The organism is Pirellulales bacterium (assembly GCA_035533075.1).
Classification (GTDB): domain Bacteria; phylum Planctomycetota; class Planctomycetia; order Pirellulales; family JAICIG01; genus DASSFG01.
The window spans coordinates 1-51,432 of sequence record DATLUO010000219.1 but is presented as its reverse complement, the minus strand read 5'-3'; the positions used below and the strand labels follow the sequence as shown (position 1 = coordinate 51,432).

The 51,432-nt window shown below is 62.9% G+C and carries 43 protein-coding genes and 1 pseudogene; 24 read left to right on the top strand and 20 right to left on the bottom strand.

Features of this window, described 5'->3' with window-relative positions:
* The 3 genes from VNH11_28215 to VNH11_28205 all read left to right on the top strand — a co-directional run.
* Window positions 1-241: DUF1501 domain-containing protein (locus tag VNH11_28215; GenBank protein ID HVA50272.1), on the top strand; the 241-nt coding region annotated here is incomplete at its 5' end.
* Window positions 242-745: 504 nt separating this feature from the next.
* Window positions 746-1,141 (top strand): BlaI/MecI/CopY family transcriptional regulator, encoded by a 396-nt coding sequence (locus VNH11_28210; GenBank protein ID HVA50271.1) that lies wholly within the window; start codon window positions 746-748, stop codon window positions 1,139-1,141.
* Window positions 1,138-4,545: a M56 family metallopeptidase gene (locus VNH11_28205; GenBank protein ID HVA50270.1), complete on the top strand. Its 3,408-nt coding sequence runs from the start codon at window positions 1,138-1,140 to the stop codon at window positions 4,543-4,545. The genes VNH11_28210 and VNH11_28205 overlap by 4 nt, the downstream gene beginning before the upstream one ends.
* 51 nt (window positions 4,546-4,596) lie before the next feature.
* On the opposite strand, the gene VNH11_28200 is transcribed toward VNH11_28205, so the two are convergent.
* From VNH11_28200 to VNH11_28180, 5 genes are all read right to left on the bottom strand, one after another.
* Window positions 4,597-5,250, bottom strand: a complete 654-nt coding sequence (locus VNH11_28200; GenBank protein HVA50269.1) for a Uma2 family endonuclease — start codon at window positions 5,248-5,250, stop codon at window positions 4,597-4,599.
* Window positions 5,251-5,326: 76 nt separating this feature from the next.
* Window positions 5,327-5,968, bottom strand: coding sequence for a Uma2 family endonuclease (locus VNH11_28195; protein HVA50268.1), 642 nt, complete (start codon window positions 5,966-5,968; stop codon window positions 5,327-5,329).
* 113 nt (window positions 5,969-6,081) lie between these two features.
* Window positions 6,082-6,762: a Uma2 family endonuclease gene (locus VNH11_28190; protein HVA50267.1), complete on the bottom strand. Its 681-nt coding sequence runs from the start codon at window positions 6,760-6,762 to the stop codon at window positions 6,082-6,084.
* A gap of 118 nt (window positions 6,763-6,880) precedes the next feature.
* Window positions 6,881-7,615: a hypothetical protein gene (locus VNH11_28185; protein ID HVA50266.1), complete on the bottom strand. Its 735-nt coding sequence runs from the start codon at window positions 7,613-7,615 to the stop codon at window positions 6,881-6,883.
* Between the two features lie 111 nt (window positions 7,616-7,726).
* Window positions 7,727-9,025: a PQQ-binding-like beta-propeller repeat protein gene (locus tag VNH11_28180; protein HVA50265.1), complete on the bottom strand. Its 1,299-nt coding sequence runs from the start codon at window positions 9,023-9,025 to the stop codon at window positions 7,727-7,729.
* A gap of 214 nt (window positions 9,026-9,239) precedes the next feature.
* On the opposite strand from VNH11_28180, the gene VNH11_28175 reads away from it, so the two are divergent.
* Window positions 9,240-9,797, top strand: a complete 558-nt coding sequence (locus VNH11_28175) for a hypothetical protein (GenBank protein HVA50264.1) — start codon at window positions 9,240-9,242, stop codon at window positions 9,795-9,797.
* Between the two features lie 2 nt (window positions 9,798-9,799).
* A complete protein-coding gene (locus VNH11_28170; protein HVA50263.1) occupies window positions 9,800-9,985 on the top strand; it encodes a hypothetical protein in 186 nt (61 codons plus the stop codon).
* A 21-nt stretch (window positions 9,986-10,006) separates the two neighbouring features.
* On the opposite strand, the gene tsaE is transcribed toward VNH11_28170, so the two are convergent.
* Window positions 10,007-10,486: a tRNA (adenosine(37)-N6)-threonylcarbamoyltransferase complex ATPase subunit type 1 TsaE gene (tsaE, locus tag VNH11_28165; protein HVA50262.1), complete on the bottom strand. Its 480-nt coding sequence runs from the start codon at window positions 10,484-10,486 to the stop codon at window positions 10,007-10,009.
* A gap of 31 nt (window positions 10,487-10,517) precedes the next feature.
* Complete coding sequence (locus tag VNH11_28160; protein HVA50261.1) at window positions 10,518-11,870, bottom strand: CCA tRNA nucleotidyltransferase; 1,353 nt, start codon at window positions 11,868-11,870, stop codon at window positions 10,518-10,520.
* A gap of 145 nt (window positions 11,871-12,015) precedes the next feature.
* On the opposite strand from VNH11_28160, the gene VNH11_28155 reads away from it, so the two are divergent.
* On the top strand, window positions 12,016-12,351 hold the full coding sequence (locus VNH11_28155; GenBank protein HVA50260.1) for a rhodanese-like domain-containing protein: 336 nt from the start codon (window positions 12,016-12,018) through the stop codon (window positions 12,349-12,351).
* Window positions 12,352-12,409: 58 nt separating this feature from the next.
* Window positions 12,410-12,772: a hypothetical protein gene (locus VNH11_28150; protein HVA50259.1), complete on the top strand. Its 363-nt coding sequence runs from the start codon at window positions 12,410-12,412 to the stop codon at window positions 12,770-12,772.
* A 122-nt stretch (window positions 12,773-12,894) separates the two neighbouring features.
* On the opposite strand, the gene glk is transcribed toward VNH11_28150, so the two are convergent.
* Together glk and zwf are read right to left on the bottom strand one after the other, a co-directional pair.
* On the bottom strand, window positions 12,895-13,911 hold the full coding sequence (gene glk, locus VNH11_28145; protein ID HVA50258.1) for a glucokinase: 1,017 nt from the start codon (window positions 13,909-13,911) through the stop codon (window positions 12,895-12,897).
* On the bottom strand, window positions 13,908-15,458 hold the full coding sequence (gene zwf / locus VNH11_28140) for a glucose-6-phosphate dehydrogenase (protein ID HVA50257.1): 1,551 nt from the start codon (window positions 15,456-15,458) through the stop codon (window positions 13,908-13,910). The genes glk and zwf overlap by 4 nt, the downstream gene beginning before the upstream one ends.
* Window positions 15,459-15,549: 91 nt before the next feature.
* Here zwf and VNH11_28135 point away from each other — a divergent pair, with 91 nt between their 5' ends.
* Window positions 15,550-17,028, top strand: coding sequence for a HAMP domain-containing sensor histidine kinase (locus VNH11_28135; protein HVA50256.1), 1,479 nt, complete (start codon window positions 15,550-15,552; stop codon window positions 17,026-17,028).
* A complete protein-coding gene (locus VNH11_28130) occupies window positions 17,025-18,395 on the top strand; it encodes a sigma-54 dependent transcriptional regulator (protein ID HVA50255.1) in 1,371 nt (456 codons plus the stop codon). Before VNH11_28135 ends, VNH11_28130 begins: the two co-directional genes overlap by 4 nt.
* A gap of 240 nt (window positions 18,396-18,635) precedes the next feature.
* On the opposite strand, the pseudogene VNH11_28125 reads toward VNH11_28130, so the two are convergent.
* Window positions 18,636-18,836: pseudogene (locus tag VNH11_28125) on the bottom strand (Rdx family protein).
* A gap of 337 nt (window positions 18,837-19,173) precedes the next feature.
* Here VNH11_28125 and VNH11_28120 point away from each other — a divergent pair.
* Entirely contained in the window at window positions 19,174-19,752 is a 579-nt protein-coding gene (locus tag VNH11_28120; protein HVA50254.1) for a family 16 glycoside hydrolase, read from the top strand.
* A 111-nt stretch (window positions 19,753-19,863) separates the two neighbouring features.
* On the opposite strand, the gene VNH11_28115 is transcribed toward VNH11_28120, so the two are convergent.
* A complete protein-coding gene (locus VNH11_28115; GenBank protein ID HVA50253.1) occupies window positions 19,864-20,643 on the bottom strand; it encodes a hypothetical protein in 780 nt (259 codons plus the stop codon).
* Window positions 20,644-20,910: 267 nt separating this feature from the next.
* Here VNH11_28115 and VNH11_28110 point away from each other — a divergent pair, with 267 nt between their 5' ends.
* The 6 genes from VNH11_28110 to VNH11_28085 all read left to right on the top strand — a co-directional run bounded on the left by VNH11_28110 (window position 20,911) and on the right by VNH11_28085 (window position 32,474).
* Window positions 20,911-21,765, top strand: a complete 855-nt coding sequence (locus VNH11_28110) for a deoxyribonuclease IV (GenBank protein ID HVA50252.1) — start codon at window positions 20,911-20,913, stop codon at window positions 21,763-21,765.
* Window positions 21,766-22,084: 319 nt separating this feature from the next.
* Entirely contained in the window at window positions 22,085-23,386 is a 1,302-nt protein-coding gene (locus tag VNH11_28105) for a DUF1501 domain-containing protein (GenBank protein HVA50251.1), read from the top strand.
* Window positions 23,387-23,478: 92 nt separating this feature from the next.
* A complete protein-coding gene (locus VNH11_28100) occupies window positions 23,479-25,968 on the top strand; it encodes a PPC domain-containing protein (GenBank protein ID HVA50250.1) in 2,490 nt (829 codons plus the stop codon).
* A gap of 200 nt (window positions 25,969-26,168) precedes the next feature.
* Window positions 26,169-28,565, top strand: a complete 2,397-nt coding sequence (locus VNH11_28095) for a DUF1549 and DUF1553 domain-containing protein (GenBank protein HVA50249.1) — start codon at window positions 26,169-26,171, stop codon at window positions 28,563-28,565.
* 373 nt (window positions 28,566-28,938) lie between these two features.
* On the top strand, window positions 28,939-31,101 hold the full coding sequence (locus tag VNH11_28090) for a c-type cytochrome domain-containing protein (protein ID HVA50248.1): 2,163 nt from the start codon (window positions 28,939-28,941) through the stop codon (window positions 31,099-31,101).
* A 341-nt stretch (window positions 31,102-31,442) separates the two neighbouring features.
* Entirely contained in the window at window positions 31,443-32,474 is a 1,032-nt protein-coding gene (locus tag VNH11_28085) for an alpha/beta fold hydrolase (protein HVA50247.1), read from the top strand.
* Window positions 32,475-32,537: 63 nt separating this feature from the next.
* Here the strand turns inward: VNH11_28085 and VNH11_28080 are convergent, their stop codons facing one another.
* Window positions 32,538-32,765, bottom strand: coding sequence for a hypothetical protein (locus tag VNH11_28080; protein HVA50246.1), 228 nt, complete (start codon window positions 32,763-32,765; stop codon window positions 32,538-32,540).
* 249 nt (window positions 32,766-33,014) lie between these two features.
* Between VNH11_28080 and VNH11_28075 the strand changes: the two genes are divergently transcribed.
* From VNH11_28075 to VNH11_28055, 5 genes are all read left to right on the top strand, one after another.
* The gene (locus VNH11_28075) at window positions 33,015-33,275 is read left to right on the top strand and encodes a hypothetical protein (GenBank protein HVA50245.1); all 261 of its coding nucleotides are present in this window, start codon (window positions 33,015-33,017) and stop codon (window positions 33,273-33,275) included.
* 8 nt (window positions 33,276-33,283) lie between these two features.
* Complete coding sequence (locus VNH11_28070; protein HVA50244.1) at window positions 33,284-34,246, top strand: deoxyhypusine synthase family protein; 963 nt, start codon at window positions 33,284-33,286, stop codon at window positions 34,244-34,246.
* Between the two features lie 71 nt (window positions 34,247-34,317).
* Window positions 34,318-35,034: a hypothetical protein gene (locus VNH11_28065; protein HVA50243.1), complete on the top strand. Its 717-nt coding sequence runs from the start codon at window positions 34,318-34,320 to the stop codon at window positions 35,032-35,034.
* 270 nt (window positions 35,035-35,304) lie between these two features.
* Window positions 35,305-35,853, top strand: coding sequence for a restriction endonuclease (locus VNH11_28060; GenBank protein HVA50242.1), 549 nt, complete (start codon window positions 35,305-35,307; stop codon window positions 35,851-35,853).
* Window positions 35,850-36,416 carry a hypothetical protein gene (locus VNH11_28055; GenBank protein ID HVA50241.1) on the top strand — a complete coding sequence of 189 codons (567 nt, stop codon included), beginning with the start codon at window positions 35,850-35,852 and terminating at the stop codon, window positions 36,414-36,416. The genes VNH11_28060 and VNH11_28055 overlap by 4 nt, the downstream gene beginning before the upstream one ends.
* Window positions 36,417-36,558: 142 nt before the next feature.
* Here VNH11_28055 and VNH11_28050 read toward each other — a convergent pair whose 3' ends face one another.
* The 5 genes from VNH11_28050 to VNH11_28030 all read right to left on the bottom strand — a co-directional run bounded on the left by VNH11_28050 (window position 36,559) and on the right by VNH11_28030 (window position 45,963).
* On the bottom strand, window positions 36,559-39,084 hold the full coding sequence (locus VNH11_28050) for a family 16 glycoside hydrolase (protein ID HVA50240.1): 2,526 nt from the start codon (window positions 39,082-39,084) through the stop codon (window positions 36,559-36,561).
* A gap of 192 nt (window positions 39,085-39,276) precedes the next feature.
* Entirely contained in the window at window positions 39,277-43,665 is a 4,389-nt protein-coding gene (locus VNH11_28045; GenBank protein HVA50239.1) for a protein kinase, read from the bottom strand.
* A 109-nt stretch (window positions 43,666-43,774) separates the two neighbouring features.
* Window positions 43,775-44,413 (bottom strand): sigma-70 family RNA polymerase sigma factor, encoded by a 639-nt coding sequence (locus VNH11_28040; protein HVA50238.1) that lies wholly within the window; start codon window positions 44,411-44,413, stop codon window positions 43,775-43,777.
* A gap of 88 nt (window positions 44,414-44,501) precedes the next feature.
* Window positions 44,502-45,287, bottom strand: a complete 786-nt coding sequence (locus VNH11_28035; protein ID HVA50237.1) for a spherulation-specific family 4 protein — start codon at window positions 45,285-45,287, stop codon at window positions 44,502-44,504.
* Between the two features lie 85 nt (window positions 45,288-45,372).
* Complete coding sequence (locus VNH11_28030; protein ID HVA50236.1) at window positions 45,373-45,963, bottom strand: thioredoxin family protein; 591 nt, start codon at window positions 45,961-45,963, stop codon at window positions 45,373-45,375.
* 39 nt (window positions 45,964-46,002) lie between these two features.
* Here VNH11_28030 and VNH11_28025 point away from each other — a divergent pair, with 39 nt between their 5' ends.
* The gene (locus VNH11_28025; protein ID HVA50235.1) at window positions 46,003-46,356 is read left to right on the top strand and encodes a hypothetical protein; all 354 of its coding nucleotides are present in this window, start codon (window positions 46,003-46,005) and stop codon (window positions 46,354-46,356) included.
* A gap of 38 nt (window positions 46,357-46,394) precedes the next feature.
* Here the strand turns inward: VNH11_28025 and VNH11_28020 are convergent, their stop codons facing one another.
* Together VNH11_28020 and VNH11_28015 are read right to left on the bottom strand one after the other, a co-directional pair.
* Entirely contained in the window at window positions 46,395-47,432 is a 1,038-nt protein-coding gene (locus VNH11_28020; GenBank protein ID HVA50234.1) for a beta-galactosidase, read from the bottom strand.
* 125 nt (window positions 47,433-47,557) lie between these two features.
* Window positions 47,558-49,150 carry an MmgE/PrpD family protein gene (locus tag VNH11_28015; protein HVA50233.1) on the bottom strand — a complete coding sequence of 531 codons (1,593 nt, stop codon included), beginning with the start codon at window positions 49,148-49,150 and terminating at the stop codon, window positions 47,558-47,560.
* 118 nt (window positions 49,151-49,268) lie between these two features.
* Here VNH11_28015 and deoC point away from each other — a divergent pair, with 118 nt between their 5' ends.
* Window positions 49,269-49,961, top strand: coding sequence for a deoxyribose-phosphate aldolase (gene deoC / locus VNH11_28010; protein HVA50232.1), 693 nt, complete (start codon window positions 49,269-49,271; stop codon window positions 49,959-49,961).
* On the opposite strand, the gene VNH11_28005 is transcribed toward deoC, so the two are convergent.
* A complete protein-coding gene (locus VNH11_28005; GenBank protein ID HVA50231.1) occupies window positions 49,958-50,497 on the bottom strand; it encodes a hypothetical protein in 540 nt (179 codons plus the stop codon). The two genes, deoC and VNH11_28005, sit on opposite strands and share 4 nt — an antisense overlap.
* Before the next feature lie 334 nt (window positions 50,498-50,831).
* Here VNH11_28005 and VNH11_28000 point away from each other — a divergent pair.
* The coding region (locus VNH11_28000) for a DUF1559 domain-containing protein (protein ID HVA50230.1) at window positions 50,832-51,432 on the top strand (601 nt) is incomplete at its 3' end.

Here is a 51,432-nt window from a genome sequence, read left to right as displayed (position 1 = left end):
CCGCCAGCACTGGCCGCAGTGTTTCTCCGCCATCCTGGCCGGAGCGGGCATCGCCGGGGGCCGAGTGTACGGCAAGTCCAACAAGTACGGCGAGTATCCCACCAGTAACCCGGTTCGCCCCGAGGAACTGGCGGCGACCATCTACCACGCCCTCGACATTCCCATCAACAATCCGCAGGACGCCAGCGGCATCTCGCGCACCTTGACCACGGGCCAACCGATCCGGGAATTGTTCGGATAGACGCGCCTTGTCAGCACTCGAACGCCGCTGTTCGCCGCGCACGAAAAACCTCGTGCGCCGGCGAAGACGCGCAACTCGCCGCGAAGACGCGCAACTGGTGCGCAATAAGTTCCACCGTCCTCTTATCCCGCCCACGCGCGCCCCGCGAATCGTCTCCGCCCGTCCGTATCGTCGCCTGCGACTGGCTTGGTCCGTTCCCGCGCAAACCCGTTGAATTGGACGCGCGCGATCACGCACTGTCCCTCGGCCTTTAGGAGTTTGGGTGCAACGTTGCAACGTTGCAACGGATCCCCCCGCTAGCATGGATTTGTTCGGGGCGCGGGACGCGTACTTGAGCGTCTTGGCTTTGCGCACCAGCGTTTTTGGGCCCAAACTCAACCAGCGAAGCATCAGGGGAAATGTTTCGCCTGAACCGACCGGTCGCAGGAAATCTGCCGAGCGCCTATTGACTACATCCATAGTCATCGCTAATATGACTACGTCAGTAGTCACAGGAGCCTGCTCGTGCCACCGCCCAAAGAACCGCTCGGCCGCTTGGAACTCGAGGTCTTGCAGCACATCACCGAACATCATCCGATTACGGTGCGCGAAGTGGCGGCCCATTTCGCCGCGACCACCGGCCAGGCCCGCACCACGGTGCTGACCGTCATGGAACGGTTGCGGGAGAAGGGCTATTTGAAACGCCGCAAGGATTCCGGCGCACATCGCTATACGCCCACGATCTCCAAAGCGGATCTGCTGCACCGATTGGTGAGCGGCTTTGTCGACGAGGTGCTGGGCGGCGAGGTCTCGCCCTTCGTGGCCTATCTGACGCGCTCGTCGTTGCTGAACGACGACGAGGCCCGTAAGTTCAAAGATCTTCTCCAACGCCTTGAATCTCGTGAAAGAGGGGACTCATGAGCCAATTTTTGCAAAACTTCGAGCTCTGGGGCGAAGCGTGGATCACCAGCTTGGCGAGGGCTTCGTGGCAGGGGGCGATTGCCATTGCCCTCGTCTGGGCGATCACCCGCTGGCCGAGGTTCCTTTCGGCTCGGGTCGCTTGCTGGTTGTGGCGCCTCGCTTGCCTCAAGCTGCTGGTTGCCCTGTTCTGGATTCAGCCGCTGTCGTTGCCAGTGCTTCCCGCCGAGCCGGCGGCTCCCGTCGCGCCCGAAACGGTGTCGTCGCACGTCGCGCTGCCCGTTGCCGGCGAGCCACCCGCGCAGGCCGTCGAGCAGTTCGACGCCGCCAGGCCGGTCGTGCCGATGCAAGGCGGCCCGGGGCCTTTTTATGGTGGCCTGCTGCTCGTGCTGTGGGTGGCGGGCGCCGTAGTTTCGCTGGGCGGCATCGCCAGGCAGTGGCTCGCGGCCCGACGCCTGACGGCTTCCGCCACGCCGCAAGTGAGCGGTTCGCTGAGCGAGGCCTGCCGGCAGGAGGCGGACCGGCTCGGGCTACGCCGCCCGCCGCGGCTGCTCTTGTCGCCGCGCGTCGACAGTCCCCTACTCGCCGGCATCTGGCGGCCGGCCATCGTGTTGCCGGCCCGCTTGGAGGCCTTCGATGCGGGCGAGTTGCGGCTGATGCTGGCCCATGAATTGGCACACCACCGGCGGCGCGATCTGGCCTGGAACTGGCTGCCGACGGCCGTCCGGGCACTTTTCTTCTTTCACCCGCTGGTGTGGCTGATGGTGCGCCGCTGGTCCGAGGCCCAAGAAGCGGCCTGCGACGAGTTGCTCATCCAGGGGCGGCTGGCCCAGCCCGTCGAGTATGGCCGCCTGCTGTTGAAGCTGGCCGCGCGAGAGCCACTGCCGACCCGGTCCGCGCTGTCCACCGCCAGCGTATTGGGGGCTTTTCGCAACCTTGAACGGAGGATGATAGTCATGTCTCGCGTCCGACCTTATTCGTTTCGTCGCCTGGCTCTTGCGGCCGGCGTCTTCGCACTGATCGTCGCATTGAGCGTCGTCCCCTGGAGGCTTGCGCCTCAGGCCGCGGCCGCGGCCGTGGCTGCAGATGATAAACCGGACGCGGCCAAGCAGCCCGAGGCATTACCCGGCAAAATCTATGTGTGGGTCATCCTGGACCTGAGCAGCGACGCGCCCTTCCCGCACAACTATCAAGGAGTGATCGAGGTCGATCCCAATACCGGCTCCTGGCGAAAGGTCGGCCCGCTGGGGCAAAGGATGCGGCTCTCGCCCGACAGCAGCCGGGTGGCCTACAGTGAGTTCAAACCTCAGGGGGCGCCGGGCAGCGGCGGCACTTCGGATCTCTTCCTCGCGGACATTCAGAATCCGCAACCGATTAAACTGATGGAAGGTGGTTCGCTGCTGGCCTGGTCGCCGGATGGGCGACGACTGCTGTACCATGTCAACGACGGCAGCGAGGGCTGGTACGGCACGTCATGGTTGCTGGAACTGGCGACCAAAGAGAAGCAAAAACTCCCCATCCCCGAAACCGAACAGGTCGAAGACTGGACGTCGAACGGCAATTGGTTGGTGACGATTTCAGGCCGCCACTCGAAAGAAAAGAACGGTTATCAGCTCTACATGATGCATCCCGACGCCACGGGAGAGCGCCGCATAACACAGGACAGATCAGCGAACTTGTACCCGCGTTTCTCTCCCGACGGCAAACAAATCGCGTACCACCGCTTCACGCTCGCGGAAAAAGGCGGCTTGTGGATCGTCGATGTCGAGGGTTCGAATGCCCGGCAGGTTCTGGCCGAGCAGGAGAACGCGACCATCGGCGGCTTGTGCTGGTCGCCCGATGGCCGCTCGTTGGCAATCAAGGTGGTGGAAAACATCAACGAACCTCGCAAAAAAAAGGCGCGGCTCGAAATCGTTGCCGCCGCCGGCGGCGAACCTCGCGCCTTGCAACTGAAGGACGTCACAGTCATTCATTTCATGCAAATGCCCGAGTGGCGCATCGTCACAGCCGATCCTCCGCACGAACCGACCGTCAGGGCTCAAGACCAGCCGCCACGCCGCGGGCAGCCGGCAATACCTGGCGGCCCGATGGGCGCGCAGATTGATACGCCCCTCCAGCTTCTGAGCACCTCGCAGGTGGGCGACGAAGTGCGCAAAGAGCTTGCCATCAGCGAGGAACAGGAGAAACAGATTCAAGAAGCATTCGCGCCGTTGAAGGAGCTCAACGGCGATCTTCGGGAGGCCCAGAAGCTCGCGCCCGAAGACCACCAAAAACGTTTGGAAGAGATTCTCAAAAAGAGAGTCGAAGAGACCAAGCTGGCTGAGGAAAAAGTGAACCGGATTCTCAAGCCCGAACAGCGCCTGCGGTACAAACAATTGTGGCTACAGTTCCAGGGCATGCGCGCGTTTTTTCAACCCGAGCTGGTCAAGGAGCTCGGCCTGACGCGAGAGCAACAGGACAAAATGCGCGAGATCGCGGCAGCAGCGCGGCGCCCGGAGCCCGGCCAGCCCAGGTTACAGGACCTTTCGCAGCAGGAGCAGCAACAGTTTGTCGCTGACTGGGACGCGAGAAAGGAGAAGGCGAAACGTGAGATGCTGCACGTGTTGGCCGACGAACAGAAGACCAAATTTGCCGAACTAACCGGCAAAGAATTTGCTTTCCCAAGGAATCCTTTTGGAGAATACATCGTTCGGCCGACCGGCGAGCGAAGTCAACAAAAGACCCAGGAGGCGCCGCGCGGCCGTGTGGGCGACCGGCTCCGTCCCGGCCCCAGGTTCGGCACGTCCGTCGAGCTCTTGCGGTCGCCGGAGGTCCGCAAAGAGTTGGCAGTCAGCGATGAACAAACCCAAGAGATTGAGGAAGCCTTCGCGCCGTTGCTCGAGCTAAGCGGCGCTACCCGAGAGGCGCAGAACCTGAGCCCCGAAGAGCGGCAGAAACGCTTCGAGGAAACAAACAAAAAGGGAGTCGCAGCGAGCAAGTTGGTGGCGGAGAAAGTAGATCAAATTCTCAACCCCCAGCAGCGTACCCGACTCAAGCAGTTGTGGTTGCAATGGCTCCGCGCTGGCGCCCTCATTCAACCGGAGGTTGTCGAGGAACTCGGCCTGACGCAAGAGCAGCAGGACAACATCGGTAAGATTCTGAAGGTCGTGCAAAACCACCGACAGAAGGCGGCGAATCCGCCGCCCGGTCAGCCCGGTTTTCAAGACTTCTCCCAAGCGGAGCTCGATCAGTGGCGCAATGAGCTGCTAGCGCTGGAGGATAAGGCCGAGGCCGAGACGCTGGCCGTGTTGACCGACGAACAGGAGGCCAAGCTCGCCGAAATGAAAGGCAAGGAATTCGACTTTCCCGCTCGCACGATCATTGGGGACCGGCCGGGCGGTCAACGCCCGACGAGTCCCAAGCAATAAACGTAACGCGAGGCGCTGAGCCACAGCGGGCCAGTTCAGGCGGCCGCCTGGTCAAGCCTTTTTGTGAAGAAACCGCTCGCGCACCCAGTCGCGAAAGTTGCGGATCCAGGCGGTTTCGTCGGCCGCCAGTTCGAAGTCGAGAAACGGCTCCAGGTCTTTCACCCGCAGCATCGGGAGATTCAAGCTGAACTCGCGTTCGACGTACTTTCCCTCGGCGCCGAGCGAATAGGCGGTGAGTCCGTTTTTACGCCACCGCCAGATTTCCGGAACGCCGAGCGCCGCGTAGATACGCAGCCGCGGGACGACACTCCGGCTGATTGCCGTTTCCACGGCCAGGTCGGGCGGAGGACCGACCGCCAGATCGATGCGGCGGCGGTGGCAAACGTGGTGGTGATTGAGAATGTAAAAGCACCCATCCGGCTCCAGCCCCTTGGCGAGTTCGCCGCTCTTCCATGTCGTGTTTCCCAGACTCCGCCGCGGGATTCCCAATTCCTCAGCGAACGCTTTAATCATATCACAGATTAATTCTTTGATCGCTTCGTGGTCGGCCGAGGGACTCATCAGTTCGAGCCTCCCCTCATCGTAGGCCATGCGGACGTGCCAGTTTTCTTCATTGTCGCGCAACTGCTCATACAGTTCCCAGGATATGCCCGACAGCACGATCCGTTTTTCTCCCCTCAGCCGAACTTTTTCCGCGGTGGCCATGCAAGAACCCTTTGCCGACGTGCCTCACGCCATTCTATCGCCGCCGCGGCGGCCTCGCCACGCCGGTGTCAATGCGTCAGCGTTGAAGCAGAACTTGCCGTACCCAATCGCGGAACTGCGCGATCAGCGCCGCTGTGCCGGTCGGGCCCGGCTGGTTCAGGAAAGCAAGCAGGTCGGCGCCGGCCAGTCGGGGAAACGATACACTGTACGGGCGCACCTCGTAGACGCCGCTTTTGAGATTGTTGAAGGTCAATTCTGCCGAGGTCACGCGCCACACTTCGGGCACGCCCAGGGCGGCATAGATGCTCATCCGATCGAGCGAGCTGTGCTTGACGTCGATCTCGATCGCCAGGTCCGGAGGCGGATCGACGCCCAAGTCGAGGTGCGTCTTTCCCGCAAGCTGTCCCGCGCTGGCGATCCAATAGCAGTTGTCCGGCTCGAGCCCTCGGCTCTTACGTCGCCGCCTCAAGGTGACGGTGCGCCCCGGTTCGTACTGCAGTCGGAGTTCCTGGACGAGGACGTCGATCATTGCTCCCAGGACGTAGGCCGCCTTTTCGTGCTCCCAGAGTGGACTCATGATTTCCAGGGTCCCGCGGTCGTAGGTGAGCCTGAAGCGTCGTCTTCCCTCGAAGGCGCGCAGCAGCCTCGTATAGGTGCCCCAATCAATGTCGTGCAGCAGGGCCGCATCAGGCTTGACAGGTGATTGCGCGATGGACATGGATCGATCGAGCGCGAGAACTGGGGAGGATTTGCCCGGCCGAACGCATTTTACCATGCCGCGCGAACGCAGTGGATAGGCCTCCCGCGATCAGCGGCGATCCGCGTGCTAAGCTATGCTTTGCGTCGCGCGGCAAGTTGGGCCACGAATCGCTCGTGCTCGGCGGACCGCAGACCTTCCTGCAAGCGATCCAGCACCTGCCGCAGGTTTCCCGACAAAAGAGCGTTGCCATCGAGCCAAAGGCCGGGAAAGATTCGCGAGCGATAGAGTCCGTCGGCGTCGGGCGAAAGAAGCTGGTAGCGACCGTCGACCAGCATGTGCCAGCGGATTTCCTGCTCGAAGACCACGACGGCCAGATATTCGGGAATGCCGGCCGACTGATAAAGCCTGAATTTCTGGTGCAGATCGTAGGAGGCGGTAGAAACAGCAACTTCCGCAAGCAACTCGGGCGTGCCGTGCAGGAATTTGTCTTCGACCCACGAGCTGCCGCCATACTCCGGCAGCAACCGCAGATTTAGGTCGGGTTGCGGGGTGTCGTCGAGCAGGAACGACGTTGTGTTTCGGCCGCTGGCGGTGCGCGGCGTGGCAGCTTTGTAGGTGCTTAGCCAACCACCAACGTCTCCATCCATGTCGCCGTGCTCGGCAGAAACCGGGGAAGGCATGTAGACGGTCCCTTCGATCAACTCGGCCAGCTTGATGCTCGGATCGGCTTCCCAACGGCGCAAGAACTCGTCGCGGGTCAATTGATCGCCTGCCATCAGCGGCGCGACGCGCTGTTCGGTTACAATCGCCATAGTGCCACCTCGTGCTTCCATTCTAGGCGTCGGGCCGCGGAGCGCCAACAGTCCCGGCGCGTCCGGCCGTCCACGAAATTCTACTCCGCTTGCCTGCCGGCAAGCGAGTCCGTTGGCCTCACCCCCGCATCCGGCGCGTCTCTGGCGCAGGAGCCGGATCGGCTGGCGGTCTTTGGCGGTTGTCGGATTTGCGCGCGACGGCACGGGTTTGCAGAGAACGAAGAAGGAGAGCCAACGCGCCGGATCCGGTGAAAACGCTGTTCCAGGCGATCAGGTCTCGCATCGGCTCGTGCCGAGGCATCGCGGCGGCCAATGCCCCGCAGATAATGCAAGAGATCACCAATGCAAAGAACGCCCACGGCGGCTGCCACTGCCGTCCCTCGAGCTCCGCTGGCCTTGGCGATTCGAGCGATCCGCAGTAGGGGTTGTCGTCCACAAGACGGCCGGGGTACATGGCAATGACCATCGCCGTGACGTAGATCGAAAGGAGGATGGACCAGACGATCACGTCTTCGGCCGGCATCGGCCCGAGCGCGGGCATGTTGTGGGAAAGGATCATGAAGCAATCGAAGAGGATCAGCGGAAGCATGCCGACCATGAAGACGGCGACCTGCACTCCACGGACCAGCCTCGAGCAACGGTTGGATGCGATGTGCCGCATGCCGGCACGGAAGCGCAGAAACACCGCGGCGATCGGCAGCACGAGGGCCGCGATTTCCATGGCACCGCGACGATTCGGCAAGAGGACCTCGATCACCGATGGCGCGACCCAGATCACGATGGGCAAAAGTGCATCCCAGGTCACGACCCTCCGTAACCAGAAGCCGAAGTCGATACGTGCGATGACGAGCATGAGGACGACCCGTTGCGAGCGGCGGAGCAGAGCAGTGTTTATCTTACATCGCAGATCGCGGATCAGGGCCAAGATGGCCCTGCCACAACCGACCCGCGAGCAATTCTTCCACTACCGCCCGGCGGCCGCCTGGGTCAGCGGCGATTTCTCCGAGGCGACGCAGAACAGATGCTGCTCGCCGCGGAGGAGGATGCAGTTCGAGACCGGAACGGGCGAACCAATGATCGATTCGCCCATGTTGTTCTCAGCCAACAATTTGAATTGGTCGTTGGCGATGCTGGCGACAAACACGGTGCCGTCCTCGCGCGGCGCGTAGAGCTTGTCTGCGGCGATCAGCGGCGAGGCGTAAAAGTTCGCCCGATGCTTGGGAAACGCCCCCTCCCAAATCGTCCGGCCTGTGGCGGGGTCGATGCTCACGACCTGGCCGCGGTCGCGGACGAGAATCACCCGGCCCTGGTAAACGGCCGGACTCGGGACGAAGGTGCCAATATCTTCTCGCTTCCAGACATGGTTGGTTTGCGTGACGTCGCCGCTGCCCGTCAGCCGAATTCCATGAAGTCGCGGAATTCCGCGATCGTTGCGGCCGTAGGCAATCACCGCCATGTCACCCACGATCACGGGCGTCGCGATGGCGGGCCACAAGGCGTTGGCGCCCGGATTGAAATTGCCGCACGACCAGTTAACCTGCCCGTCCGCCGCGGTGTGAATGGTCAGATGTTCGGCGCCCCAAACCAGGACCGACTCCTGCCCCTGATGCTGAATGACCAGCGGCGTTGCGTAGCCGTGATCGCATTCGGTGGGCGTCGAGTAGTTGCGGGCGACCTTCCAGGCCAGTTCGCCGGTGGCTTTGTCGAAGGCGACCAACCACGACTCGCCTTGGTGCATGCGGGCCATGACGACGTACTTGTTCGTCAACACGGGCGAAGTGCCATGGTCCCAGAACAGCGTGTCTTTGCCATAACGCTCCACGAGGTCGGTCTGCCAACGCACTTTCCCGTCGCGTTCGACGGCCGCCAAGGTGCCGCTCTTGAAGAAGACGAACACAGCGTTGCCATCCGTCACCGGGGAGGCGTTGCACCCGGAGCCGTTGCGATGCTTCCCTGGGTTCTCTTTGCCGAAGACCGCCCGCCATTTCTCGGCGCCGTGTGAGTCGTAGCAGACGAGCGCGTCCTTCCCGTCGGCGGGAGAAGTCAGGTAGATCGTCCCGTCGAGCAAAATGGGCGTCGAACAACCCTTGCCCGGCAAGGGGGTGCGCCAGCGATAATGGTCTCCCCCGAACTGAACCGGGTAATTCCCCTGTTCAACGCTGCCATTGGCCATCGGCCCGCGCCACGAGAGCCAGTCCGTGGCATCCGCCGCCATGCCCAATCGGGGCGAAAAGAGAACCAACCACGCGGTAGCAAGCAGCATTCTGTTTGGCACGTTGTCGAAATCCTTTGAGTCTGGGTGAGGCGGTCTCGCGGCGTCATTATACAGGCGTCATTATACAACGGCCCGCCGCCCTGCGAAAAGGTAAAGCTTCGCCGAACGCGTTCCCATTTTCACACTAACCCGAAGCGCAAGCGAGGTTTTGCCGCCTTTTCACGCTCCTCGCTGGCGCTTCGGGTTGGTGTACGGTGCCTGCGTGAGAGCGGGTCCGCTCTCCAACGAAACCATCATCTCCCTGCTCAACAGCAGCTTCGTGGCAGTCCGCGTCGACGGGGTCTATCTCTCGCACAACGAGGCTGCCTCCAGCGAAGAAAAAGCGGCCTATCGGCGCCTGTTCGAAGAGTTCTCTCGCTTCAATCGCGAAGCCGAAGCCAAGGGCGCCGCAAAGGCCTCGATCGGCAGCGTACACGCCTACATCCTCGCCTCCGATGGCCGCGCCTTCGATTCTTTGCACGTGGCCGAAGCCAAGGCCAGTCGCGTGCTCGACATGCTGCGTTGCGCGATCGACGAGCTGAAACCCAAGGCGGGAGAACCGGTGGCCAAACCGGCCGCTCAGGCCGCGCCGCCGAAGGCGCCGCCCGGCTCGCTGGTTCCGCACCTGATCGCGAAGTGGTTGCCAAGCTTTACTTGCGGTTTTATCCAGACACCGAGGACAACGACCTCGCCGACAACCGGATCGACCGGGAGTCGCTGCGGGCAAAGGTCGTCTCGGTCGAAGAGGGCTTGGCGCGCGTGCGGTTGGATGGCGAGCTGAAAATGAAGCACCCTTTCTACCCCCGCCGCGACGACGACAACTTTGTCGAGGCGACGGTGGCCGGCTACTTCGATTATGAAATCGGCCCGCGCCGCATTCGCTCGCTACGGCTAGTGACCGACGAGGCCACCTACGGCAGTCCGCGACGAGCGCAGCATTTTGGCGTTGCAGTGCGGTCGGCGCCGTGAATAAATCCGCGCACCGCCGGGCTAAGATCCACCATACCGCCGGATGAGCTGCCTGAGCGACGCCTCGTAGCGGTCGCCGTGGGCCGCGATCGAAAAGCGGCGCTCCGTCGGGCCGACAACCTCAATCGTGATGTCCAGCCGTTCGTCGGGCAAGCAGCCGGCAACGCGGTCGGCCCATTCGATGACGACGACTCCGCCCGCCTGACCGCTGAGATACTCGTCGGCCCCAAGCTGCCAGAACTCGTCTTCGTCGCGCAAACGATAGGCGTCGAAATGAAAGAGCGGCGTCGTGCCGGGATACTCGTGCAGCAAAACGAACGTCGGGCTGGTTACGGATTCCGGATCGATGCCCAGGCCGCGGGCGATGGCGCGCACCAACCGGGTCTTTCCGGCGCCAAGCGTGCCGCACAAGGCGACGACCGCCGGGCGAGGCACGACGTTCGCAACTTCAATGCCGAGTCGCTCAGTCGCCGCTTCGTCAACAGCGTCATACTGAAACATGTGCATGCACTTCGAGACCAAGACCCGTGACCTAAGTCCCAAGACCCTTTTGCACGATCCGATCGACCAGCGCGATCGCTTCTTCACGACTGCGAACGGACTTCTCCAACTGAGCATCACGCACCTGGTCCAACAGGCTCTTGTAAATCTTCCCCGGCGGAATCCCGTGGTGAATCAGGTCGTCGCCGGTCAAGAGGGGCGGCGGGTTCAACTCATCGGGCGGCAACGCCAGCCGGCCGCGGCAATAGTCGACGTGCGACGCGTCGTGGCCGGCGGCCGCGGCGATGGCCGCGTGCAGCTTCAACAGGTCGTCGATTCCCTCGCTCGTCAACAGCCGCTGTAACCGCGGCCACGGCATCTGCTCCGCATTCAGCAGCGCGCGGTGCCGCTCGACGAGCCAAGAGGCCCGTTCCGCTTCTTTGTTCGACAGCCGCCAGCGCTGGCACACCTGGTTGACGATCTCAGCGGCCCGGTGAGCACCCTCGCCCTCCGGCGGCTCATGCCCCTGACAGGCTGCGGCGTGCAACAGCGCGGCCAGACCCAACGGAAACCGCGGCCGCTGAAGCCCATCGAGCACCGCCAGCGTCCGCCGCCAAAGATTGCCCAGCTCGGGCCGGTGCGGCGCGACCGGCGTATCGGCCAGCGGCACGAGTTCGGGCAAGATCGAAGCCAGCAAGCCCGTCTCGCGCAATAGGTCCGCCGCCCGCGCTCGGGCCGGCAAGACCAGCAACATCCGCATTTCCTGGGCGATTCGTTCGGCGCTGACGACGCTGACCGTCGGCGCCAACTCTACGATGGCCTCGCGCGTGGCGGCATCGAGCGCGAAGCCGAACGTGGCGGCAAACCGCACGCCGCGCAGCATGCGCAGCTTGTCTTCGCCGAAGCGGGCACGAGCATCGCCAATGGCGCGCACCACGTGCCGCTCCAGGTCGTCGATGCCGCCCACGAAGTCGATCACGCGCCGGCTTTCGTCGTTGGCCAGCGGATCGTAAAATAGGCCGTTGATGGTGAAGTCGCGGCGCTGGGCGTCGTCCTGGGCGGTGGTGAAGGTGACGCCGTCGGGATGCCGCCCGTCGCTATAGCCCACGTCGTAGCGAAAGGTGGTGACTTCGACGATGCCCGACTGCCGGGGGCCGACCACGGCCACAACGCCGAAGGCCGCGCCGATATCGAGCGTCTTGCGGCGACCGAAGAGATCGCGGATTTCGGCGGGCCGGGCGTTCGTGGCCACGTCGTAATCCTTCGGTTGCCGGCCCAACAGCAGATCGCGCACGCAACCGCCGGCCCAATACGCTTCGTGCCCCGCCTCGCGCAGCCGCTCGACGATCGACAGGGCAAATTCGCGTTGGCGGTCCGGATCGAGCTGGGCCACGGCGGAAGTCACGAGTAGGGTGGTTGATGCGGAGGCATTATATACCGCACGCGGCAGCAGATGAAATCAATACCGGTAGCCGGGTGCGTTCGTTGCCTAAATCAAAAGCAACGCGGTAGAATGGCCTGAAATCATTACCACCCACCGTTGATAGCCCATGTCCGAACTTGAATTGGAAATTCCCTGCCAGGCGGTCAAATCCAAGCTCGACGCGGGCGACGACTTTCTGCTGCTCGACTGTCGGGAGGCCGACGAATATGCGGTGGCCAAGATCGTCGCCGCGAGGTTGTTGCCGATGAGCGAGATTCAAGAGCGCGTGAGCGAACTTGAGCCGCACCGCGGCCGAGCGATCGTGGTCCATTGCCACCACGGCGGCCGCAGCCTGCGGGTGGCCCAGTGGTTGCGTCAGCAGGGTTTTGCCGCGGCCCAAAGCATGTCGGGCGGCATCGACGCCTGGTCGGCCGAGATCGACGCCAGCGTGCCGCGGTATTGACCCCCTCAAGCCAGCCAAGGATGCCAAGCAAATCAAGCTGACAACAGACTGCGCGGGAGTGGTCCTTTACGGGGTCAAGCAGGAGGGAAATTCCTCGCTGAAAGCGCCGATTCTCTTCCCGCGCACGTTTGGCGAGCGGCACATGGTGCTATGGAATGTCGACGGCGTGTACGGCAAGGAATTCTACAAAATCATCCCCGCATCCGCGGGTGAGGAGCTTTCAATTGTCGCTCAACTCAACAGCACGCTTGGAATCCTCCAACGCGAGCTGTTGGGGCTCGTGAATCTTGGGGACGGAGCGATCAAGTTTTCAGCAAACGACGTGGGCCTGTTGGCTCTAAAGGTATATGCGGACAGGTGTTACCGCTGGGCCATGACGCTAAATGCTTTTATTTTTCACAAGTGTTTTAGATCGCGATGATCGCTTGGCTTGCCGGCCGGACGGGGAACGCCTGCGCAACTGACAGAATCTGTCAGTTGGCCAATGGTGGGGTTACGTCCGCCTTGCGACCGGAAGTTCACTCCGCTTGCGGAGCAAGCGGGCTACGGTCCCTCCGCTTGCGGAGCAAGCGGGCTACGGGTGGCCGCGCAGCGGGCCGCGCCCAGCAGCGCGGCCTTGGCTGATAAGATCACCCGCACCGGAACCGCTTCCAACACCGGCCGCATGCGGCCCTTGGCGGCAAAAGACCGCATGAAGTCGCCCTGCCGGAGTGCCGCCACGTTCTTCGGCGCAATGCCGCCGCCAAGGTACACGCCGTCGGTCGCCATCAGCTTCAAGGCCAGGTTGCCCGCCTCCGCCCCATACAGCGAGACGAACAGACCCATCGCTTCAGTGCAGATCGGACAACAACCCTGCTGGGCCGCCAACGAAATCACCGCCGGAGGGTCGCCGGTCGCGATCTCGCGGGCCACCTCCGGCGATTCCGCCCCAGGTTTGATTCGGCACAGGTAACGATAAACGTTGTGCAGACCGGGGCCGGAAAGAACCCGCTCCCAAGATGCATGCCCGAATTCTTCCAAGAGAAATGCCAGCAGCCCGCTTTCCAACGCGTTGCGGGGCGAGAAATCGGCGTGCCCGCCTTCGCAGCCAAAGGGCAAGTGCCGCCGGCCGTCCCAGTAAAGCCCGGCTTCGCCCAGGCCCGTGCCGGCCGAGATCACGGCGGCGTTGCCTTCGCTATCAGCGGCGCCTTGGTTCAGCACGGCGAAATCCCGCTCGTCGAGCTGGGCGACGCCCCAGGCGTTCGCTTCCAGGTCGTTGATGAGCAGCGTTCGCTCGACGCGCAATTCGGCTGTCAGCCGGGCGGCGTCGATGGTCCAGGGAAGGTTCGTGGCCTGGCTATGGCCGTGCCGCACGGGTCCGGCCACGCCGAAGCAGGCCACCGAAGCTTGCAGCTTGTGCTGGTTGAGAAAGGCCAGCGCCAGCTCGTCGAGACTCGCGTGTTCGCGGCTGTGATACGTTTGTTCGACGACCGACGTGACTCGCAGCGAGCGGCCGTGGCCTTCGACTTGGAAGAAACCGACGTTGGTCTTGGTTCCTCCGACGTCGCCCGCCAGAATCATGATGGGTTTCTCCACTGCCGGCCGTCGGTGCCGATCAGTTCGTCGGCTTCCTTCGGTCCCCAGCTTCCGGCCGCATAGTTGGGAAACTTGCGCGCCGGCAAGGTGCCCCAAACGTCGAGGATGGGCTGCAAAAAGCCCCAGGCGGTCTCGACGAAATCGGCCCGCAAGAAGAGCGTGGCGTCGCCCTGCATGCAGCCATAGAGCAGCGTTTCGTAGCCCGTCAGCGGCTTCATGCCAAACGCCTGTTCGTAGCTGAAGTCCATCGTCACGGGGTGTGTCTCGATGCCGAAGCCCGGCTTTTTGGCCTCGAAACGCAGCGAGATCCCCTCGTCGGGCTGAATGTGCAAGATAAGCTGGTTGGCCGTCAGCCGTTCGACCGGAGTCTCGCGGAACAAGATCAGCGGCACGTGCTTGAACTGGATCACGATTTCCGTGACGCGCGTGGGCAGGCATTTGCCGGTGCGGATATAAAACGGCACCCCGGCCCAGCGCCAGTTGTCGATCGAGAGCTTCATGGCCACGTACGTCTCCGTGCTCGAATCGCGGGACACGTTGGGCGAGGCCCGATAGGCGGGCACGGGATGCCCGTCGACGGTGCCGGCCCCGTACTGCCCGCGCACCGCGTCGCGCAGCACGTCTTCTTCGTCGAGCGGGTGAATGGCCCGCAGCACTTTGGCCTTTTCGTCGCGCACGGAGTCGGCGCTGAACGAAATGGGCGACTCCATGCAGGTCAACGCCAGGAGCTGGGCGATGTGGTTGGGCACCATGTCGCGCAGGGCGCCGGCTTTGTCGTAATACAGGCCGCGATGCTCGACACCCACGCTTTCGGCCACGGTGATCTGCACGTGATCGACGTAGCGGCGGTTCCAGGTCGGCTCCCACAACCCGTTGCCGAAGCGGAAGATCATGATGTTCTGCACCGTGTCTTTGCCCAGGTAATGGTCGATGCGGTAGATCTGGTCTTCGCGCAGCACCTTGCCGATCTCGCGATTCAGGGCTTTGGCCGAGTCGAAATCGTGGCCGAAGGGCTTTTCGATGATCACGCGGCGGTAGCGGTTGGCGGGGCCGTCGTCGCCTTCGCCCCTCGGCTCGGTGGCCAGGCCGGCCGCGCCGAGCTGCTTGACGATCTTGTCGAAGAACGACGGCGGCGTCGCCAGGTAGAACAGGTAGTTTCCGTCGGTGCCGCACTGCTGATCGACGGTGGCCAGCGTTTTTTTCAGTTCGGCGTAGGCCTGCGGATCTTCGAAGTTCCCCTTCACGTAATAGATGCGTTTGGCGAACTCTTCGTTCCACCGCTTTTCGTCCAACGCGGAACCGACGAAATCCTTCATCTCGGCGGTCAGCGCGTCGCGAAACTGGTCGGCGCTCATCTCGTCGAAGGCAAAGCCGACGACGCCGAACTTTTCGGGCAACAGGCCGCTGGTGGCGACGTTATACAGCGCCGGCAGCAGCTTTCGCTTGGTCAAGTCGCCGCTGGCGCCGAAGATCACCATGGCGCAGGGCGGCGGGGCGTTTTCCGGATGCGGGGTGGGGGGTGTTTCTGTCATAAGGCAAATGGTATCACCACCACGGCGTTTCTTGAAGGCCCACGCCGGGCCATCTATGATGCCAAGGGAAGCTCTTTTTCGCGACTTTGCCATGCGCTGGCCCATCCGCTACCAAATCCTGGTTCCCTTCGCCGCGGCCATGCTGATCGGTCTGGTGTCGGTCAGCGCGCTCAGCGCGCTCCTGGCGGCCCGACGCGCCGAGCGGCAAATCGACGAGCAAGTGCGCAATCTGGGGCGCACCCTCGTGGAGTCGACCTTCCCGCTCACCGACACCGTGTTGGAACAAATGCGCGGCCTGAGCGGCGCGGAATTCGTGCTCTTCGACGCGTCGGGCAAGGTCGCGGCGCGGAGCAAAACGGCGCCCGCCCACAGCGCGGGCCGCTTGCCAGGCCGCCCTTGGCAACAGCTTGCCTTGGGGCCGCTCATCGAAGCCGGCGGCAACGGTTTCTTTCTGTCGTCGCTGGCCATGCCGCCGCGGGGACCGGCGACGCAATCGTTGACGCTCGATATTCTTTATCCCGAGCAGCATTGGCGGGCCAGCCGGCGCGAAGCCGCCCTGCCGCCGCTCCTCGTCGGCGCGGCGACGCTGGCCGCGTTTATGGTGGTGGCCGCCGTCATCGCCGTTCGACTCGGCCGCCCCATCGCCCGTCTGCGCGCCCAGGTGGCCCGGCTTGCCGAGGGCGATTTTCAGACCCTGCCGTTGCCGCAGCGAAACGACGAGCTGCGCGATCTCGCGCGCGCCGTCAACGTGCTCGCCGAGCAATTAACGCAGATGCGCCGCGCCATCGGCCGGGCCGAGCGCTTCACGTTGCTGGGCCAGCTCAGCGGCGGACTGGCCCACCATCTACGCAACGACATCACCGGCGCTCGCATGGCCGTGCAGCTTCACCAGCGGCACGGCTGTCATGCCGATGACGAGAGCCTCGATGTCGCCCTGCGGCAGCTTCAGTTGACCGAAGAGCACTTGCAACAGTTCCTCTCGGCCGGTCAGCCCCGGCCGCTGCAGAAAACCCGTTGCGATCCCTGGCCGATCGTCGAGCACGTCGCCAAGATGATCGAACCGACTTGTCGCCACCGTAAAGTCGACCTGCGGACGACCGACGAGCGTCGCGACTCGCCGCTCATTACCAACGAAGGCGAGGGCTGCGTCGAAGCCGACCCGGAACAACTCCGGCAACTGCTGATGAACCTGGCCCTGAACGCCGTCGAGGCAGCCGGACCCGGCGGATGGCTGCGGTTGGAGCTTGCCGCGACGAAACAAGAAGTGCTGTTGCGCGTGCTCGATGGCGGGCCGGGCATTGCCGCCGAGATCGCCGAGCGGCTGTTCGAGCCTTTCGCCACGATGAAGCCCGAAGGCATCGGCCTGGGGTTGGCGGTTGCCCGACAGGTCGCCCAGGCCCACGGCGGGACGCTCGATTATCGGCGCCAGGGCGGTGTGACCTGTTTTGAGCTGCGCCTGCCCAGGCACGATTTTGGATTTTCGATTTTGGATTTTGGATTGAATCAACAGCCAAAACCGGACGCGGAACAATCCAAAATCCAAAATCCAAAATCCAGAATTGCCCCATGAACGTTCTGATCGTCGACGACGAAGAGACCATAAGCTGGGCGCTGCGGCGGCTGGCGGTCGACGAAGGACATACGGCCGTCGCTGCGGCGTCGGCGGAAGAGGCGATCGACTTGGCCCGGCGGCGGCCGTTCGACCTGGTGCTGCTCGACGTCCGCTTGCCCGGCATGGATGGTCTCTCGGCCATGCGCGAATTGCAAGCGCTCGAGCCACAGGCGCCGATCGTGGTGATGACGGCGTTCGGCAATCTGGCGACGGCCGTCGAAGCGGTCCGCAACGGCGCTTTCGACTATATGACGAAGCCGTTCGACGTCGAGCAGGCGGCATCGGTCATGCGTCGGGCGCTTGCCCGACGCGTCGCGCCCGTGGCGGCCGCGCCAGCGAGCGCCGCGGTGACGGAAGAACTGGTGGGGACGAGTCCCGCCATGCAGGAGGTTTTCAAACGCATCGCGCTGGTGGCCGATACGAACGCGTCGGTGCTGATCACGGGCGAAAGCGGCACCGGCAAGGAACTGGTGGCGCGGGCCATCCATCGGCACTCGGCCTGCGCGTCCGGCCCGCTGGTGCCCGTCAACCTGGCCGCGCTCAATCCGGCACTGGTCGAAAGCGAGTTGTTCGGCCATGCGCGGGGCGCCTTCACGGGGGCCGACCAGGCCCGCCAGGGACTGCTGGAACTGGCCGACGGCGGCACGGTGTTCTTCGACGAGGCGGGCGAGATTCCGCTTCCCGTGCAGGTGAAACTGCTGCGGGCGCTGGAGCAGCAAGAGGTGACGCCCGTGGGCGACGTGCGTCCTCGCAAGGCGGCCTTTCGCGTGATCGCGGCCACGCATCGCGACTTGCGAAAGGAGGTCCAGGCCGGCACGTTTCGCGAAGACCTGTTTTTCCGCCTGGCCGTATTCGAGATCGAGCTGCCGCCGCTGCGCCAGCGGGTCGACGACATCGCACCGTTGGCCGAGCACTTCTTGCGCCGGCTGCACGCCAACGGGCAAGCAGCCTTTGCCGATGCCACGATCGACGAACTTCGCCGCCGCCCTTGGCCGGGCAACGTGCGCGAGCTGCGAAACGCCGTCGAGCACGCCGCCCTGTTGGCCCGGTCGGGCACGATCTACCCCGAGCATCTGCCCCCGATATGCCCGCCGACGGCCAATTGCGCTGTCGACGTCGGCACCGCATTGGGCGACGCGGTGCGCGGTTGGGTGGCGGCGCGGCTGGCGTCTGCCGATGCGCCGGTCGAGTTGTATCAACAGTTGCTCGACACCGTGGAGCCGCCGCTGTTCGATGCGGTCTTGGAGCGTACCGGCAACAACCGCCTGGCGGCCGCTCAGATGCTCGGCATGCACCGCGCCACCTTGCGCAAGAAGCTCGGCTGACGGTAGACGGGGCGTCGTCGAGAGAAATGGGGGTGGCTGGGGCAGAGCTTGGCCGAGACCGAGTTCGCACCACAAAACGCGCCGCCGGCCAAGCGATGCCCCGGTGGTGACGCTACCGGGGCATCGGCTGGCCGCGGCGTTTCTGAGCATTCTCGACCGTTACGTGGCCAGCCTCTGCCCCAGCCACCGAAGATGTCTCCGTTTCGCGCGTGCAGTACAAACAGACGCGAGCCGTCCGGCTCACAACCTCTTTTTAAGCTGCTTGCCGATGCTGCCGATCATCGCCTCCTCATCCGGAAACTCGCCCGTCTTGAGCTTCGAGTAGATCAGATCGCCGTCGACCGAAAGCTCGAAACATCCTCCACGGTCGGGCACCAACTCCAGGCGTTCGATCTGCAATTTGTATTGCGACAGAATTCGGCTTGCCAAACTGACAGCCTTCGGTTCGTAGTTTCAAACCGAGCAGTAGCGCAACTCGATTTTCATGGCTGACCTCCGCAAAAACTTACGTGCCAAACGTCCCTCCAGGAATGCAAAGCTCATTCCCGAAGAACCAACGCCTAACGGTAGCAGCGAAATCGAAAATGGTCCACTATAATGTCGCTGGTGCCGGCTCTGTAGGGAACGCCCTCCGTGGCGTTCCGCCGCACGACGGTTGGCGCCGTGCCGGTCTTCGCGGAACACCACGGAGGGCGTTCTCTACAGAGCCGGCCGCAAATGATTGCCGTTGGAGAAACTCACGATGGTTGCACGAAGGTTCTTGGCCATTGCTTGTTGCTTGACTGCTGGATTCCTGGCGGCCGCGGAGGCGAAACAGACGTGGACATTCGAAGACGACGCGCCGGGCACCGTGCCGCGCGGTTTTCGCGAGGAAGTCGGCGAATGGAAAACCGCCCTCGTCGACCGCGGCAAAGTGCTCTTCCAGTCGGCGAAGAACCCCGACAAGGTTTTTAACGTGGTGCTCGTCGACGGCTTCGAGGTGCAAGACGTCGATCTGAGCGTGCGCTTCAAAGCGGTGTCGGGCGACGACGACCGCGGCGGCGGACTGGTCTGGCGGGCCAAGGACAAAGACAACTACTACATCTGCCGCTATAACCCGCTGGAGAACAACTTCCGTCTCTATCACGTTGTCGCCGGCAAGCGGACGCTGCTCGACAGCCGTGACATCAAGCACACCGACGGCTGGCACACCCTCCGCGTCACCATGCGCGGCGACGGGATCGATTGCTACTACGATGGCAAACGGTATCTCGACGCCGAAGACACGACGTTCGCCGATGCCGGGCGTATCGGCCTGTGGACGAAAGCCGACGCCCGCACCTATTTCGACGACCTGACGGTGTCGGGCGACTTTTGACGGCCCGGAACGCACGGTCGTCGCTGAACGGTCAATCAGGCGAAGGAGCGAATCGAATGGACTGGCGGCAATGACTGCGGGGTGATTGCCCCCACGACGCCCACTTCAACGCTAAAGCCGGCCGGCGATTTGTTCGTGGTCCGAACTCAGGCCGAGCTTGTCCTGCATCATTTTCAAGAAGATCGGCTGGTCCTGCACGGGCAACACAAGCCGGTTGAGCAGCGATTCAAGGGTGAGACCGAAGTAGGCGACGCTCTCTTTGCATTCCCGCAAGCGTTTGACGCACCAGTCCACCAGGTAATGCTCTCCAGGGTTTTTCAGGGTCAGGCTCGCATCCTGTCCCAAGCCGTCGAGGCTGTTGAAGCACGATTGCAGCCAGAGTTTGTGCCGCAACTCCACCGGAACCAATGCCTCCCAAGATTCCACGCCGGGAGGCAAAGAAAGGCCCAGCCCATGCTCTCGCAGGGCGGTCGCAATCCGGTTCCAGCCATCGCATTGCACCTGCTCGTGACCGTCAAAAGTGCGAAATGGCTCGATCAGCAGGTGAGGCACGATCTTGTTGAGGATGACGTGCCAGGGTTCGCTGGGCCGGGGGATTTCGTCGATGTAAAGGGTTTCATCGTCTCCAACATCATTGAAGTTCAGCAGGCCGCCCAACATCTTCTTCTGCCTGGGCGTGAGGGGGATGTCCTGCTCTTCACAGACGACCGCCTCCCAGATCATAAAATAACCCTTTTCCAACCACCAGACGAAGCCATCGACGGCTTCGTCAAGGTTCCCCAAGTCATCCAGGGATCCGCCTTCGAAAAAGTCGTGCGTGGGGATGTCTGGCTCGAACTCCCAGCGGATCGAGGCTGGCCGCTTCGATGCTCGGCTTGGCTTTTTTGGCACGGTTCTGGTCCTTTCCTTGGCGTTCGCAACGGCGCAAGAAAAACCCAGTCGCAGACGGGGCAGGTATCTGGACTGGGCGGTCGGCGATTGGCCGACGCCGTCAATCTAACGCTTGCAGGCGCGCAATGCAAGCGCTCCCTGATGGGTCGGTTGATTTTTTGGTGCCGGGGCTGGCGGCTGTTTCCGGCAGGAACCGCTAAAATGAACCGTGGTCTTTAGCGGTCCCGCTGGGTCGGGCGAACAAACGGTCAGATAAGCGAGTTGAAGATGCCTATTCTCGGATCGCACACGTCGATTGCCGGCGGATACTACAAGGCCATCGAGATCGCCCATCGTTGCGGCTGCGATTGCCTTCAGGTATTCACCAAGAACAGCAACCAATGGCGGGCCAAGCCGATCCTGGAAGACGAAGCGGTCAAGTTCCGCTCGACGCTCTCGGCGTTGACCATCGGACATCCGATCGCCCACAACTCGTATCTGATCAATCTCGCCAGCCCCGACGAAGTGCTCTGGCGGCGCAGCATCGAGGCGTTCGTCGTCGAAATCCAGCGGGCAGAGCTGTTGGGCCTGGCCTACGTGGTGACGCACCCCGGCGCGTGCGTCGACAGCGGCGAAAAGCAAGGGCTGCGGCGGGTCGTCTCGGCGCTGAATAAAATCCACCGCCAGACGCGCGGGGTTCAGGTGCGCATCCTGCTGGAAACGACCGCCGGCCAGGGAAGCTGCCTCGGCCATCGCTTCGAGCAGCTTGCGGCGGTTCTCGACGGCGTGAAGCAGCCCGAACGGCTCGGCGTCTGCGTCGACACCTGCCACATCTTCGCGGCCGGCTACCCGCTGCACACGCTCCGCCAGTATCGGGCCACCATGAAGCAGCTTGCCGCCCTCGTGGGGCTGGAACGGGTGAAGGCGTTTCACCTCAACGACAGCAAACGCGAGCTCGGCTCGCGCGTCGACCGCCACGAGCACATCGGCCGGGGAAAGCTGGGCCTGGAACCGTTCCGGCATTTGCTCAACGACGAGCGGTTTCAGCAGGTGCCGATGTATCTGGAAACGCCCAAGGGGATCGTCGACGGCGAAGAGCTCGACGTGCTGAATCTGCGGACGTTGCGGGGGCTGGTTGAATAAAATCTCTTTGACATTCGCTTCGACACCGGGTATCGTCAGCTTGGTATTCGTTGATGGGTTAGGGCTGGTTTGCCCAAGAACGAATGCCAGAGACCTGCCTGGGCAGATGCCAACGCACACCCCGCATCTGCCGACAGCCGGATACGCCGCTCGTGCCGCCTCCCGAAGAGAGAGGCCGAGAGGCGCCCCACCCCGGCCTGCGGATGAAGTAGTCCAAGTTTCGCGTTTTCCGGGCCTTTTGCCGCACCGCGGCCGCCCGTGGAACCGAATGCCCGCCCTGAACCAAACCGCTTTTCAACCCCTATCGAGGAGAAGTTGCATGCTTACCGATCGCGTCGGCCGACGTGGATTTTTGACCGTGGGTGCCGTGAGTGGCATCGGACTGTCGCTGGCGGATTTCTTTCGACTTCAGGAGGCCAAGGCGGAACAAAAGAATTACGACTTCATCGAGGCCAAGGCCAAGAGCGTGATACATATTTTTCTGCCGGGTGGCATGGCCCAGCAGGAGTCGTTCGATCCGAAGCCCTTCTCCCCGCTGGAATACCGCGGCGAGATGAAACCGATTCCCACTAAGATTCCGGGGGCCGAGTTTTGCGAGGTGCTGCCTAAGACCGCGGCCATCGCCGACAAGATCACCGTGGTCCGCTCGATGTCGCACGGCGAGGCCGCCCACGAGCGCGGCACCCACAACATGTTCACCGGCTATCGGCCCAGCCCGGCGTTGGTGTTCCCCAGCATGGGCAGCGTGGTGAGCCACGAGTACGGCCCGCGGAACAATCTGCCGCCCTACGTTTGCATTCCCAACGTGCCGAACGAATTCGCCAGCACGGGCTACCTCAGCTCGTCGTTCGCCCCGTTCAGCCTCGGCTCCGATCCGGCCAACAACGGCTTCAAGGTGCTCGATCTGGCGACGCAAGGGGGTGTCGATGAAGCCCGCTTCAGCCGCCGTCGCTCGGCGCTGGAGGCCGTGAACGATTACTTCGCCAAGAAGGAAAAGTCCGACGCTTTGACGGCGATGGACACGTTTTATGATCGGGCCTACAGCCTGGTCAGCTCGCAGCAGGCCCGTGAGGCGTTCAACATCGACGCCGAATCGCCCAGCGTCCGCGACGAATACGGCCGCAATCAGGCCGGGCAGCGGATGCTGATGGCCCGGCGGCTGGTGGCCGCGGGCGTGCGTTTCGTCACGCTCACCTACGGCGGCTGGGACATGCACAACGCCATCACGCAGAGCATGCGGAACCAGATGCCCGCCTTCGACCAGGCGTTTTCGGCCCTGATTGCCGATCTCGACCGCGCCGGCCTGTTGAACGACACGCTGGTGATGGTGTCGTCGGAGTTCGGCCGCACGCCGAAGATCAACCAGAACGCCGGCCGCGACCACTGGCCGAAGGTGTTCAGCGTGGTGTTGGCGGGCGGCGGCATCAAGCGCGGCTCGATCTTCGGCTCGTCGAATTCGACCGCCAGCGAGCCGGAAGAAGACGAGATCGGACCTGCCGATCTGGCGACGACCGTGTACCACCAACTCGGCATCATCGCCGACAAAGAGCTGATGGCCCCCGGCAACCGGCCGATCGAGATCGTCGACGGCGGCAAGGTGCGCAAGGGGCTGCTCGCGTAATTATGTAGGGTGGGACCAGCGAGCTTGCGAGCGCTGGCCCACCGTTCCGTTTTGGATTTTCGATTTTGGATTTTGGATTGGAACACGAGATTATGACTTCCACAGTCCATCGAGTCGTTGTCGTCGGTTTGGCGGTTCTGCTGGCATCCAACGTCGCGCTGGCACAGCGGCGGCGGGGGTTCGGCGGGCCGCGGTTGAATGGCATTGCACCCTACGGCGCGCAGCGGGGAACCGAAATCGACGTGTCCTTCAACGGCGACGATCTCGAAGACGCTCAGGAAATCATGCTCTATTATCCGGGCATCAAAGTCCTGAGCCTCGAAGCCGGCAACGAAAAGGCCGTCAAAACGCGGCTGCAAATCGCTCCGGATTGCCGCATCGGCATTCACGCCATGCGGATGCGCACGGCCACGGGCATCAGCAACCTGCGCACCTTCAGCGTGGGCGCCATGCCCGAAGTCGCCGAGGTCGAGCCGAACAGCGAGTTCGCCACGCCGCAAAAGATCAACCTCGACGTCACGGTCAACGGTTTCGTGAACAACGAAGACGTCGACTATTACCTCGTCGAGGCCAAGAAAGGCGAGCGGATCACGGCCGAGATCGAAGGCATCCGCTTGGGCAACTTTTTCTTCGATCCGGTGCTGTCGGTCCTCGACAAGAACCGCTTCGAGCTGACCGCCTGCGACGACGCGGCTTTGGTCTGGCAAGACGGCGTGGTGTCGATCGTCGCTCCCGATGACGGCCAGTATACGATCATGGTCCGCGAGAGCGCGTTTGGCGGCAACGGCGCCTGCACCTATCGCTTGCACGTCGGACGCTTCCCGCGGCCGACCGCCGCGATTCCTGCCGGCGGCAAGCCGGGTGAGACGGTTGCCCTGCGATGGCTCGGCGACATGCTCGGTGAGCGAAGCGAGAACTATGTCGTCCCGGTCGACGCGACGGTGCCTTTCGGCCTGTTTGCCAAGGACGACAAGGGCATTTCTCCTTCGCCGAACGCCTTCGTGCTCGATGGCCTGACCAACGTGATGGAAGTCGAGCCGAACGACGCACCGGTCAACGCACCCGTGTTCGAAACGCCCGCCGCTCTCAACGGCGTGATTGAAAAGGACGGCGATATCGACTTCTTCAAGTTCGCCGCCAAGAAAGGCCAGCAACTCGACATCCATGTGCTTGGCCGCGGAATTCGTTCGCAACTTGATCCGGTCCTGTACATTCACCGCGAAGACGGCGGAACGGTGGCGGGCAACGACGACAGCGGCGGACCCGACAGCTATCTGCGATTCAACCCGCCCGCCGACGGCAACTATCTGGTCAGCGTGCGCGATCACCTGAACAAAGGCCGCGTCGATTACGCCTATCGCGTGCAACTCGAGCCGGTACACCCCAGGCTCACCATGGGCTTGCCCGAACGCAGGCAGTATTTCGACATTACCACCAGCGTACCGCAGGGCAATCGCATGGCGATTCTGGTCAGCGCTCAGCGGAAAGATTTTGGCGGCGAGTTGCTGCTCGACATGAAAGACCTGCCGGCCGGCCTGACGTTCGAAACCGTGCCCATGGCGGCCAACCAGAGCCAGGTGCCGGTGCTGTTCACGGCGGCGCCCGGTGCGACTTTGGCCGGAGCACTGGTGGATGTGATTGGCCGACCGACCGACTCGAAAATTCCAGTCGAGGGGCACGTCGAGCAGGTCACTGGGTTGGTGCGAGGCCAGAACAACATCATGGTGTGGGGCCATACCGCACACCGCATGGCCACGGCGATCACTGCTGAAGCACCGTTTACCATCGACGTTGTCGAGCCAAAGGTGCCGCTGGTCCGCAACGGCTCGATGGGCCTGAAAGTGGTGGCCAAACGCAAAGAAGGCTTTACGGCGCCGATTGCCATTCGCATGCTTTACAACCCGCCGGGCGTCGGCTCGTCGGGCGACATCAAGATCGCCGAGAACGAGAACGAAGCGGTCATTCCGCTCACGGCCAACGGCGGGGCGGAAATCCGGCACTGGAAGATCGCCGTGATTGGCCGGTCGAATGTGGGCGACGAAGGCATCATGGCCTCGACGCAACTCGCCAATCTCGAAGTGGCCGAGCCTTACGTGAAGTTCGCCTTCAATGCCACGGCCTGCGAGCAGGGCCAGGAAACCGACGTGGTGGTGAAGGTCGAGAACAACAAGGCGTTCGAAGGCGAGGCCGTCGTTGAGTTGTTGGGCACGCCGTTCGAAGTAACGACCGAGCCGACCAAGCTCACCAAGGACGCGACGGAACTCGTCTTCCACGTGAAGACCACCGCCAAATCGCCGGCGGGCCGTCATAAGACGTTGCTTTGCCGTGCGACCGTGATGGCCAACGGCGAACCGATCGTACACAACCTGGGCGGGGGCGAATTGCGGATTGACACGCCGCTACCGCCCAAGCCCACCGCTCCCGCGCCGATGCCGACGGCGGTGGCCGCCGCGCCTCAGCCAGAGAAGCCGCCCGAAAAGCGGCTCACGCGGCTGGAGCAGTTGCGGCTGGAGCGCGAGAAGGCGCTGAAATCGGGGCAGAAGCCCGAGGCAGCGGCCGGAGCCGGCGGCGGCGGCCAGTAAGGGGGAAATTGCGAATTGCGAATTGCAAATTGCAGATTTGAAATTGGTAAAGGGGCGACGATGCTTGGATGGTTAACAAAGGATCTGTCGCGATGACGTTGTCTGCTACGTGCGGTGCAAGAATACGGTCGACGGTACGGCGGTCAATTGCCAATTCGCAATTTGCATTTCGCAATTTGCAAGTTCCCCTCGTTGGTTTGGTGCTCGCATCGGTGTTGGTTTCCACGGCCGCCGCCGACGCCCCCATCGCGAAAGTAGAGGTCTTTCCGCCCGATGTTGAACTGAGCACCAATCGCGACCGCCAGAAGTTCATCGTGGTGGCCACGCGGGCCGACGGTGTGACGCTCGATGTCACAAGCCAGGCCCAAGCGAAACTGGCGAATCCGGCCCTGGCCAAACTCGAGGGCGCAACGCTCTATCCCGTAGCCGACGGACAGACCACGCTCGAAGTCGCTTTCAACGGCCAGACGTTGCCGGTGCCCGTCACCGTCAAGCAGGCCACCGCCGACCGGCCGATCAGCTTTCAACTCGACGTGATGCCGGTCTTCATGCGGTCCGGCTGCAACACCGGAAGCTGCCACGGTGCAGCCCGTGGCAAAGACGGCTTCCGCATTTCGCTCTTCGGCTTTGATCCGGCCGGCGACCACTTTCGCATCACGCACGAAATGGGCTATCGACGGATCAACCTGGCCTTGCCGGCCGAAAGCTTGCTGATGGAGAAGATCGACGGCACCGTGCAGCACACCGGCGGCAAACGCTTCGACCGCGACAGCGAGTACTATCGCACGCTGCTGCGCTGGCTCGAAGCGGGCGCGCCTTATGATGCCGGTGAAGTGGCAAAGGTGCTCGATGTTGAACTGTATCCCAAGCAGGTCGTGCTGGAAGGCGCGGGGGCGACGCAGCAGATGATCGCGCGGGCCAAGTATTCCGACGGCACCGACCGCGACGTGACGGATCTCGCCGTGTTCCTGACGAACAACGACAACTCGGCGGCGATCACGCCCGACGGGCTGGTGACGGCGGCCAATCGCGGCGAAGCGTTCGTCATGGCCCGCTTCGAGACGCATACGGTCGGCAGCCAGGTTTTGGCGTTGCCGAAGGACATCCAGTACACGCCGCCCAGCGATCCGCCGGTCAATTACATCGACGAGCTCGTCAACGCCAAGCTGCAGAAGCTCCGCATTCTGCCCAGCGAGCTTTGCACGGACGAAGTTTTCTTACGGCGAGCGACGATCGACGTCACCGGTCTCTTGCCCACCGAGCAGGAACACGCCGAATTTCTCGCCGACCAGGATCCGGCCAAGCGGGCCAAGCTGATCGACCGGCTCTTGGAGCGGAAAGAGTTCTCGGAAATCTGGGCCATGAAGTGGGCCGAGCTGCTCACGATCCGGTCGACGAACCAGGTGAGCGCCAAGTCGGCCTATCTCTACGCCAACTGGCTCTCGCAGCAGATTCAGAACAACGTGCGGCTGAACAAGATGGTGCAGGATCTGTTGGGAGCCACCGGCGGCACGTTCAAGACCCCGGCGACGAACTACTTCGAGGTCGAGCGCGATACGCTGAAAACGGCCGAGAACGTGGCCCAGGTGTTCATGGGCATCCGCACGCAGTGCGCCCAGTGCCACAACCATCCGTTCGACCGCTGGACGATGAACGACTACTACAGCTTTGCGGCGTTCTTTTCGCAGATCGGCCGCAAGCGCGGCGAAGATTACCGCGAGACGATCGTGTTCAATTCCGGCGGCGGCGAAGTGAAGCACCCGGTCGACGGCCGCGTGATGCCGCCGAAATACCTGGGCGGCCCGCAGCCGGAAGTGAAAGGACAAGACCGCCGGCAAGTGCTGGCCCAGTGGCTGGCGTCGCCCGAAAATCCGTACTTCGCCACCAGCGTGGCCAACCGCGTCTGGGACCACTTCTTTGGCATCGGCATCGTCAATCCGGTCGACGACGTGCGGATCAGCAATCCGCCCAGCAACCCCGAACTCTACAAGGCCCTGGGCGACAAGCTGACCGGTTACAACTACGACTTCAAGCAGCTCGTGCGCGACATCTGCAACTCGAAGACGTATCAGCGGGCCAGCGAGCGCAACGCCAGCAACGAATCGGACGAGCTGAACTTCGCCCACTCCCGCATCCGCCGGGTTCGGGCCGAAAACCTGCTCGATTGCATCAGCCAAGCCACCGATGCCAAAGACAAATTCCCCGGCCTGCCGCTCGGCTCACGGGCAGTGCAAATTGCCGACGGCAGCCGCAGCACCTACTTCTTGAACACGTTCGGCCGTTCGACGCGCAACACGGTCTGCTCGTGCGAGGTCAAGACGGAGCCGAACCTGTCGCAGTCGTTGCACATGCTCAACGGCGACACGATCGAAGGCAAGATCCGCAACGGCGGGTTGATTCAACGGTCGCTGAAGGAAGGCAAGACGCCGGACCAGGCGATCGAGTCGATCTACGTCCGTTGCCTCACGCGCAAGCCGACGCCCGACGAGCTGGCGAAGGTCAAAGCCGCCGTGGCCGAAGAGAAGGAGCCGCAGAAGGCGTTGGAAGACGTCTTCTGGGCCGTTTTGAATTCACGCGAGTTTGTGTTCAACCATTAACGCCGGGAGAATCATGAGCCGGCTTTAGCCGGACTTGACTTGCTTGCCACCAGCTTTAGCCGGTGGTCTGCGGTTAAGAATAACATTTGTTAGCCGGCTTTAGCCGGACTTCTCGATGGCGGCTTTAGCCCTTGCCCGCAACAAGTCTTCGACGCGGCGATATGGTCGAGAAGCCCGGCTGAAGCCGGCTCAAACATAATAGATTGCCTCGCTACCCACCAGCTAAAGCTGGTGGCAGACGATCAAAGCCGGCTAAAGCCGGCTCACGAGAACAGACCCACCCTACCGACAGACGATAACCTGAGACTCAATGCGCTTTCACCTACACCGCGTGCGCCGACTAATTTGCAATTTGCAATTCCCCCTCGGTTTGATGCTGCTCTTCCTTGCCGGCCCGACATTCGCCGAAGAGGCCAAGCCGGCCGCTCCCGCCGCGGCCAAGATCAACTACACCGAGCACGTGCAGCCGATCTTTCGCGAGCATTGCTACAACTGCCACGGTCCTGACACGCAAAAGAGCGACCTGGCGCTCGATAACTTCGCGGCCCTGATGCGGGGCGGGGCCAGCGGCGAGGTGATCGAGCCGGGCGACCCCGATGCCTCGCGGCTCTGGGCGCTGGTCTCGCACACCGAAACGCCGGAAATGCCGCCGCAGCAGCCCAAGCTGGCCGACGCCAAGCTGGCCATCCTCAAGCAGTGGATCGCGGAGGGGGCGTTGGAGAACTCCGGGTCGATCGCCAAGATCAAGAAAAAGCCGTCGATGGACCTGCAGGTGACCGCCGGCACCGGCAAGCCGACGGGACCGGTCGCCATGCCCGAAGCGGGCAAGGTCGTGCGGCAGCCGGTCGTCTATACGCCGCGCGCTGCGGCCGTGACGGGCATTGCTTCCAGCCCTTGGGCGCCGCTGGTGGCCATCGCCGGGCAAAAGCAGATCGCGCTGTACAACTCCGACACCGCGGCGCTTCTCGCCGTGCTACCGTTCCCCGAAGGCGTGCCGCAAGTGCTCAAGTTCAGCCGCACCGGAGCGCTGCTCCTGGCCGGCGGCGGACGGAGCGCCAAGCAGGGACTGGCGGCCGTCTACGACGTGAAGACGAGCGAGCGCGTGTTCGCGGTGGGCGACGAGCTCGATACCGTGCTGGCGGCCGACATCAACAACAATCACACGCTGATCGCCTTGGGCGGCCCGCGCCGCGTGGTGCGGGTCTATTCCGCGCTCGACGGCGCGCTGCAGTATGAAATCAAGAAGCACACCGATTGGATCACCGCCGTCGAGTTCAGTCCCGACGGCGTGCTGCTGGCCACGGGCGACCGCAGCGGCGGACTGTTCGTCTGGGAGGCCGACACGGGCCGCGAGTATCAGAACCTCACCGGGCACACGGGGCCGATCACCGACGTAAGCTGGCGCGACGACGGCAACGTGCTGGCCAGCAGCAGCGAGGACGGCACGGTCCGCCTGTGGGAGATGCAGAATGGCTCGCAGATCAAGAACTGGCAAGCGCACGGCGGCGGCACCGCTTCAGTGGAGTACACGCACGACGGCCGCCTGGTCTCGGCCGGCCGCGACAAGCAGGTCAAAATGTGGGACGGCAACGGCGGCCAGCAACGGGCCTTCGAGGCCTTCGCCGATCTGGCGATGGAAGTCGCCTTTACGCACGACGGTGCCCGTGTCGTGGCGGGCGACTGGACGGGCGAAGTGCGCATGTGGAATGCCGCCGACGGCAAGCTGATCGCCCACCTTCCCGCCAATCCGCCGACCTTGGAAATGGTGGCCAGCGCCGCCGCCCAGCAAGCCGCCGCGGCCGCGGCCGCCGCTCAGCAAGCCGCCAAGGAGTTGGCCGATGCGCAAGCGGTCGCCGCAGCGCGTGTCAAAGAACTTGAGGCATCCAATCAAGCGCTGGCCGCGGTCCAGGCCAACGTGGCGAAGACCGAGGCCGAGCGCGTGGCGGCCGAGAAGACGGTGGCCGAAAAGGCCGCCGTGGCCAAGCCGCTGGCCGACGCGGCCGCGGCCGACGCGCAGGCATTCGACAAGGCGGCGTCCGAGCAGGCCGAAGGCGTCAAGCTGATCGCCGAAAAACAAGCCGCGATGCAAGCAGCCGCGGCGGCGCTGGCCGCAGCGGCCAACGACGACAATAAGAAGCGTGTCGAGCAAGCGGCCGCCGAGCTTGCCGCCGCGGAAAAGACCCTAGCCGACAAACGTTCGGCCACAAAGGCCGCCGCCGACAAATCCGCCGCATCGGCCGCCGCTGCCAAGCAGGCCGACGAGGCGCGGTTGGCCGCGGCCAACGACTTCTCAGCCAAGGCGGCCGCGGCCAAGACCGCCGCCGATCAGATCGCCGCCGCCAAGGCCGCGGCTGAGAAGAAATCGGCCGAGAAGGCCGAGGCGGATAAGTTGGTCGCCGAGCGCACCGCCAAGTCTCAGGGCATGTCAGCCGCGGCTCAAGCCGCCCAGACGGCCGCTCAGCAAGCCGCCGCCGAAAAAGCCGCCTACGATCAGCTTCAGCAGGCCAAGCAAACGCAGACCGCTCAGGTGCAATAGACCGAGCGGATCGTAACTCATCACGCCGGGCGACGTTTAGATAGCCCGTTGCCGGATGGACCTGAATCGTTCCATCGGCCAAAATAGCTTGAGGGTTTTCGGGCTTGTCCGCGCTGCTTGATCCTGATCAGCGAGCGGGCTATTCTCACTATCAGGTTCGCGTCCAGAACGTGAGGCGGTCGATCATGTGCGCTGGCATTATTAGGCAACGCAATTGCCGGCTTCGCCGCCCGCTAGGCACTGTCGTTTGTGCTCTCTTTTCGCTGTGTTTGCTGTCGACCTCTACTGGTTGCGGCGCCGGCGGAGCATACTCGAATTTCGACCAGAATGGGAAGCCGTTGGTGCCGATTCAGTTGTCTCCGCCCGCGCCGCCAAACGCACTATGGAAAGGCAAAGACTTATCCAGCTTGATGGGGCCGGTTCTGGCGGGCGCCGCCCGGGAAGCCGCCCAAAAAGGCAACTATGTGGATGCGGTGACGCTGCAATACTGGGCGGTCCACACCAATGACCGTGGAAGGTACGACCTGGCTTGTTACTATTCGCGCATCGGGGACGTAGACAGCGCAATCTATTGGTTGCAAGATGCCTCGCTAAGTGACGGCGTCGACGCTGAGTGGGCCGGAAGAGATTACGACCTTGACGCGGTCCGGAGCGACCGGCGCTGGGCACAACTTGCTCCGTTTCTCGCAGCAACAAATCAGTATTGGGCCAGCAAGGGGCAGCCGGCCACATCGTTCGTCATGCCGCAAGAACTGGCGCCCGGCACACGTGTTGGAGTCGTGTTAGGACTGCCGGGCCTGGGTGACAATCCCCACAGTTTTTTTCCGATTGGTTATCAGCCGTTTGCCGACCAACTGGCGATGGCGTTCGTCGCGGTTAGCGGGACTGTGCCCCGAGGACGTACCTCGTTTGTTTGGGCTGAAGACGTGGTCCGAGACTCCGAGCGCGTCCGCCAGGCACTGCGCGAAGTTGCTCAGCAGGAGCAGGTTGACAATCGGCGCGTCATTCTGCTTGGTTTCTCACAAGGGGCGCAAATGGCCTTCGAAATCGCCATGACGTACCCGGAGGAATTCGCCGGGGCGATTGTCCTGTCGCCTGGCTCACAGAAACCACGCGACTTGCGGCAGATCCGCAGCAGCTCAATGCATCGACGCCAGGCCTATGTGCTGTGTTGCGGGGAGCGCGAGCATCCAATGACGGTACATAGCACCCGGTCCGACGCAAGCCTGGCGGAAAAGATGGGCGCCAATGTCCGATTGCTGATCACGCCAGGCGCGAGCGCTCACACTTTTCCGCCCAACTTTCGGCAGCAGTTGCCAGAATGGGTACATTTCATTGAATCGCAACGGCGCACCCAACCCTCGGAGAAGTGACGATCGCGTCTGTCGAAGCCGTTCGCGACAAAACAGGTTTCAAAGAGTGATCAACGACCGGCGCTAATAGTTCTGGTTGTAACACTTCGCGAGCCGGTCGAGAAAGAGCCGATGGAAGGCGGCTTCGTCCAACTCAGGAAAGCGCTCACGCAAGCGAAGCTCCTTCAGCATCTCCGATAATTCAAACGCCTTTGCCAGGCGCTGCTCCGGCGTCATTTTCCGCAACACTTCGATATAGCGGCGGTGGTTCGGCCGCGGCTTCGGATCATGTGGCAGCTTACCGGGGACCATGCTGGCCATCCTAACGTGAGCGAGACTTTCGCGCAAACGTGTCCGACGCGCTGCCCTCGCACCGTACCGCTCCTTCGCAATCAGATGGGCCAGGTAGGGGTCAGTTACCAACGCTGTCCCTCGCCGACATTGCCTCAGCGACCTTGATGAACTACGATTCTTGAAGCAGCCAACACTCCAAATGGCTCGGTGTTGTCAGCGTTGACGACGTCCCCTGCCGAGGGTTCTTGAACACGGCGTGCTCAATCTATGGCAAAGAAAGCGACGACAGAAAACGGCCAGGACCGCCTCGGCGAAGCAATGGCCATATTGATTCAGAATCAGGCGGCATTTCGCGGCCGCATGGCGGAGATCGAACGCATCACTTCCGAGAGGTTCGCGCGGATCGACGAGAGGTTCGCTCGGATCGAAAACGACATGGCCGCGATCCTGCGCGTGCTGGCCGAGCACAGCCGACTGCTCGAGCGCCTGCCGGAGGCGGTGCGCGACAAGATTGGCTTCAAAGGATGACTTGCATCATGACCATCACCCACTTCATGGACCATCACTTCCGGCATTTCAACGCGCGGGAGACCGTCGATGCCGCTCGTGCCTGGCGGCGGCACCTCGATGAGGGCGGCAAAATGTTGCTGGCCATGGCCGGCGCCATGAGCACCGCCGAACTGGGCATCTCGCTGGCCAAAATGATTCGGGCAGGCAAAATCCACGCCATCTCCTGCACGGCCGCCAACTTCGAGGAAGACATCTTCAACCTGGTGGCCCACGACGAATATCGCATGCTGCCGCACTATCGCGATCTTTCGCCCGACGCCGAGCTGGCCCTGCGCGACGACGGCTTCAACCGCGTCACCGACACCTGCATTCCCGAAACGGTCATCCGGCATATCGAACACAAGCTGCTGGAATACTGGACCGCGGCCGCCGAAAAGGGCGAGTCGTACTTCTCGACCGAGTATTTCTACCGGCTGATCGAAGACGGCACGCTCGACAAGGTGCGTCAGATTCCCAAGGAGCATTCCTGGGTCTGGGCCGCCTACGACATGAACATTCCGGTCTACACGCCCGGCTACGAAGATTCGACGCTGGGCAACATCTTTGCCGCCCGCGTGCTGGAGAAAAAGGTCAAGAGCCACTCGGCGATCAAGAGCGGCACGGAGCAGATGGAGCACCTGGTGCGTTGGTATCTCGACAACGCCGAGCGGCACCGGCTCGGTTTCTTTCAGATCGGCGGCGGCATTGCGGGCGACTTTGCCATCTGCGCCGTGCCGCTCATCATCCAGGACCTGGAAAAAGACGTGCCGCTGTGGAGCTATTTCGCCCAGATTTCCGACTCGACGACCTCCTTCGGCTCGTATTCGGGGGCGGTGCCCAACGAGAAGATCACCTGGTACAAGCTGGAGAAAGACGCGCCCAAGTTCATGATCAACTCCGACGCCTCGATCGTGGCGCCCTTGGTCTTCGCTTACGTGATGGGGGAGTGAGGCGGACCTTTGCTTGGTTCATATCCGGCGCGCCGCTACAATGGCGGCGTATCCAAATTCCAGGTGCCGCCATGTCTCTTCGCGTGTTTGTCGTCGATCACGGTCGTCTGGCCGCGGACGGCGTAGCCGGGTTGTTGCGGTTCATGGGCCATCAGGTGCATGCCGCCTCGTGTGCCGAGGCCGCGCTGGAGGAAGCTTTGGGTTTCCGGCCCGATCTGGCGTTGATCGACTGGACGATTCCCGCCGCCGCGGAGGTTTGCCGCGGGCTGGCGTTGAGCGGCACATGCATCATCGCGGTCGGCAGCCATGCCGACGTCTGCCGCGCTGGCGAGGCGGGGGAAGAATGCGTGGCGGGCTTTCTGGCGGCTCCTTGCGATCGCTCCAAGCTGTCGAAGGTATTGGCGACGGTGCAAGACGACGTTTTCGCCCGCCGGGACGAGGCGAAGCTCGGCCCCGGAGGACTGGACGTGGGCCGCGAGCTGCGACAGAGGCATTGGATGGCCCTGGCGGAGACGACCGTCTTTCGCCTGTATGGGGGCATCCGCGACGGCCAGGAGCTGTTCGGCGACCGCGCGGCCAGCCTTTACACCCGGCTAGGCGAAGATCCCTTGCACCGCACCTTCCTCGCCTGCCGGGTCAGACTTGTCGGCAACCGGCATCGCGTCTACCCGATCGCCGAACGGCACCAGTACTTCGTCGAGTCGGTCACGAGGTCTGCGGATCAGACACTGGTGATCGCGAGGTCGCTCGGCGCGTACGATTCGAGACGGCTGGATGACGGCTGTTAGAATTCGCGGTCAGGGATCAGTCTCCGACGAGCAACGGGGCCGGCTTGGACTTTCTTCCCTTCTTCGGCGCGGCGGGCACGTCGGCTCCGACCAGCTCCCAGACTCTGATCGAAAGGTCTTCGGATGCCGTGGCGACGTGGCGGCCATCGGGGCTGAAGCAAGGCGGCATGCGGAAAGCAATTGGCATATTGCACGGCGCCGGATTTCGGCTATGCTCAGGTTGACGAGGAAGGAGATTGGTTCGGTAAGGATTCAACGAGGCGCTCAAGCGTGCCCAAGACGGAGGAATACGAGGCCGCAATCGGTGCGCTCGACTGGACACGATTGCGCGATCTCTGGTTGGCGATCAAGCGGCGCGACACGCCCGGTTGGGAACCGGGCAAAGCGTTCGAGTATCTCGTCCTCCGCGCGTTCGAGCACGGCGGGGCGCAAGTGACTTGGCCTTACTCCGTCGAGTTGCTAAGCGAAGAGGTGGAGCAAATTGACGGGGCCGTGTATTATCAAGACATCAGGGCGTTGATCGAAAGCAAGGACAGCCGGGCAAACGTCTCTTTCGCGCCGATCGCGAAAGTCCGCAGTCAACTGCTGCGGCGGCCGTCTGGCACGATCGGCGTACTGTTCAGCACCAGCGACTTTACACCATCGGCGAAGCTACTGGCATCCTTCGCGCTGCCTCAGGCGATACTCCTGTGGAGCGGTGGAGAAGTGGAGTTCGCCTTGGCCAACGAGAACATTGCGGATTTGCTGGTCCTGAAGCACCGCAAGTGCATCGAACTGGCTGTGCCGAATTACAACGTCCTGGAGCGAGATGTCTTATGATTGCCTACATCATGACGGTGGGACGGTCGGACGTTGAATTGCTCAAGGGCCTGCTCCCGCGGCAATTGTTGGCGGGAATCGGTTTTTTGGCCGCGGAGAGCCTTTCGTCCGTCGACTCGATTGCGGTATCGCTGCTCGTGGACGAGAGGAAGCCGCTGGCGATTGTGGTGAACGCCGAGACGGTCGACGAGGAGCGTATCGAGGAGCGGCGATTAAGTCTTGAGGAGTCGGTCACGAGTTTCGCGGCGGGCGTCCCCGTGGAAATCGTGGTCGCCGTTCCCTCGCTGGAAGTCGTCTTCTTTCAAGAACCGCGCCTGCTGGAGGAGATCGTTGGTCGGCAACTTACTCCCGAGCAGACCGCTTTTGCGCGTGCCCTGCCAAAGATGGTGCTGGGAATGGTCTTGGAGGGGTGCGCCGTGAAGAGTCCCGTCGAAATTCTCACGGCGGCGACGCCTCAGCAACTGGAGGTCTTTCGCTCCTCTCCGCCGATCGAACAGTTATCGAGTTTCCTGGCGACCGTTCAGGAGCGCGAAAAGGCCGGCGCGGGCGTCGGCAGTCGATAACGCGCTCGCCGCATCATCCGGTCAACGCGCTCAAAGAGGTTTTGCATGGCGACGGTGGAGCGAACGACGCTGACTGGCGAACGCCGGAGGCTGCTTTCAGGCATCTCGTGGTACATCCTCGATCAGCCTCGGCGGTCAGGAATTAGTCTCCGACGAGCAACGGGACCGGCTTGGCCTTTTTTCCCTTCTTCGGCGCGGCGGGCACGTCGGCTCCGACCAGATCCCAGACTTTGATCGAAAAGTCTTCGGATGCCGTGGCGACGTGGCGGCCATCGGGGCTGAACTCGGCGCACATCACGCCCCCGGTGTGGCCGCGCAATTCGCACAGCAGCTCCGCCGTCTCGGTGTTCCAGATGCGGGCCACATGGTCGTTGTTGTGCGCCGTGACACACCAGGGGCGATGCGGGTGAAACGCGATCCATTCGACGGTGCCACCGTCGGCCGCAAGCTGGCGCACGCTTTCGCCCGTTCGCGGATGGTAAAGGGCAACGCTTCCCCGACGCCCGCACCCCAAAAGCTTACCGTCCGGGCTGAACCGCACGCCCCGCACCTCGCCCGCCTTGGCAAACTGCACGGCGGTCGGTTGGAAGGTACACCGGTCGCCCGCCTTGCTTTTGCCATAGGTCACGGCCAGCGTCCTGAGCTCGCCGTCCGTGCCTCCCGCGGCCAGTAGGTATTCGGTGCGCTTATTTTTTCGATCGCCGGCAAGGGGCCCGAAGGCCAAGGCGTAGATCCTGCTTTCCGAGCCGAAGGCGACGGGAGCGATTTCGTTCAACTGGGCCACGTCCCACAGGCGAATGGTGCCATCGTCTTGACCGGCGGCGAACAAGCGGCCGTCGTGGCTGTAGGCGATCGAGCCCACCGCTCCGCCGCCGCTCTTCTTGAAGTCCTTGATTTCATTCAACTGCACACCCAGGGGCGTTTTGAACAATAACCTGCTGCCCCACCAATTGCGATTGGCCAAGGCGAGCATGCTGCCGTCGGGGCTGAACTTGACCGCCCAAGATTCTTCATTGAACTTATGCACCAGGAGCTGCAACGCGCGCGTTTCCAGGTTCCAGAGGAGGATCTGGCCGTCTTTGCCGGCCGAGGCCAAGAGCGGCATGGTGCGGTGAAAGGCGATGCGCGTGACCGCCTCCGTGTGCTGCTTTAGCAAGAATGCTTCCGTCGCGGTGAGCTTGGCCTTTTCCGCCGGGTCGTTTTCCTTCGCCAGATCGGCGAGCGACGGTAGCTTGGCGGTAGGCCCGGCGGGCTTCACGTCGCTTTTTGGCCCTGGCGCGGACGATGCAACTGATTGCGGACGTTGATTGTTGACGACCGGCGTGTCAACCGGCGCCTCACTCGATGCGGATCCGCCTTGTCCCGCTGGTTCGACGTGCGGGCCGTTCACGGCAATTTGGTTGATCGGCAGATCCTCGCGAATCTCGATCTTGCGATACTTGACGACGGTCTGCGGATTATGCTGCTGCAAGGCGAGATGGCCCATCGGGAAGCTACGGTCAGCGTCAACATAGTCGGCGGTCGTTTGGCCGTTGACTTTGACGACAAGGTGGCTGTCGGCGGCAATCAGTTCCAACTTGAACCACTCGTTCGGCCGCACAATCGAGTTGGCGATGCCGACTACGGCGCCTCGCGGTCCGTAGAGGCTGCCGGTCTTGTTCGGATCGGAGTGTGTGCTATTGATCTGCGCTTCGTAGCCGTCGGGCCAGCGAGGACCGTCAGCGGGCCTGACCGGGCCGAAGCGCGAGCGGCAGAACACGCCACTGTTGCCGCCGTCGTTGATGGATGCTTCGGTTCGCAAATGGAAGTTCGTGAAGTTGCCGCGTTCGCTGTAAAGGTTGCTTTCGGCCGGACCTGAGCCGATCAGCACGCCGTCTTCCGCGCGCCAATTGCCCGGCTGGTTCGGGTGCGTCTTCCAGCCAGTGAGGTCTTTGCCGTTGAACAAGGGTACGAAGCCGTCGGAGATGATATTGCCGCTGGCAAGCTCGGGGACCGTCGGCGGAGGCTCCGGCTGACTGCCGCCGGTTGAGGGCATCGGCTGTTCAGCCGGCTGCGGCGCAGGCGGATTCGGTTGTGGCTTATCTGTTCCCGCTGACTCGTGTACCATCGGCCGTGCCGCCGGCGGTGTTTTCTGCTCGGGACGGGGCTTGTTCCAAATCGAGTAGCCCACGAACGCGAAGGCCGGGATCGCCACCGCGGCGAGGGCCAACCAGGCGGAGGCCGCCGAGCCAAGCCCTCGGCGGCGCTTGCGCGTGGAATGCCGCGCGGCGCCGCCGTCGGTGACGATCAAGGCCGGCGCTTCGGTTGCCACGCGCGTCGGCTCCAACGGTCGCACGGGCGAAGCCGTTAGCGGCATGGCCATCGGGATCACCGGCTTGGGCGCCTGCGCCGCGTCGATTCGGCGGCGCAGCTCGGCGTCGTAGGCGGCCTTTTTCTCCGCCTTGAGCAGGCACAGCTTGGCGGCGGAGAGCTCGTTCAGCAGCTTTTGCGACAGCGCCGAGTGCTGCCCGGTTTGAAACGTGCGCAGCAGCGCCATCCGCTGATCGGCGGCGGTCTCGATCACGTCGGGATCGTCCTCAAAAGTGGCGATGCCCAACAAGCGGTAATGATTCGCCGGCTGCTCCGCCGGCGGAATGCCCAGCCATTTGTGGTAAGCGTCAAATGTCATGATTCAACTCCGTGGTTCTGGTGGTCATGTTCTCCACTTATCTGTAACACTCCAGCTTCATGAGTATTAACGCCGTTGAGCGGATTTCCCGACACAGAAAAACGCCCGCCCATCGCCGCCTAAGAAGAAAGTGCCGAACGAGGCCCAACCTGTCGCGAAAACTCCAAATGCACTTCATAGCCGGCCCGCGGTTCATCTTTGGATATTGCAGCCTGGCAACGCCGTTTTCAGCTCGGCGACGCCCGCAGCGGTGACCTGCGTGTTGGTCAGATCGAGCTGCTTCAGGTTGACGAGCCTGTGCAAATGCTTGAGGCCATCGTCCGTAACGTCGGTTCCGCTGAGTTCAATTAGTTCAAGGCCCAATGACGCCGACAGTTTCTCCAGGCCGGCGTCGCCGATGCGGCAGTCGGTCAGCACCAGGGCCTTCAGTTTCGCCAACGCGGCCAGCTCCTTGCACGCCGTGTCGGTCACCGGCGCTCCAAAGAGATTCAGGTAGTCGAGCCGCGGCGCGACGATTGGAAGCCTGGCAACGCCTTTGTCGGTCACCGAAGTGTTATATAGTCCCAGGCTGATCAGGTTCGTCAGTTTGCTGAGCGGCTCAAGGCAAGCGTCGTTGAATTGCCTGCCCCCGACGGAAAGAGTGCGCAGTTGGCTGAGATTGCCAATCCGCTCGGTTTCGGCTTCCGCGGCGCCGTCAGCGTACAGCGCGACGATCTTCGGCATGGTGGCGAGCACTTGCACTCCCCGATCGGTGAGGTGCGCTTGTGCGAGTGCAACACTATGCAGCTTGGGAAACCGCGACAGGAGCGAAAGGTCCGCGTCGGTCGTCGATGTGCCATTGAGTTCGATGTTATAAAGATTCGGTAGAACCCCGAGGCTATCGAGCCCGGCGCGAGTGACCGTGGTAAGCCTGTATAGGTATCGTAGGTTCGGCAAATCGTGCAGTTCCGCCAGCCCCGCGTCGGTGATGCTCGTTCCGCCAAGCGCGAGCCCGAATGGCTTGCTCAGCGACCTGAACCGTTTCAGGTCGGCGTCGGTCACGTTTGGGCAATCGGACAGACCGATCACCAGGCTGCCAAACCTGACAGGCAGACCAGACGCATCGTTAATTGCCTTTGCCGCCGCCCAAACGTCGCCCTCGCCAACCGAAATTCGCCCGCCAATATCGAATACCCATTTCACGACATCGCGGTCGGCATCGGTGGCGACCGACGGGGCAGGCGGCGTGATGCTGCCATCGGTCCAAGTGATTTTGCAATTCGGCAAGGCGGCCTGTAGCTCGGCAACGCCCGCGGCGGTAACCTGCGTTTGGCGGAGATTCACGACTTCGAGCTTCGTCAGCGCAGCCAGGTGCTTGACAGCCGCGTCGGTCACTTGCCCTCCGGAGACGGTCAAGAAGACGAGTCCCGGAGCCACCTGGGGAAGGCTGGCAATGCCTGCATCGGTCACCGATGTCGAATACAGCAACAGGTCGTTCAGATTCGCTAGTTTGCTGAGCGTTTCGAGGCAAGCGTCGCTGCATGATTCACCCACGGCGGCAAGATGTCGCAGTTGACTTAGATTGGCGATGCGCCCGAACTCATCCAAGCCGACATCGTTCCTCGTCTCCAGCGAATCGATAGTCTTCATAGCCGAGAGCACTACGACTCCCTCGTTGGTCAATTGAGCGCGGCCAAGCTGTATGAAAGCGAGCTTCGGAAACCGCGAGAGCAGGACCAGATCCGCCGGGGTCGTCGCTGTACCGCCAAGACGGATCATTTCAAGATTCGGCAGCACGCCAAGCTTCTCGACCCCGGCGCGCGTGATCGCAGTCTCGTCTACATATAGCACTCGGAGGTTCGGTAACCCGTGAAGCTCGGCCAGCCCCGCATCGGTGATGCGCGTGCCGCTCAGGCTCAACTCAAATAGCTTGGGGAGTGATTTTAGCCGCTTGAGGTCGGCATCGGTCACTTCCCTACAATTCGCAAGCACAATACTCAATTGGTCGAGGTCGTCAGGCAAGTCCGACGGTCGTTCGAGGAACTTGCCCGGCCAGGCCCACGGCCCTTTACCGACGGCCGCTACTCGGCCGCCTACGCCGAATACCCATTTCACGACTTCGCGGTCGGCCTCGGACGGAGCCGGTGTGCGGCCGGAATCCGTCCATTGGATTTTGCAATTCGGCAAGGCGGCCTTTAGTTCGGCAACGCCGGCGGACGTCACTCCTGTCGCGAGAAGATTTAAGCCATCGAGCTTCCGCAGCTTGGTCAGGTGCTGCACGGCATCGTCGGTCAGCCGACCATAGGAGACACTCAGGACCGTGAGGCGAGGCGCCTGAAGCGGAAGTCGGGCAATACCGGCATTGCCGACCGACGTGTCCCATAGGCCCAGCACCGTCAGGTTCGTCAGACTGGCGAGCGGTTCAAGGCAAGCGTCGTTGAATTCCTTGCCGCCAACGGAGAGCGACTGCAGATGGCTCAGTTTGCCAAAATATTTCAGGTCGGCCTCCCCGACAGCGGTCAACCCGACAGAGACGTTCGGCATCGTCGACAACACCTCGACCCCTTCAAGGCTCAAATGCGGCGGTCCGACGCCGACGAGTCCCAATTTTGGAAAGTTGGCCAAAAGCCCTAGGTCAGCGCCTCTCGTTGCGGTGCGCTGAAGCTCGATTGTTTCAAGATTGGGCAGGGTGCCAAGGTTCTCGAGTCCGACGCGCGTAATCGCGGTTTCGTCAAGAATGAGAATGCGTAGGTTTGGCAGCCCGCGCAGCTCCGCGAGCCCCGCGTCGGTGATGTGCGTACGCGTCAGGCACAACCAAAACGGCTTGGTAAGCGATTTGAAACGCTTGAGGTCGGCATCGGTAACTTTTTGACAATCCATGAGTAGGATCATCAAATCATCGGAGTCGTCTGGCACGTCAGACGGACTTTCCGGCCACTTGCTTGGCCACCCCCACGCCTCGCGATTGACGGCCGCCACGTTCCCGCCTACTTCGAACACCCATTTCACAACTTCGCGGTTGGGGTCTGCGGGCGTCGTGGTGGCATCGGCATCGTCCTTGGGAGTTATCGTGAATTCTTTCACGTCGCCCTTAACCTCGAACCTGCGCGTCGAGCCGTCGCGCATTTTGACGATGATCACGACGCCCATCAGCAAAACCGCCGCGGCGCCGGCCGCGGCGACGAGCAGTCGCCGGCGTGGCGGAATTCTGTAGGGAACGCCCTCGGTGGCGTTCCGAGTAACCGTCGGCAACGTTGGGTCCGCGGCCAGCGGAACGCCACAGAGGGCGTTCCCTGCAGACTCCGCTGGGGCAACGTCCGAGACGTCGTCCTCCGTTCCGCTGAGTGCTGACGAGAGATAGTCGTTGGTGTCGGCGATTTGCGATAGCGAGGCCGCGTGAATCGGCGCCGCCGACGCGACGGTGGGTAACGCATGCGTTTGCGCCGCGCCGGATGCGGTCTTCCGCGCGGCGGCGGCGAATAAGGCCGGCAGGTCGCTGCCGGCGGCGAAGGGCGCCAGCGCGCCCGCCACCTCGGCCGCTGTGGCAAACCGTGCCTCGGGCAGCTTGGCCATCATCCGCTCCACGGCGGCTACCAGCCCATCGGGCAGGCCGACACGGCGCTCCGCCAGGTTCGGCACCGGTGCGTTGACGTGGGCCAGCAACTTCTTCATCGACGTCGCGAATGCCGGACCGCCGTAGGGCACTACGCCCGTCAGCAACTTGTAGAGCGTACAGCCGAGACTGTAGATATCGGCGGGGCCGCCGACGCCGTGGCAGTCGCCGGCCTGCTCGGGGGCCATGTAGTCGGTGGTGCCCATCAGTTGCTCCGTGCCCGTCAGCTCGCCGCCGGCGACCGGCTCGCCCTGCAACAAGGCCAGGCCGAGGTCGAGAATCTTCACGTGCCCGTCGGCGGTGAGCATCAGGTTCGAGGGCTTGACGTCGCGGTGAATCAGGCCGTGGTGGTGGGCGTAATCGAGTCCCAGCGCCGCCTGGCGGGCCAGCTCGCAAGCGTCGGCCACGGCGAGCGGCCGCGCGCGGCGCGAGACTTCGGCGAGATCGAGTCCCTCGACGTATTCCATCACCAGGTAGTGCCGGCCATCGGCCTCGCCGGCGTCGTGCGCGGCCACGATATTCGGGTGCTCGAGCTTGCCGACCGCCTTCATTTCACGCTGAAAGCGGGCCACGGCGTGTGGGTCGCGGGTGCGGTCGGGCGGCAGCAGCTTGACCGCCACCAGCTTGTCCAAGCGGGTATGCACCGCTTTGTAAACCGTGCCCATGCCACCCTGCCCCAACCGGACCAGCAGCCGATAATCGCGAAGCTGCTCGGCGACGGCCGGTCCCGAAGCCGCCGCCGGCGCGAGGGCGGCCGCCAAATCAAAAACGCGGCTCAACTCCGGCTCGCGAAGGTAGGGATCGTCATACACCGGCTCCCGCAGCGACGAAAACAGCGTATCGCCTTGCGCCTCGAGTTGCCGGAGCGTAAAGTCGCACCGCGGGCAGTGCTCGACGTGATCGGCGACGTCGTCGGCGAGCTTGGGATCGAGCGTGCCCAGGCAATAGTCGGAAAGTTCCTGTTGGCTCAAGCAGTTTATGTGACTCATGGCCGGGACCTTGGAAATGGATGGTATGCTCACCTATAAAGAACAACGCACGAGCGCCACGCCGGATTTTGGATTTTCGATTTTGGATCTTGGATTGCCGTGACGCGGGTCACTCCAGCTCCTTCAATTCCTCTCGCAGCCGCTGCAAAACGCGATACTTTGCCTGGCGAACGGCCTTCGGGCTGATGTTCAAATCGCGGGCAATGTCGGCTGCGGCGTGGCCATCGACGACCATTCGCCAAAAAGCAGTTATAGCCGGCTGGCCGAATTCGCCGCTCAATTGTTCGAGCACCTGGACAACGAGCAGCCTCTGGTCGTCGTCCGCTGAGCCGCTGTCGTCGGTGGAAAAGTCGTCCTCAGCCGCAAGGTCGGCCAAAGCGGCGAGCTGGAGTTGGGCCTCGCTGCCGCCGACGGCCTGCGGCTGGGCCCGGCGGCGGCGAAGGTGATCGCGCGCCTTGTTTTGAGTGATGGTATAGAGCCAGCCGCGGAACGAATCGTCCGGCCGGCTGTGGCGGAACTCGCCGACCTGCCGCGCCACAGAGCGGAAAACTTCCTGCGAAACATCGGCCGCCTCGCTGCTCGCCACGCCCATCCGCCGGCACCAGCGGTAGATCAAGGGGCTGTAGATCGCCACCAGCGAGCGCCAGGCGTCCGGCGATTGCGTGCGCAGGCGTTCAAGCAGGCTGAGCGACGTCGCCTCGGGCGCCCCGGCCCCATCGCCGGAGCTGAACATCGGGCCGCGTGACATGGAAAATCACCAGAAAGCGGGGGGCAAAGCGGCCCCATTCTGGCATGGACGACGGGGTTTGTCCAGAACCCTTACCGCGCAAAGCGTCTCATTCTCGGCCGTTCCGGGCACGGTTCAATTCTCGCACCGCGGCGACTTCGTCGTCCCAGTAGGTCGGCAGGCGGTCCCAGGGGTTGGCGCCGCCGTCGTCGGTGGCATAAAAGTAGCCCAGGTGCAGTTGCGCCGTGCGACGCAGGCGATCGCGCATCTGAGCGGCATCGGCCGTCTGATAGGGGACCACGGCCGCGTGGCGTCGTGCATCGTCGCCCCATCCGGTCGGCGGGTTAAACTCCTCGAATCCCTGGTGATGCTCGAAGACACAAATCAGGTCCGGCCGGGCCACCGTCAAGTAGGCCACGTCGCAGGCCACGCCGGGATTGGAAGCCACGAAGCCGTTTTTGATTTTCTTGCGGGCGTAATCGAACAGCTCGCGATAGTAGTCCACCTGAGCGGCGTCGCTCGACTGTTCGTCGAAAAAGATGCCCTGGATCGCCGGGTAAAGCTGCGTCCAACGATCGACCTCGGCCTTGACCTGCTCCCGCGGCTTCTTGGTGTATTGCGTGCTCACGTAACCAATCACGGTGACGCCCGCCTGCGTCGCGCGGCCAATGATGTTGGCATGATTCGGGTCGTCCTGGTCGCCGGGCCCGCTGGCCGGGTTGGCGATTGCGACGATCGGGACCGTTTGGGCGGCGGAGATCAGCCGCTCCCATTCTTTCAGTCCCTCGCCGGCCGGGTAAAAGTACGTGGGCACAAACAGCTTGATCTTGGCGACCGGCGTGAGCCTGCCGGGCGGGTAGGCCTCAGCGGGTCCGACGCCGACCGAGCAGGCCAAGATTATGAGGCCCGGCAGAAGAAACCACCATCCACGCGCTGCCCTGCGGCGTCTGTACGGTGAGACTGGCATGCGCCAAAAATCCTTAGCTCGCGATGTGCCCGTAGTAGTCGGGCTCGTTGCCGGCCTGCCACTTGATGTTGCAGCCGATGCTCGGCTTCTGGTCGGGCGAAGGCGACTTGCCGGCCAGCACGGCGTCGAGGGCCGCCCGCAGGTCGGCCCCCGTCAACGGCACGCCGCTGTCGGGACGACTGGCGTCAAGCTGCCCGCGATAGGCCAATCGCTGTGCCTTATCGAACAGATAAAAGTCGGGCGTGCAGGCCGCGCGATAGGCTTTGGCCACGGCTTGCGTCGCGTCGTAGAGATAAGGGAACGTGTAACCGCGGCTCTTGGCCTCTTCGGCCATCTTGGGCGGGGCGTCGTCGGGAAAGGAGGCCACGTCGTTGGAATTGATGGCCACCACGGCCACGCCGCGCGCCTGATAGTCTCGCGCCAGCCGCGCCAGCTCGGGCGCGACGTGTTTCACGAACGGACAGTGGTTGCAGATAAACGCGACGACCAGCGCCGGCGCGTCCTGGAAATCGGCCAGCGAGACGGTGCGGCCGTCGATGTTCGGCAGCGAAAAATCAGGGGCCTGGGTGCCAAGCGGCAACATCGTGCTGGGTGTTCGGGCCATGTTTTTCTCCTGGTGAGGGCCGGTGATCAGTCCGGCTTCATGGTAGCAAACGGCGCGCTGTTGGGAACAGCCGATGGGCCAAACACCTTTCGCTATCCGGCACTGGCCGTCGAGCACGGGCAGACAACCCTGGAAGACTGGTTCAACCATGTGGTGCCGGCCCTGATGCTGTTTCGCTGCTACGTGCTCACGCGCCGCCTGGTGGTCAAAGAGTTCACACTACAGGCGAACAGCTCGACCGGTTTATCGGCGCGGCGCCGAGATCGGCTCTCCTCCGCTCCGCGCCGAGAACATCCGCCTGCGCCCGCCAAAGGTGGGCGCCACGCATCCGCCCAGCGGCGCGGACGCCGCGGACGAAGACCGGCAGTGGTCGGCCCTCGAAGATTGGCTTGATGCGACGGATTTTCCCTTGGGAGTGTGACGGGCCGTGCTTACTTCTTCACTTTGACCGCCATCTCCGTCAGCATCGCGTGCAGTTCGGGGTTCATGGCATCGAGCTCCCAAATCTCGAAGTAGTGCGCGTTCCAGGATAGTCCCTGGTTGATAGCGGTTTTTATGCCGCCCTCGGCAAACTGCTGCGGTGTGCGCGACTCGCTGGCGATCATCTGAAAGGCGGCGAATCCCTTGGGGCCGTATTTCTCGGCCAGGGCCAACATGCCCGCGTGGTGCCGGTCCTGTTCGGGGCTGCGGCCGCTCAGCCAGCCGGAAAAGATGCCGAACCGCCGGCCCAACCTCGCGGAGCCGTAAGCGGCCACCTCCTCGGCCACCCGGTCGGTTCCCAACACGGGATGAATGTCGATGTCGAGCGGCTTGCCGGGGAACGCCTCGGCAAACGTGTCGATGATTGGCTTCCAGGCGGCAATCACCTTCTCCGGTGTGAAACCCAGCATCTGCCACCGCTCGCGGTCTCTGCGCATGAACGGCAGTTGCATCTCCAGCCCGTTGGCGGTCGCGCCCGTGATATGGACCAGCAGGACCGTCTCATTGTCGCCATACTTTTCGCCAAAGGCGCGGATGAGCGCCGTCCACTTTTGCAAATAGACCTCATTCCAAAGCGGTGGAATCTTCGCCGACCGTATCCTGCCGAACGGCATGGAATAGTCGAATTCCGGCGCGCCGGCTTCAAACACCCAGGCCGGGGTCTGCGGTCCGCCCAACACGCAAAGCGTGATCTTCTTCTTCAGCCGCTTCGCCAGTGCAATCTCAGCGTCGATGTAACTGAAGTCGAATTCGCCTTCCTTGGGTTCGACCCGGTTCCAGCCGGGCCGCACCAGCCAGCCGTCGATAAAGGGAAAATCGACTTCCTTTTCGGGCGTCGGACTTGGACCTCGGCAGACAAACAGGCCCGCCGGCGGAGCGATCGCCGTTGCGTCGTCGCCGCCGCTCTGGGCCGCGACGCGAACCGGGGCAACATGAAAGGCTAGTGCCACCAAACAGATCGCTGGAAAATAGAGGCTATGAACAGTCATCGTTGAGGCTCCCAACGGCTCATCATCGGTTCCAGCGGGTCAGCCTACCGGGTATGATCTAGTTGATGCAAACCCACGGTAACATTCGGCGAGTGCCAACAAAGCCGCGTAGCGGCGACAGAGGTTCACTCGCGTATTCTGCCGCCGCTACGCGGCTCCGCCGAGGGATTTGCAACGTCGTCCGTGGGCTCGCGCCCACGGCTAAACTCTGTGGCCGCTATGCGGCCAATCAACTCAAAGTCATAAATCGCCGCAATCTCCCGCGCCGACTTCTCGCTCAGGTTCGTGAACCGCTGATATAGCGCGTCGACGTCAACGACGCCCAACGATGCCAGTAAGCGAAATTTGTGGGCCAGCAGCCCGTCCAAGTCGGTTGTCGCGTTGCGTGCGTGCCCGGCCGGGTACATCACCAGCCCGCTGGATAAACGGCCTAGCTGGTCGTGCTCGATCTCCAGCGTGGTGGGAATGCCATTGGGGTATTTTTCGTCATAGTCGCGGCCGCCGTGGCGGAACTCAATCCGCTCCATCAGCCGCCGCGTCAGCGGATGAACGAGGCTCGTGTCGTCGTAATCGGCCGGCATCAGCAGCAGCTCGCGCCAGCCGGCTTGCTTCGTCTCGAACGCCTTTCGCAACAGCGTGGCGATGATGTAGACCATCGAGTGGTCGGCGCTTTGCCGCGTGCGCGGGTCGCGCTTGGCCGGGTCGCCGATGATGCCGAAGGCCGGCTGATAGATGCTGATCCGCACTTTGCGAAGCTGCCGTTCGTCGTCGAGCAGTTGCGGATGTTGCTGGAGCAGATCCATCAGGCCCTGGATCGCGCCGGCCGATTGGTGCTCGTAGAGGCCGAGCTTGAAGTGCATGCCCATCACGGCAAAGTCGTCGCCCGAAGCCGTCAGCCGCAGGTCGAAAGGGCTGCTGCCTGGCTTGGCCGGCGGCTCGAACAGGCAAAAGATCGCTTCGGGATTGCGGAAGATGTCGGCCGGTCCCACGAAGCCGCGCAGAGCACGCCGCACGCTGGCCACCGCCATCTCGGCGCTAATCGCCGCCGAGGCGCCCTTCGAATCGGAAAGCTGCTTGCCTGCCCGGATGGCCCGGAAGGGAACGTAATGAGCCACCAACAGTCCCAGCGCCGACTCGATCTGGTCGACTGTGGCGCCCATCATCGCGCCATACACGGCCGCCGACGCGATCGCGCCGTGGACGACATGATCGATCTTGTGGTCTTTGAGTGAAAAGACCTCCGCCAGACGGCCGCGGATTTCGTCGATGAGCAGCATGGCCCGCAAGGTGGCGCGACCGTCGAGCCCGCGCTGCTGGGCGGCGGCCACGGCGACCGGATAAAAGTCGTTGTGTCCGAATTCGCCGGCCGTGGCGCCGCGCGAAGGATCGTAGCCGAAGTTGGTGCCGTTGGCGTCCCATTCGCGCACGGCCGAGCAATTGGCCAGCACCGCCTTTTCGGACATCACCTTGATTTGCGAGGCAAAGCACGGCACGCCTAGCGGATGAGCGTACTCCCAGGCCTCGCTGCGGAGCACATTCGGCGCGTTCGTGCCGCAGGCGATCGCGGAGACGCCGCAGGCCATGCTGTCGAGATGGAAGCGATCGACCATCCGCAGCGCCCGCTCGCCCGGCGGATCGAACTTGCCGGCCAGAAAGTCGATGGCGAAACCAGCCAGCCCGCGGGCCTGGTTTCCGTCGTGGGGGAGGAGGATGTTCATATCACCACGTTACGAAGCGACGGCACCGAAGGCCAGTGCTTCGATGTGCTGCGCCGCCTGAACCCCGCCGCGGTTAACAAGTCTGCCACTGAAGGCGCTCGAGGCATATACTGCCGCTATGAACTACACTTACGCTCAGATTGCCGGCATGATCGACCACTCGCTGCTCAACCCCACGCTGACGACGGCCGAACTCGATGCCGGCTGCCAATTGGCGGTGGACTATCAGGTGGCCAGCGTCTGCATCATGCCGTATTACCTGCACCGCTGCGCCGAGCTGCTGGCCGTGTCGGGCGTGAAGGCGAGCACGACGATCGGCTTTCCCCACGGCGGCCACACCACCGCGGTCAAGCTCGCCGAAACCAGGCAGGCGCTGGCCGACGGAGGCCAGGAGCTCGACATGGTGGTGAATATCTCGCAGGTGCTCAGCGGAAATTGGGACTATGTGCGCGACGACATCCGCGCCGTCGTCGAAGAGACGCACGCCGCCCGCAAAAAGGTCAAAGTGATCTTCGAGAACTGCTACCTCAACGACGCCCAGAAAATCCGGCTCTGTGAAATCTGCAGCGAGCTTGCCGCCGATTGGGTGAAGACCTCGACCGGTTACGCGAGCGGCGGCGCGACGATGGAAGACCTGGCGCTGATGCGAAAACACGCCGCCCCGCGGGTGCAAGTGAAGGCGGCCGGCGGGGTGCGCGATCTCGACACGCTGCTGAAGGTGCGAGACTTGGGCGTCAGCCGTTGCGGCGCCAGCCGGACCAAGGAAATGCTCGACGAATGTCGAAGGCGGCTCGGTTTGCCCGCTAGCTAGTTGATGATGATCGGCCCCGACAGGCCGCCCTCGGGATCGCGGCGTTCCCATTCGCGGCGGAGCTCGCCCAGCCCGAAAGCGCAAAGCTCAAAGTCGTGGCTCAACCGTTCGAGCACTTCGTTCTCCTGGGCGTTCCCGGCGGTCTCGATCGTGGCCGCGATGTGGTAGGCGCGCTTGCCCTGCTCGCAATAGTCGACGAAGTAATCGAGCCGCGAGGCGTCTTTTAGTCGCCGCAACGCCTCTGGATACACGCCCGTCCAAAACAGCGTGAAGTCGCCGATGTGCCGGTGGACTTCTCGCCGCGGGTTGCCGATTCGCGCGTCTGCCTCCACGAGCATCTGGGCCACCTCTTCCAGGCGTCGCCCAGAGGGATTGCGGACCTGGTAGATGGCGTCGCAGTGCATGAAGCGGGTCAACAGCAAGGCAATGTAGTCGACCAGCGGAGGGTCGGCCACGCCCAGCCGAGCTTCGAAGGTGTACTCGGCCAGCCCTGAGAAAAAGCGGTAAAGAACCGTGTGCGAACGCTTTATGTCCACTCTCTTGCCTCCTGTCGCCTGCCCGAATCTCGAAACCGGACCACTTGCCTGGACCAGGAGGATGGTGCCGTTTGTTTCATCGGCATCATCCAGTTAAGTCTATGCAGCCAAAAAGAGACCGGTCAAGGTTTTTTTTGGGCAAGTGGGCAAATCGCGTGGTTTGGGTGCCGCGATACGTGGACTGTGCTCTTCGGCACGGCCTCCCGCGAGGCAGTTTTTCGACCTGGCAAAATAATGTTTGACGAATCAAAAAGCACCTGGTACACTGCTCGGCGTCGTTCTTTTTGAGTGACCAAAAGTTTGTTTTGCCGTTCAAAAACAGGAGGTGTGCTTCGTGGAACCCGTGGAAATCAGCCGCCGTGGACGCCGTGCGTTTACCCTTGTCGAACTGCTGGTGGTCATCGCCATCATCGGACTGCTGGTGGGCCTGCTGCTACCGGCAGTGCAAGCGGCACGCGAGTCGGCGCGACGCGCGCAGTGCGTCAACAACCTCAAGCAAATCGGAGTCGCCCTGGCCAACTATGAAAGCGTTACCAAAGTATTCCCGCCGTCGTACCTGCTCACGTCAGCGAGACAGTCAGGCACCGCCTACGGCCTCGCGTATCCCGACGACGGCTCAAACGGATTGACGGGGTGGGGCTGGGGCACGCTGTTGCTTCCTTACGTCGAGCAGCACGCCCTGTATCAGAGCCTGAACCTCAACCTCCCCTGTTGGGCGCCCCAGAACGCCGCGCTGGTGGCGACGAAGCTGCCCGTTTTTCTTTGCCCCTCTGCCACCGGCGGCAGCAACGGTTTTGCCTTACACCGCTACAGTGGTCCCAGCGACAATCCGACCGACGCCGGCCAGTTCAGCCCCACGATTTTTTTTGCGCACGCGCATTACGCGACGAACGCGGGGCAAAACGGCGCATGGAACCGGTCGCCGGCCTATTCCT

Bases quoted from the DNA above. Each gene is read 5' to 3' on its own strand.
- VNH11_28205 (HVA50270.1), top strand. From the start codon at position 1,138: ATGAGCCAATTTTTGCAAAACTTCGAGCTCTGGGGCGAAGCGTGGATC.
- VNH11_28200 (HVA50269.1), bottom strand. From the start codon at position 5,250: ATGGCCACCGCGGAAAAAGTTCGGCTGAGGGGAGAAAAACGGATCGTG.
- VNH11_28195 (HVA50268.1), bottom strand. From the start codon at position 5,968: ATGTCCATCGCGCAATCACCTGTCAAGCCTGATGCGGCCCTGCTGCAC.
- VNH11_28190 (HVA50267.1), bottom strand. From the start codon at position 6,762: ATGGCGATTGTAACCGAACAGCGCGTCGCGCCGCTGATGGCAGGCGAT.
- VNH11_28185 (HVA50266.1), bottom strand. From the start codon at position 7,615: ATGCTCGTCATCGCACGTATCGACTTCGGCTTCTGGTTACGGAGGGTC.
- VNH11_28180 (HVA50265.1), bottom strand. From the start codon at position 9,025: ATGCTGCTTGCTACCGCGTGGTTGGTTCTCTTTTCGCCCCGATTGGGC.
- VNH11_28170 (HVA50263.1), top strand. From the start codon at position 9,800: ATGAAGCACCCTTTCTACCCCCGCCGCGACGACGACAACTTTGTCGAG.
- tsaE (HVA50262.1), bottom strand. From the start codon at position 10,486: ATGTTTCAGTATGACGCTGTTGACGAAGCGGCGACTGAGCGACTCGGC.
- VNH11_28155 (HVA50260.1), top strand. From the start codon at position 12,016: ATGTCCGAACTTGAATTGGAAATTCCCTGCCAGGCGGTCAAATCCAAG.
- glk (HVA50258.1), bottom strand. From the start codon at position 13,911: ATGATTCTGGCGGGCGACGTCGGAGGAACCAAGACCAACGTCGGTTTC.
- zwf (HVA50257.1), bottom strand. From the start codon at position 15,458: ATGACAGAAACACCCCCCACCCCGCATCCGGAAAACGCCCCGCCGCCC.
- VNH11_28135 (HVA50256.1), top strand. From the start codon at position 15,550: ATGCGCTGGCCCATCCGCTACCAAATCCTGGTTCCCTTCGCCGCGGCC.
- VNH11_28130 (HVA50255.1), top strand. From the start codon at position 17,025: ATGAACGTTCTGATCGTCGACGACGAAGAGACCATAAGCTGGGCGCTG.
- VNH11_28110 (HVA50252.1), top strand. From the start codon at position 20,911: ATGCCTATTCTCGGATCGCACACGTCGATTGCCGGCGGATACTACAAG.
- VNH11_28105 (HVA50251.1), top strand. From the start codon at position 22,085: ATGCTTACCGATCGCGTCGGCCGACGTGGATTTTTGACCGTGGGTGCC.
- VNH11_28100 (HVA50250.1), top strand. From the start codon at position 23,479: ATGACTTCCACAGTCCATCGAGTCGTTGTCGTCGGTTTGGCGGTTCTG.
- VNH11_28090 (HVA50248.1), top strand. From the start codon at position 28,939: ATGCTGCTCTTCCTTGCCGGCCCGACATTCGCCGAAGAGGCCAAGCCG.
- VNH11_28080 (HVA50246.1), bottom strand. From the start codon at position 32,765: ATGGTCCCCGGTAAGCTGCCACATGATCCGAAGCCGCGGCCGAACCAC.
- VNH11_28075 (HVA50245.1), top strand. From the start codon at position 33,015: ATGGCAAAGAAAGCGACGACAGAAAACGGCCAGGACCGCCTCGGCGAA.
- VNH11_28070 (HVA50244.1), top strand. From the start codon at position 33,284: ATGACCATCACCCACTTCATGGACCATCACTTCCGGCATTTCAACGCG.
- VNH11_28065 (HVA50243.1), top strand. From the start codon at position 34,318: ATGTCTCTTCGCGTGTTTGTCGTCGATCACGGTCGTCTGGCCGCGGAC.
- VNH11_28055 (HVA50241.1), top strand. From the start codon at position 35,850: ATGATTGCCTACATCATGACGGTGGGACGGTCGGACGTTGAATTGCTC.
- VNH11_28050 (HVA50240.1), bottom strand. From the start codon at position 39,084: ATGACATTTGACGCTTACCACAAATGGCTGGGCATTCCGCCGGCGGAG.
- VNH11_28045 (HVA50239.1), bottom strand. From the start codon at position 43,665: ATGAGTCACATAAACTGCTTGAGCCAACAGGAACTTTCCGACTATTGC.
- VNH11_28040 (HVA50238.1), bottom strand. From the start codon at position 44,413: ATGTCACGCGGCCCGATGTTCAGCTCCGGCGATGGGGCCGGGGCGCCC.
- VNH11_28030 (HVA50236.1), bottom strand. From the start codon at position 45,963: ATGGCCCGAACACCCAGCACGATGTTGCCGCTTGGCACCCAGGCCCCT.
- VNH11_28025 (HVA50235.1), top strand. From the start codon at position 46,003: ATGGTAGCAAACGGCGCGCTGTTGGGAACAGCCGATGGGCCAAACACC.
- VNH11_28020 (HVA50234.1), bottom strand. From the start codon at position 47,432: ATGACTGTTCATAGCCTCTATTTTCCAGCGATCTGTTTGGTGGCACTA.
- VNH11_28015 (HVA50233.1), bottom strand. From the start codon at position 49,150: ATGAACATCCTCCTCCCCCACGACGGAAACCAGGCCCGCGGGCTGGCT.
- deoC (HVA50232.1), top strand. From the start codon at position 49,269: ATGAACTACACTTACGCTCAGATTGCCGGCATGATCGACCACTCGCTG.